General features: G+C 32.2%; 60 protein-coding genes and 2 tRNA genes (1 of these 62 only partly in view). 48 read left to right on the plus strand and 14 right to left on the minus strand.

The window, feature by feature from the left end:
• The 11 genes from BLQ93_RS09515 to BLQ93_RS00340 form a co-directional block, all read right to left on the minus strand.
• Nucleotides 1–247, minus strand: the 5' portion of a protein-coding gene (locus tag BLQ93_RS09515) for a 4Fe-4S dicluster domain-containing protein (protein ID WP_216818710.1). The gene continues 581 nt to the left of window position 1, outside the view; only the first 247 of its 828 coding nucleotides appear in the window; it begins with the start codon at nt 245–247; its stop codon lies off the left edge, out of view.
• An 11-nt stretch (nt 248–258) separates the two neighbouring features.
• Entirely contained in the window at nt 259–1,029 is a 771-nt protein-coding gene (locus BLQ93_RS00300) for a respiratory nitrate reductase subunit gamma (protein ID WP_092127342.1), read from the minus strand.
• A gap of 60 nt (nt 1,030–1,089) precedes the next feature.
• On the minus strand, nt 1,090–1,431 hold the full coding sequence (locus BLQ93_RS00305; protein ID WP_025392436.1) for a TusE/DsrC/DsvC family sulfur relay protein: 342 nt from the start codon (nt 1,429–1,431) through the stop codon (nt 1,090–1,092).
• A 13-nt stretch (nt 1,432–1,444) separates the two neighbouring features.
• Complete coding sequence (locus BLQ93_RS00310) at nt 1,445–3,127, minus strand: NAD(P)-binding protein (protein WP_092127344.1); 1,683 nt, start codon at nt 3,125–3,127, stop codon at nt 1,445–1,447.
• Nucleotides 3,128–3,136: 9 nt separating this feature from the next.
• Nucleotides 3,137–3,379, minus strand: a complete 243-nt coding sequence (locus tag BLQ93_RS00315) for a hypothetical protein (RefSeq protein WP_092127346.1) — start codon at nt 3,377–3,379, stop codon at nt 3,137–3,139.
• Between the two features lie 10 nt (nt 3,380–3,389).
• Nucleotides 3,390–4,478 (minus strand): dissimilatory-type sulfite reductase subunit beta, encoded by a 1,089-nt coding sequence (dsrB, locus tag BLQ93_RS00320; protein WP_092127348.1) that lies wholly within the window; start codon nt 4,476–4,478, stop codon nt 3,390–3,392.
• Nucleotides 4,479–4,481: 3 nt separating this feature from the next.
• Nucleotides 4,482–4,922: a hypothetical protein gene (locus tag BLQ93_RS09520; protein WP_216818711.1), complete on the minus strand. Its 441-nt coding sequence runs from the start codon at nt 4,920–4,922 to the stop codon at nt 4,482–4,484.
• 23 nt (nt 4,923–4,945) lie between these two features.
• Complete coding sequence (locus tag BLQ93_RS09525) at nt 4,946–5,722, minus strand: hypothetical protein (protein WP_216818712.1); 777 nt, start codon at nt 5,720–5,722, stop codon at nt 4,946–4,948.
• Between the two features lie 292 nt (nt 5,723–6,014).
• A complete protein-coding gene (locus tag BLQ93_RS00330; protein WP_143338638.1) occupies nt 6,015–6,638 on the minus strand; it encodes a hypothetical protein in 624 nt (207 codons plus the stop codon).
• Nucleotides 6,623–7,891 carry a uroporphyrinogen-III C-methyltransferase gene (locus BLQ93_RS00335; RefSeq protein ID WP_159427451.1) on the minus strand — a complete coding sequence of 423 codons (1,269 nt, stop codon included), beginning with the start codon at nt 7,889–7,891 and terminating at the stop codon, nt 6,623–6,625. The genes BLQ93_RS00330 and BLQ93_RS00335 overlap by 16 nt, the downstream gene beginning before the upstream one ends.
• 238 nt (nt 7,892–8,129) lie before the next feature.
• On the minus strand, nt 8,130–8,783 hold the full coding sequence (locus BLQ93_RS00340; protein WP_092127354.1) for an AmiS/UreI family transporter: 654 nt from the start codon (nt 8,781–8,783) through the stop codon (nt 8,130–8,132).
• A gap of 303 nt (nt 8,784–9,086) precedes the next feature.
• On the opposite strand from BLQ93_RS00340, the gene BLQ93_RS00345 reads away from it, so the two are divergent.
• From BLQ93_RS00345 to BLQ93_RS00430, 18 genes are all read left to right on the plus strand, one after another.
• Nucleotides 9,087–9,491: an RrF2 family transcriptional regulator gene (locus BLQ93_RS00345; RefSeq protein ID WP_084323634.1), complete on the plus strand. Its 405-nt coding sequence runs from the start codon at nt 9,087–9,089 to the stop codon at nt 9,489–9,491.
• Between the two features lie 13 nt (nt 9,492–9,504).
• On the plus strand, nt 9,505–10,812 hold the full coding sequence (locus BLQ93_RS00350) for a cytochrome ubiquinol oxidase subunit I (protein WP_092127356.1): 1,308 nt from the start codon (nt 9,505–9,507) through the stop codon (nt 10,810–10,812).
• Nucleotides 10,813–10,823: 11 nt separating this feature from the next.
• Nucleotides 10,824–11,831: a cytochrome d ubiquinol oxidase subunit II gene (gene cydB, locus BLQ93_RS00355; protein ID WP_092127358.1), complete on the plus strand. Its 1,008-nt coding sequence runs from the start codon at nt 10,824–10,826 to the stop codon at nt 11,829–11,831.
• A 45-nt stretch (nt 11,832–11,876) separates the two neighbouring features.
• Nucleotides 11,877–12,428, plus strand: a complete 552-nt coding sequence (locus BLQ93_RS00360; RefSeq protein WP_092127360.1) for an HD domain-containing protein — start codon at nt 11,877–11,879, stop codon at nt 12,426–12,428.
• On the plus strand, nt 12,421–12,699 hold the full coding sequence (locus tag BLQ93_RS00365) for a DUF2250 domain-containing protein (protein ID WP_092127362.1): 279 nt from the start codon (nt 12,421–12,423) through the stop codon (nt 12,697–12,699). The genes BLQ93_RS00360 and BLQ93_RS00365 overlap by 8 nt, the downstream gene beginning before the upstream one ends.
• 65 nt (nt 12,700–12,764) lie before the next feature.
• Nucleotides 12,765–13,064: a 50S ribosomal protein L21 gene (rplU, locus tag BLQ93_RS00370; RefSeq protein WP_025392451.1), complete on the plus strand. Its 300-nt coding sequence runs from the start codon at nt 12,765–12,767 to the stop codon at nt 13,062–13,064.
• A gap of 15 nt (nt 13,065–13,079) precedes the next feature.
• Nucleotides 13,080–13,328: a 50S ribosomal protein L27 gene (rpmA, locus tag BLQ93_RS00375; protein ID WP_025392452.1), complete on the plus strand. Its 249-nt coding sequence runs from the start codon at nt 13,080–13,082 to the stop codon at nt 13,326–13,328.
• Nucleotides 13,329–13,332: 4 nt separating this feature from the next.
• The gene (gene obgE, locus BLQ93_RS00380) at nt 13,333–14,295 is read left to right on the plus strand and encodes a GTPase ObgE (protein WP_092127364.1); all 963 of its coding nucleotides are present in this window, start codon (nt 13,333–13,335) and stop codon (nt 14,293–14,295) included.
• Nucleotides 14,274–15,395 (plus strand): glutamate 5-kinase, encoded by a 1,122-nt coding sequence (proB, locus tag BLQ93_RS00385; protein ID WP_025392454.1) that lies wholly within the window; start codon nt 14,274–14,276, stop codon nt 15,393–15,395. The genes obgE and proB overlap by 22 nt, the downstream gene beginning before the upstream one ends.
• A 10-nt stretch (nt 15,396–15,405) precedes the next feature.
• Nucleotides 15,406–16,638, plus strand: a complete 1,233-nt coding sequence (locus BLQ93_RS00390) for a glutamate-5-semialdehyde dehydrogenase (protein WP_092127366.1) — start codon at nt 15,406–15,408, stop codon at nt 16,636–16,638.
• Nucleotides 16,635–17,264: a nicotinate-nucleotide adenylyltransferase gene (gene nadD, locus BLQ93_RS00395; RefSeq protein ID WP_092127368.1), complete on the plus strand. Its 630-nt coding sequence runs from the start codon at nt 16,635–16,637 to the stop codon at nt 17,262–17,264. Before BLQ93_RS00390 ends, nadD begins: the two co-directional genes overlap by 4 nt.
• Nucleotides 17,257–17,571, plus strand: coding sequence for a ribosome silencing factor (rsfS, locus tag BLQ93_RS00400; RefSeq protein WP_025392457.1), 315 nt, complete (start codon nt 17,257–17,259; stop codon nt 17,569–17,571). Before nadD ends, rsfS begins: the two co-directional genes overlap by 8 nt.
• Nucleotides 17,562–17,984, plus strand: a complete 423-nt coding sequence (locus BLQ93_RS00405; RefSeq protein WP_092127370.1) for a 23S rRNA (pseudouridine(1915)-N(3))-methyltransferase RlmH — start codon at nt 17,562–17,564, stop codon at nt 17,982–17,984. The genes rsfS and BLQ93_RS00405 overlap by 10 nt, the downstream gene beginning before the upstream one ends.
• Nucleotides 17,981–18,397 carry a tRNA (adenosine(37)-N6)-threonylcarbamoyltransferase complex ATPase subunit type 1 TsaE gene (gene tsaE, locus BLQ93_RS00410; RefSeq protein ID WP_092127372.1) on the plus strand — a complete coding sequence of 139 codons (417 nt, stop codon included), beginning with the start codon at nt 17,981–17,983 and terminating at the stop codon, nt 18,395–18,397. Before BLQ93_RS00405 ends, tsaE begins: the two co-directional genes overlap by 4 nt.
• The gene (gene aroE / locus BLQ93_RS00415) at nt 18,378–19,172 is read left to right on the plus strand and encodes a shikimate dehydrogenase (RefSeq protein WP_092127374.1); all 795 of its coding nucleotides are present in this window, start codon (nt 18,378–18,380) and stop codon (nt 19,170–19,172) included. The genes tsaE and aroE overlap by 20 nt, the downstream gene beginning before the upstream one ends.
• Nucleotides 19,159–20,856 carry a type IV-A pilus assembly ATPase PilB gene (gene pilB, locus BLQ93_RS00420; RefSeq protein ID WP_092127376.1) on the plus strand — a complete coding sequence of 566 codons (1,698 nt, stop codon included), beginning with the start codon at nt 19,159–19,161 and terminating at the stop codon, nt 20,854–20,856. The genes aroE and pilB overlap by 14 nt, the downstream gene beginning before the upstream one ends.
• Nucleotides 20,857–20,868: 12 nt before the next feature.
• Complete coding sequence (locus tag BLQ93_RS00425; protein WP_092127378.1) at nt 20,869–21,957, plus strand: type IV pilus twitching motility protein PilT; 1,089 nt, start codon at nt 20,869–20,871, stop codon at nt 21,955–21,957.
• Between the two features lies 1 nt (nt 21,958).
• Entirely contained in the window at nt 21,959–23,164 is a 1,206-nt protein-coding gene (locus tag BLQ93_RS00430) for a type II secretion system F family protein (RefSeq protein ID WP_092127380.1), read from the plus strand.
• Here BLQ93_RS00430 and cysK read toward each other — a convergent pair.
• Nucleotides 23,151–24,077, minus strand: a complete 927-nt coding sequence (gene cysK / locus BLQ93_RS00435; protein ID WP_092127382.1) for a cysteine synthase A — start codon at nt 24,075–24,077, stop codon at nt 23,151–23,153. The genes BLQ93_RS00430 and cysK overlap by 14 nt on opposite strands.
• A 302-nt stretch (nt 24,078–24,379) precedes the next feature.
• Here cysK and hisI point away from each other — a divergent pair, with 302 nt between their 5' ends.
• The 13 genes from hisI (at nt 24,380) to BLQ93_RS00500 (ending at nt 36,298) form a co-directional block, all read left to right on the plus strand.
• Nucleotides 24,380–25,186, plus strand: coding sequence for a phosphoribosyl-AMP cyclohydrolase (gene hisI, locus BLQ93_RS00440; RefSeq protein WP_245670430.1), 807 nt, complete (start codon nt 24,380–24,382; stop codon nt 25,184–25,186).
• Nucleotides 25,183–26,223 carry a glycosyltransferase family 4 protein gene (locus BLQ93_RS00445; RefSeq protein WP_092127386.1) on the plus strand — a complete coding sequence of 347 codons (1,041 nt, stop codon included), beginning with the start codon at nt 25,183–25,185 and terminating at the stop codon, nt 26,221–26,223. Before hisI ends, BLQ93_RS00445 begins: the two co-directional genes overlap by 4 nt.
• 20 nt (nt 26,224–26,243) lie before the next feature.
• Nucleotides 26,244–27,401: an aspartate aminotransferase family protein gene (locus tag BLQ93_RS00450; protein ID WP_092127388.1), complete on the plus strand. Its 1,158-nt coding sequence runs from the start codon at nt 26,244–26,246 to the stop codon at nt 27,399–27,401.
• Complete coding sequence (locus BLQ93_RS00455; RefSeq protein ID WP_025392468.1) at nt 27,398–27,856, plus strand: phosphatidylglycerophosphatase A family protein; 459 nt, start codon at nt 27,398–27,400, stop codon at nt 27,854–27,856. The genes BLQ93_RS00450 and BLQ93_RS00455 overlap by 4 nt, the downstream gene beginning before the upstream one ends.
• Complete coding sequence (locus BLQ93_RS00460; RefSeq protein WP_092127390.1) at nt 27,853–28,848, plus strand: hypothetical protein; 996 nt, start codon at nt 27,853–27,855, stop codon at nt 28,846–28,848. The genes BLQ93_RS00455 and BLQ93_RS00460 overlap by 4 nt, the downstream gene beginning before the upstream one ends.
• A complete protein-coding gene (gene thpR / locus BLQ93_RS00465) occupies nt 28,845–29,384 on the plus strand; it encodes an RNA 2',3'-cyclic phosphodiesterase (protein ID WP_092127392.1) in 540 nt (179 codons plus the stop codon). The genes BLQ93_RS00460 and thpR overlap by 4 nt, the downstream gene beginning before the upstream one ends.
• A gap of 73 nt (nt 29,385–29,457) precedes the next feature.
• Nucleotides 29,458–30,009 carry a TetR/AcrR family transcriptional regulator gene (locus tag BLQ93_RS00470; protein ID WP_159427452.1) on the plus strand — a complete coding sequence of 184 codons (552 nt, stop codon included), beginning with the start codon at nt 29,458–29,460 and terminating at the stop codon, nt 30,007–30,009.
• Between the two features lie 229 nt (nt 30,010–30,238).
• Entirely contained in the window at nt 30,239–31,375 is a 1,137-nt protein-coding gene (locus BLQ93_RS00475) for an ABC transporter permease (protein WP_092127396.1), read from the plus strand.
• A 4-nt stretch (nt 31,376–31,379) separates the two neighbouring features.
• Nucleotides 31,380–32,117 (plus strand): ABC transporter ATP-binding protein, encoded by a 738-nt coding sequence (locus BLQ93_RS00480; protein WP_092127603.1) that lies wholly within the window; start codon nt 31,380–31,382, stop codon nt 32,115–32,117.
• Complete coding sequence (locus BLQ93_RS00485) at nt 32,114–33,199, plus strand: HlyD family secretion protein (RefSeq protein WP_092127398.1); 1,086 nt, start codon at nt 32,114–32,116, stop codon at nt 33,197–33,199. Before BLQ93_RS00480 ends, BLQ93_RS00485 begins: the two co-directional genes overlap by 4 nt.
• Nucleotides 33,196–34,596 (plus strand): efflux transporter outer membrane subunit, encoded by a 1,401-nt coding sequence (locus tag BLQ93_RS00490; protein WP_092127400.1) that lies wholly within the window; start codon nt 33,196–33,198, stop codon nt 34,594–34,596. The genes BLQ93_RS00485 and BLQ93_RS00490 overlap by 4 nt, the downstream gene beginning before the upstream one ends.
• Before the next feature lie 110 nt (nt 34,597–34,706).
• Nucleotides 34,707–34,783, plus strand: a tRNA-Met gene (locus BLQ93_RS00495).
• A gap of 114 nt (nt 34,784–34,897) precedes the next feature.
• Nucleotides 34,898–36,298: an amino acid permease gene (locus BLQ93_RS00500; RefSeq protein ID WP_092127402.1), complete on the plus strand. Its 1,401-nt coding sequence runs from the start codon at nt 34,898–34,900 to the stop codon at nt 36,296–36,298.
• Here the strand turns inward: BLQ93_RS00500 and BLQ93_RS00505 are convergent.
• Entirely contained in the window at nt 36,282–38,168 is a 1,887-nt protein-coding gene (locus BLQ93_RS00505) for a GGDEF domain-containing protein (protein WP_092127405.1), read from the minus strand. The genes BLQ93_RS00500 and BLQ93_RS00505 overlap by 17 nt on opposite strands.
• Nucleotides 38,169–38,691: 523 nt before the next feature.
• Between BLQ93_RS00505 and BLQ93_RS00515 the strand changes: the two genes are divergently transcribed.
• From BLQ93_RS00515 to BLQ93_RS00570, 12 genes are read left to right on the plus strand one after another with little or no spacing between them, the layout of a single operon-like run.
• Nucleotides 38,692–39,498, plus strand: coding sequence for a DsbA family protein (locus tag BLQ93_RS00515; RefSeq protein WP_159427453.1), 807 nt, complete (start codon nt 38,692–38,694; stop codon nt 39,496–39,498).
• A 3-nt stretch (nt 39,499–39,501) separates the two neighbouring features.
• On the plus strand, nt 39,502–42,750 hold the full coding sequence (locus BLQ93_RS00520) for an AsmA-like C-terminal region-containing protein (protein WP_092127411.1): 3,249 nt from the start codon (nt 39,502–39,504) through the stop codon (nt 42,748–42,750).
• Nucleotides 42,747–43,901 (plus strand): sigma-54-dependent transcriptional regulator, encoded by a 1,155-nt coding sequence (locus tag BLQ93_RS00525; protein WP_092127412.1) that lies wholly within the window; start codon nt 42,747–42,749, stop codon nt 43,899–43,901. Before BLQ93_RS00520 ends, BLQ93_RS00525 begins: the two co-directional genes overlap by 4 nt.
• A 31-nt stretch (nt 43,902–43,932) precedes the next feature.
• Nucleotides 43,933–44,322 (plus strand): flagellar basal body rod protein FlgB, encoded by a 390-nt coding sequence (gene flgB / locus BLQ93_RS00530; protein ID WP_159427454.1) that lies wholly within the window; start codon nt 43,933–43,935, stop codon nt 44,320–44,322.
• 3 nt (nt 44,323–44,325) lie between these two features.
• A complete protein-coding gene (gene flgC, locus BLQ93_RS00535; RefSeq protein WP_025392483.1) occupies nt 44,326–44,730 on the plus strand; it encodes a flagellar basal body rod protein FlgC in 405 nt (134 codons plus the stop codon).
• A gap of 41 nt (nt 44,731–44,771) precedes the next feature.
• On the plus strand, nt 44,772–45,062 hold the full coding sequence (gene fliE / locus BLQ93_RS00540; RefSeq protein WP_025392484.1) for a flagellar hook-basal body complex protein FliE: 291 nt from the start codon (nt 44,772–44,774) through the stop codon (nt 45,060–45,062).
• Between the two features lie 14 nt (nt 45,063–45,076).
• Nucleotides 45,077–46,732, plus strand: coding sequence for a flagellar basal-body MS-ring/collar protein FliF (fliF, locus tag BLQ93_RS00545; protein ID WP_092127414.1), 1,656 nt, complete (start codon nt 45,077–45,079; stop codon nt 46,730–46,732).
• Between the two features lie 9 nt (nt 46,733–46,741).
• The gene (gene fliG / locus BLQ93_RS00550; RefSeq protein ID WP_025392486.1) at nt 46,742–47,770 is read left to right on the plus strand and encodes a flagellar motor switch protein FliG; all 1,029 of its coding nucleotides are present in this window, start codon (nt 46,742–46,744) and stop codon (nt 47,768–47,770) included.
• Nucleotides 47,767–48,393, plus strand: coding sequence for a FliH/SctL family protein (locus BLQ93_RS00555; RefSeq protein WP_092127415.1), 627 nt, complete (start codon nt 47,767–47,769; stop codon nt 48,391–48,393). The genes fliG and BLQ93_RS00555 overlap by 4 nt, the downstream gene beginning before the upstream one ends.
• A complete protein-coding gene (gene fliI, locus BLQ93_RS00560; RefSeq protein ID WP_092127416.1) occupies nt 48,383–49,684 on the plus strand; it encodes a flagellar protein export ATPase FliI in 1,302 nt (433 codons plus the stop codon). Before BLQ93_RS00555 ends, fliI begins: the two co-directional genes overlap by 11 nt.
• Nucleotides 49,685–50,122, plus strand: a complete 438-nt coding sequence (locus BLQ93_RS00565; RefSeq protein WP_025392489.1) for a flagellar export protein FliJ — start codon at nt 49,685–49,687, stop codon at nt 50,120–50,122.
• The gene (locus BLQ93_RS00570; protein ID WP_159427456.1) at nt 50,106–50,561 is read left to right on the plus strand and encodes a MotE family protein; all 456 of its coding nucleotides are present in this window, start codon (nt 50,106–50,108) and stop codon (nt 50,559–50,561) included. The genes BLQ93_RS00565 and BLQ93_RS00570 overlap by 17 nt, the downstream gene beginning before the upstream one ends.
• Here the strand turns inward: BLQ93_RS00570 and BLQ93_RS00575 are convergent.
• Nucleotides 50,555–51,715, minus strand: coding sequence for an MFS transporter (locus BLQ93_RS00575; protein WP_092127417.1), 1,161 nt, complete (start codon nt 51,713–51,715; stop codon nt 50,555–50,557). The two genes, BLQ93_RS00570 and BLQ93_RS00575, sit on opposite strands and share 7 nt — an antisense overlap.
• 139 nt (nt 51,716–51,854) lie before the next feature.
• Between BLQ93_RS00575 and BLQ93_RS00580 the strand changes: the two genes are divergently transcribed.
• The 5 genes from BLQ93_RS00580 to BLQ93_RS00600 all read left to right on the plus strand — a co-directional run bounded on the left by BLQ93_RS00580 (nt 51,855) and on the right by BLQ93_RS00600 (nt 57,605).
• Nucleotides 51,855–52,298 carry an NADH-quinone oxidoreductase subunit NuoE family protein gene (locus tag BLQ93_RS00580; RefSeq protein ID WP_092127419.1) on the plus strand — a complete coding sequence of 148 codons (444 nt, stop codon included), beginning with the start codon at nt 51,855–51,857 and terminating at the stop codon, nt 52,296–52,298.
• The gene (locus BLQ93_RS00585; RefSeq protein ID WP_092127421.1) at nt 52,295–53,761 is read left to right on the plus strand and encodes an NADH-ubiquinone oxidoreductase-F iron-sulfur binding region domain-containing protein; all 1,467 of its coding nucleotides are present in this window, start codon (nt 52,295–52,297) and stop codon (nt 53,759–53,761) included. Before BLQ93_RS00580 ends, BLQ93_RS00585 begins: the two co-directional genes overlap by 4 nt.
• Nucleotides 53,758–56,667: a formate dehydrogenase subunit alpha gene (gene fdhF, locus BLQ93_RS00590; protein WP_092127423.1), complete on the plus strand. Its 2,910-nt coding sequence runs from the start codon at nt 53,758–53,760 to the stop codon at nt 56,665–56,667. The genes BLQ93_RS00585 and fdhF overlap by 4 nt, the downstream gene beginning before the upstream one ends.
• Nucleotides 56,668–56,691: 24 nt before the next feature.
• Nucleotides 56,692–57,465, plus strand: coding sequence for an enoyl-CoA hydratase/isomerase family protein (locus BLQ93_RS00595; protein ID WP_092127425.1), 774 nt, complete (start codon nt 56,692–56,694; stop codon nt 57,463–57,465).
• Between the two features lie 64 nt (nt 57,466–57,529).
• Nucleotides 57,530–57,605, plus strand: a tRNA-Phe gene (locus BLQ93_RS00600).
• The last annotated feature ends 66 nt before the right edge of the window (nt 57,606–57,671 follow it).

Consider the following 57,671-nt stretch of genomic DNA (forward strand, 5'->3'; position numbering starts at 1 on the left):
AAGCACCACATCTTACACATATATCCATGTATGTCTTTAGTGCCTTATTGTTGTCTAAAAGTTCTTTAAATACACCAACTGCCTTATCTTGCCAGCCTTCCTGTAGTTTTTTGGGAAATCCCAAAGTTTCCATATCTTCTTCAAAGGCTAAAAAAGTAAATTCACTAGCCTGATTGCCTTTTCTTAAAAGTTTTGGGGTCTGAATTTTGCCCGTAAGTTTATGAATATGGTAGTGTTCTTTTGACATTTTGCCCCTCCTTAAATTGTTAACCTTGTTGTTCTTTCATCTGTATATCTATTTTCCCTTACATCATCATTCATAGCAAGTGTTGGAGAAAAGAATATACCTACAAAGTGCATAATTTTGCTAAATGGTATGTAGGCAAGCAGTATTAACACTAAAGTATAGTGTAGCAGGAAAAATGGATTGTGTGGTATATCAACTGGCTGAAAAATAAATAGCTTATTAAAAAATGCGTCCAATTGCACCACACTTTTTTCAAGCGCAGCTGGACTTTGGAATACTATCTCAGACAATCCTGCTATTGTAATTAGCATCAAAAGCACCAGTATAAAGTAATCTGATAACACACTTATAAACTTGACCCTTGCTACAAATATTCGCCTTAAAAACAAATAAACCAAACTTATAAGCATAAGTGTACCAAACACAAGACCAATAGGCACAAGAAGATTATACCATGCTGGATGATTGCCGTGATAAAAATCATACACATAATGCCTTAAAACATGCTGAATAAGCACTATAGCCAAACTTACGTGAAATACATACCCTCCAACCCAGGTACTTTTGTTTGACCTATAAAGGCTTTTAAAGAAAAAAACCTCCCCAAGTACCCTAAAAAACGCTCCTGTTTTGGTTTTAGGTGCTGGGGCAAGAGGTATTTTTACGGGCATAGGCGTTTTAGCGTAAACTATTATTTTCCAAACCATACCAATAATCAAAATTGCAAAAGCAGCATATGTCAAAATAACGTACATAAAACTCACAAAATCTAAATTATCCATATATCCCCTCCAAAAGCAAAACAAAAGGCGAAAAAAAGATTTTCGCCTTTTTATATGGTTTTATACACAGCCTGTTGGCTTTGATAAGCCTGCATACCTAACAAGCTGCCTTGCTGGGCCTTCTGGAAATAAAACATATATGTGCTTGTTGCCTTCCCTGACATTTGGTAAATTGCAAATTTCTGCAACCTGTTTTGCTACAGCTCTAATAGAAGGGGCAACCTGGTATTCTTTGTAGTACTCTCTTACATAATCAATCAATTTCCAATGTTCTTCTTTTAGTTCTATGCCATCCTGTTTTGCCATAAACTCTGCAAGTTCTTTGCTCCAATCTTCCTGATGCTGGATATAGCCTTCATCATCTATCTCTATTTTTTTTCCGTTAAAATCTAAAAAAGCCATAAAACCTCCTTTTTTACATTTTTTCTATATAGCCACATGGACAATTTTCAAAACACTTCATACACCCATCACATGTTTCAAGATGAAATTCATAATGCTGACCCTTTGGTAATTTCTTTACAGCTCCATGAGAACAATATGTAAAGCAATTACCGCAGTCAAAACAAAGTCCGCAACTCATGCAACGCTTGGTTTCTTCAATAAACTCTTCCATTGACAAAGCATTCATGAAAGGTTCAAAATCTTTAACACGCTCATTTGGTTCTCTAAACGTTCTTTCATGGCGCGGTTTTGTTTCGTATAAATCTAAATGCATCTTGTCTGATTCGATAACTTTTCTTGTATCCTGTTCTATAATTTTTTTACCTGTTATATGTTCAATTATATTTGCTGCTGCGGCAAAACCATGCCCAATTGCCGTAGTTACATACATCAACCTGGGACCCACTACATCGCCACCTGCAAATACTTTGTCCTGGCCTTCTACCTGATAGTTATCGTTGATTTTTATAAAATCTTCTGTTTGGCCAAGTATCTTTTCTAAACCTGTGTAGTCGGGTTTTTGACCTACTGAATAAATAAATGTGTCAGCTTTTACCAAGAAAGGCTCACCTACGTTTTCTACCTGCGCTGCATGTCCACGTTCATCTTTTGCGCCTACCTTTATTTTCTGAAATTTAACACCTGTAAGTTTTCCGTTTTCGCTTACAAGTTCAACAAGCACTGTTGCAAACTGGAAAGTTATGCCTTCTTCGTAAGCATCAATTGCCTCTCTTGAAGCTTTTTTGTCAAAAGTTTCTTTGTCTGGCACAGTTCTTCTGTAGGCAAACGTAACGTTTGCACCCCATCTTTTGCTTATCATAGCAGCATCTGCTGCAGTATCTGCACCAACTACCACAACATCTTTACCTATATCCAATTTCTCACCATTTGCAAAACGGTATAAAAACTCAAGTCCGCTATAAACACCTTTTATGCTACCAATATTTTCTAATCTAGGTTTTTCTGGTTTGTATGCACCTACTGCAAGGTAAATACAATCAAATTCTTTCTTTAATTCTTCAATGTCTAGATCTTTTCCTAATGTCTTGGAGCATTTAATTTCTACTCCAAAATCAACAATCCTTTGTATTTCTGCATTTACAATTTCTTTTGGTAATCTGAAATTAGGTATACCATAGTATAACAAACCACCGGGTTTTTCTTCTTTTTCAAATATGGTTACCTTTACACCTCTTCTTGCAAGGTGGTATGCACAGGATAAGCCAGATGGTCCAGAGCCTATAATTGCTACTTTTGCATCGTATGTCTCATCAAGTTTTTTTAAAGGTAACTTATGTTTTAGTGCAAAATCGCCAATAAACATTTCACAGGCATTGATATTTACGGCGCTATCCTTGTCTTTTCTATTGCATCTTGATTCACAAGGGTGTGGACAAACCCTACCTGTAGTTGAAGGTAGGGGGTTTGTTTGAGCAATAATATAGAAAGCGCCCTCCAGCGCTTCTTCATATGTCCTGCCGTAATCTTGTGCCTGAGCAATGTACTGGAGAAATTCCCTAACCTGTTCTCCATTTGGACATGTATCAGAACAAGGAGGGCGCTTTTCTACGTATATGGGCCTATCAGAAGAATATTCTGTGCCAGTTGGTTTACTGAAACTTTTAATACTTTTTTTAACCTTTACTACAGCCATAATAGCTCCTTATTGCGTTTGATCTTCAGGCAAAGTCAGAAAGCTCCCTCCTGCATAACCATAAATCAATTCACCCTTATCTGTAAGTTCTTTTATAGCGGCTTTTGCATCTTTTCTTGTAATATTCTCATTTTGAAAGTTTTGCTCAACTTCTTTTTCTAAATCCTGAGGTTTAAATCTTTTTTTGCCGTGGTATTCCTTTACTAGATTAACCACAAATTCCTTTATCTTTTGTTTTTGCTCATCAGTCATGGTAGCCTCCTTACAATCGTGCATAGTTCGAGTAATTCATCGTTGCTTCACCTAATCTGAAATCATCAATATGGTATTTTGTAAATTCAAAGCCCGTTATTTTAAAGAATTTCGGCCATCCAATCCTATCAATCCATTCTGCTACACGTTCTCCTTTTCTTGCACCTTCTTTGTATGCTTCAAGTATTGTCCTTACAGCTTCAATAACTTCTGGCCATCTTGGCGGATTATTTGGAAGCCACGGGACAGCAAGTTTTGAAAAAGTCGGCTTTGTTCTTGCATTTGAAACTTTGCCCCCAATAAATATTGCCACTCCATCATTTAGAGGATCAGCTATAGGAAGTGCAGGGCAAACTGTATAGCAGTTACCGCAATAAACGCATCTATCTTCATCGATTTCCACAGAAGGCTTGCCATCTATAGTTTTTGGCCTTACTGCATCTACCGGACACGCCGCTATTGTACTTGGTATCTCGCACAAATCCTTTACCCTATCTGCCATAACCCTTGGTGGTCTTCTGTGCATTCCCACAATTGCAATATCAGAAGAACCCACAGAACCACACATATTAAGACAACACGCAAATGCCATTCTTACCTTTGCGGGTAATTTGTCTGAAACAAAATAATCATAAAACTCATCCATTAAGGCTTTAACTACACCTGATGCATCACTTGCAGATGTATGGCAATGTAGCCAACCTTGAGTATGTACAATATTGCCAAGCGAATGATCGATCCCACCAACTGGAAAACCCAATGCCTGTACTTCTTTAATTAAGGGTTCAATATTTTCTTCTTTATCAAGAAAAAATTCTAAGTTATTTCTCGTTGTAAATCTTAAGTAACCGCCGCAATACTTATCTGCAAGATCAGATATTTCCCTTACAAAATCACTGCTTACTATCCTTGTTGAGCCTACCCTTACAGTATAGAGCTTCTCACCAGACTCTGAAACATGAACCATAACACCTGGTTTTAAAATCTCATGATACAACCACTTACCATAATTTCTTTTAATTATAGGCGGTAAAAAATCTTCATAGTGTGGTGGACCTATATCTGTAATTCTTACTGTTCCTTTATCTACATCTGGCATAGTTTAACCCTCCTTTCCTTCTTCTTCATCATCTGGCACTAAATATTCTTCAAATTTGATAAATGGATTTGCCCTTGGATACTCTACCATTTCTGGTAGTGGATCCAAACCTATAGCTTCAAGGAAATTCCCTACGCCTACCCTTTGGATTAATTCTCCTACACGTTCTCTGTTTGTACCGTATTCATCCCAGAAATCCCATATCTTTTGAATCAAGTCTTTTAAGAAAGCGTAATCTTCTTCTTTGTCTTTATTTACATCGTAAAAAGGTATAAGTATAAACCCAAGCCTTGGACCCTGGACCATAGGTACTTTAGCACCTATTCTAATTTGCGCACCTTTTTCTAATCCAGGTCTTAGAGCTTTTGGCATAGAGTTAATGCAATGCATGCATTTTACGCAGTTTGAATCATCGATAGTTAATTTGCCATCAGTATAATCCATGCAATAAGTAGGACATTTATCAACTACATATTTTTAATATCAAATTTCTTTGCGTATTCTGCAACTTCCTTTTGGTCAATTCTGATATTGTCTTTCCATACACCCACAATAGATAAATCAGACCTGGCGCCAGATGCTATGCAGTCGTTTGGGCAACCTGCACATTTGATCTTAAACTTATAGTTAAATGTTGGCCTGTGCATCTCGTTTTGGAATTCTCTTGTTAAGTTATCTGTGATGTGGAGTGTATCGTAGGTTGCCCACTCACAACGAGCTGGTCCCACGCAACAGCTTGGTGTTCTGAGTGCTGAACCACTGCCACCAAGATCAAAACCTAAGTGAGTACATTTTTGAAATAGCTCTTCTGCTTCTTCCTGTTTAAAACCAAGTATCTGGATATCACCTGTTGAACCATGAAAGTTAAATAAACCACCTGCGTGTTCATCACAAATATCCGCCAGCTTCCTCAATACATCCGATGTATAAAAGAAACCTTCAATCTGGTTTAACCTTGCCGTATGATATTCTTTAACACCTGGATATTCATCTGGTTCATCAGAAAACCTACCAACTATACCTCCACCATAACCTCTAACACCTGCCATACCCCCATGTTTCCAGTGAGGTATTCTGTCTTGATAGGATTTTTCCAGTTGACCTATCAAATCCTCGGTGCGCGGGCTTTTTTGGGCAGCCTTTTCAAGCTCTTTGACAAAACTTGGCCATTTACCCTCTTTTAGGTCATCTAAAAGAGGCGTTTTGTGTTTTGTGTTTTGTGTTTTGTGTTTTGTGCCTGCCATCTTAAACCTCCTTTAATAAGTAACAAAACTTAAAATACGTAACCATCTCAGAAGAATAATTTTGTTATATTCAAATTTAGATACTAATCTAATAAAAGTCAATGAAAAAAATTAAAATAAAATTATTTTTATTTTTTTATATTTTTATTCCTTTAAAACAACCATAATTAAAACATTACTTAATAAGTTAATCTTAATAACTTATAATTTTTTATTATAATTATTGATTTTTTGTTGAAATTATATAACTTTGTTATATTATAAAGGAGAGCTAAAAGGTGCAATCACTTTTTTAAAGCAAATTTAATAAATTTGCAATTATTTGCTTAAAATCTTTACTGCTAAATTGATAAACTTGTTTTTCGTAATCAAAAAATTGGTTTAAATCTTTATCTTTTGCAAGAACAATTTTACTTTTTAAACTATTTACCCCGTATGCATCTTTAAAATAAAAAAATTGTTCTATATTGTTAAAATAAATTATATCAAAAGCAGGCAATTCATGCTGCTTATAGATAGACCCTTGTAATTTAGTTTTAATTATATCGTTTGATTGAGATAATTTCTCAATAAATTCATTGTTGTAGTTATAATTATATAAATAACAAATTTCGAGTTGACTAATTGAATTAGTATCTTTAATACTTTGTAGACCATATTTCTTAAAAAAATCAAAAACTTCACTTGAATTGGTTATGAGTGTTGGTAAAAGGCGTATATCCATCTCTTTATCTTGAAAAAATTTAATTAAAGCCTCAGCAATTTTTAAATCACAAACTGCTATAGCATTGCAATTAGATATTTTTTTTAGAAGCTCATTGTTGATATTGTAATTAACACTAAAATCATAATCAATTGGCTTTGCTCCTATATCTTTAAAATTAAAGTACAACTTATAATCTATGGGCGCGGGCAATAAAACCCTTTTATCCTGAAGGATGCCATTTTTTTATAATAAAAGCTGGATATATCTCCTACAATAAATATACCTGGAGGATTATCGTAAAATAATCGACTTTTTAACTCGTTAACTTTACAAGTTATATCAGACAAAGTTCCTCTTATTTCAAATTCTTTATCTGTGCCTATGCTAAATACAAGAGCAACTTTAGTTTGAGGCGAATAACCTTCGTTTATTAAAGAACTACTTATTTTATCAACAACTTTTACTCCCATAAAAAAAACCAATGGCAAAGTAGTTAATTCATTTTTGCTAAACTCAGCAGCAGCACCTTTATGCTTAATAGCAGATAAAACGCAAAAGCCCCTATTTACTTCTCTTCGTGTTAGGATAATACCACTTTTTATAGACAATGCATTTATAGTGCTTATACCAGGCACAATATTAAAATTAATTTTTAAATCTTCCAATACTTTTATTTCTTCAGCAAGCCTGCCAAAAATTGAAGGATCTCCTCCTTTTAATCTACCCACCCTAAAACCCATTCGAGCATAGGTGCTTATTAAATCAGTGATTTTTGATTGATTTAATTTGTGATGCTCGCATCTTTTGCCCACATCTACTAAAATTGCATTATCTGGAAGAAAATCTAATAAATCATGGTCCATCAAGTTATCAAATAAACATACTTCTAAATGTTTTATAGTATCAATAGCTTCTTGTGTTGCGTATTTTTTATCACCTACACCTGCTCCAATAAAATATACGCTTTTTATAAAAAACTGACGCAATAATGTAAAACGTTCATCATTTTTTCTAAATTCAACGCAGGCAAAACCTTCAAACAAAGGTTTTTGCATATCGGCTATGTTAATTTTTTCAGTATAAAATTCATATTTACTATCATATGTAATGTAACCTGGAAGTATAACCGCACTATAATCAGCTATTAATTGATCAATGCTTTTAAACTCCCTAATAAATGAAATGGTTGCATTATTAAATCTTTTTTTACAATAAAGCCATTGGCTATTAGTCACAACACCAATTTTTTCTATATTGGTTTGTTTTGAAATTAAAAGATCAAATTCATTATTTTCGTATAAATTTACAAAAAACCAGTCTAAAAAATCTAACTTAAAATCCAAACAATTTTTTGCATCAATTACTGCACAATCAATAATTTTTTCATGCAAGAAAGAAGCTATTTGTTCCATAGAATTACAATCTTGAAAATCAAAACTGAATTCTAAATACTTACCAAACAAATTTAGTTTTTCTTTAATAAATATAATGAGCTTTAAAAGGATTAGCTAAACTGATTAAACTTTTTAGTTTCATAAAGAAGAATTTAGCATATTATATATTTTTAGTCAAACTAGACCAAAGGCAAAGCCTTTGGTCTATTGTTTATCAGGTGTCAGCCAAACAAATAGCGCAAAGAGCCAACCAACTACTGCACAGCCTATCAAATAGTTAACTAAAGACATACTTGTTCCTCCTTTATTAAAAAGGTCCCTGCATTCCAGCTGGTAAAGACCATAAAATTGCAGGAATGGCAAATGTATACAAAGCTGCAAATGTTACTACCCATCCTACAAGTTTTTCGTTCATTCTACCTTGCATAAGCAAACCTGCTAAATTCATCGCCACAAACCACACAAAAGCTATTGATGCATGGTAAGCCCAGCTAATTTTTAGACCATTTAATAGCCAAAATAATGCATAAGCAAATGTAAGCCACCCAATCAAAATAGCAATCCCTCCAAGAGATTTTTTAGGTAGTGAAAAAATTTCCAATATACCCAAAACCATAAAAAAGAAAGCATACATGCCGGCAAGACCTGCAACAAAATTTGTTATTGGCCCAAGTCCTTCATTGGAAATCATAGCTATTAAAAAAGGCCACCACATTACACCAACAACCAAAGTTATCACTCCAACGGTTTTTTCATTAGCTTTTTTTCTTTCAGGGTCTAGATGCATAAATCCTTGAGACAATAAAGCAAATGCACCTAAATAAATTATAGGAGCAATCCACTTACCCACTGCTATTTGTGTTTGATTAGCAGCATAGGCGTTACAAAAAAGCGTCAGAAAAAAGAAAAAACACATGACAAATGTTAGAAAACTTTGAGATAAGAAACTTTTTTGACTCATACCGAGTCACCTCCTTTAGTTAAAGATTTTTATTATTTTGTAATTTAAGTAAGTTACTAATTATATAATTTAGTAATATTTTTATTTGTCAAGAAAATAATTCAATATCGTTTTAAAATATTATTAGTTTTTCTAATTTAATTTTACTTGATTTTTTATTATAAATAAAGGACTTTTGATTAATTTTTTTAAATTTATACTTTGAATCATATTAAATAATTGTTACAAAAAATTTTAAGTTAAATTAGAATTTTTTTGCATTTTAATCTTGACTTTTTTAGTAATATTTTTTATATTTTAACTATGAATATTATTTCAAGGGAAATTGATTACGCGATAAGGATATTGAGTTTGCTTTCAAATATCGAAAGCGCCACAGTTGAAGAAATTAGCAAAATACTCTATATTCCAAAGCCATTTGCACATAAAATTGTCAATAAACTTGTTAGGAAAAATTATCTTTTGTCTTCTCAAGGAAGAGGCGGCTACATTGAATTTAATAAAGATTTGGATACAAGTAGAATAAGTGTACTTGATATAATTAAGGACTTGGGTGGCTATAAACATGTTAATTTATGTACAGATGATCCAAGCGCCTGCGAGTTAAACCCGTACTGTAGCTTCACATACCATTTGCAAAAATTAGAACTTTGCATTAATAAAGCTTTAGATGACTTAAAATTGAAAGATATAATCTTTAGAATTTGAGGAGGTAAGGTTTATGGATGCAGAGTTATTGTCCAGGATACAGTTTGGCGTTACTGCAGGCTTTCACTTTATTTATCCACCGCTTACGATCGGTTTGGGTACACTAATTGCAATAATTGAGTATATGTACCTTAAAACCAACGATGAAATTTACAGAAAAATGGCGGATTTTTGGGCTAAACTTTTTGCTATCAATTTTGTTATTGGCGTAGCATCAGGTATTGTAATGGAATTTGAGTTTGGTACAAACTGGTCAAATTACTCAAGGTTTGTAGGAGATATATTTGGGGCGCCATTGGCTGCTGAAGGTGTTTTTGCATTTTTCTTAGAAAGTACATTTTTAGGTTTATATTTGGTTGGAAAAAATAGATTATCCAGATTTATGAGGTTTTTTTCATTTTTGATGGTTGCTTTCGGCTCAACACTATCTGCTTTGTGGATTTTAATTGCAAACTCATGGCAACAAACACCAGCTGGATATAAGGTGGAGGGTGGCAGGGCTGTTTTGACAAACTTCTGGGAAGCAGTTTTTAACCCAACAATGCCTTCTATGTTTTTGCATACAGTAGATGCCTCATATATTACGGGTGCGATATTCATGGCTGGCATTAGTGCGTATTTTCTGATAAAAGGAAAAAATTTAGAACTAGCTAAAAGATCATTGAAACTAGCTGTAATTTTTGGCGTAATAGTATCAATTTTACAGCTTTTCCCGTTTGGCGATGAAAGTGCAAGGGTAGTTGCAAAAACTCAACCAGAAAAGTTAGCATCTTTTGAAGGTTTATTTAAAACACAAAGTAAAGCACCATTGCTCGTTTTTGGCATACCTGATCCTTCACAAAATAAAATGCTTGTCGAAATAGGAATACCAGGCGCTTTAAGTTTTTTAGCTGATCATAATGTCAATGCTGTTGTTAAAGGTATTGATGCATTTCCAAAAGATGACTTACCGCCTATGACTTTAACTTTTTATTCTTTTCACTTAATGGTAGCCCTTGGAACACTCTTTATATTAACTTTTTTAGTCGGCGTGTTTTTGCTTTACAAGAAAAAATTGTTTACAACAAAACCATACTTATCAGCATTGTGGGCATTTATACCTTTGCCTTACATTGCAAATGAACTTGGCTGGATAACAACAGAGGTAGGCAGGCAACCATGGGCAGTCTATGGTCTGCTTAGAACAAAAGATGCATTTAGCCCACTACCGGCTGGTGATGTAGCGGTGTCTTTGATAGGATTTACATTAGTTTATGCGGTTTTGTTTGGTATATTTTTATATTTAACCATACATACAGTAAAAACTTTTAAAATGGATTAAGGAGGCTTACAATGGATCTTAATATAATATGGTTTTTTCTTGTTGGCATATTAATAATTGGATATGCCATTTTAGATGGTTTTGATTTGGGTGTAGGCTCGGTATATTTATTTGCAAAATTCCAAGAGCGCGATATTGCTTTAAACTCCATAGCACCTGTTTGGGACGGAAATGAAGTATGGCTAATAACAGGTGGTGGTGCTTTATTTGCGGCATTTCCAATGGTTTATGCTACAGCGTTTAGCGGATTCTATCTGGCTTTAATTTTGTTATTGTTTGCTTTGATATTTAGGGCTGTCTCTTTAGAGCTTAGAAATCATTTTCAAAAAGAATCCACAAAAACTTTATTTGATTGGATTTTTTCTATATCAAGTATAGTTGCTATAGTTCTTTTTGGCGTAGCTGTAGGAAATGTGCTATCTGGTCTTGATTTAAACAAAAATGGCGATTATATAGGTACTTTTTTTGATCTACTTAACCCTTATTCTATTTTAGTCGGCGTTTTAGCTTTTTTTATGCTATCCTATCAAGGAACAGTTTGGTTATTTTTAAAAACTGAAGGTGAATTTCAACAAAAAGTAAAAAATTGGGCAAAGGTTTACTGGAGCGGTTATTTTATTTTATTTTTAATTTGCACGCTATTAACCTATGTATTGCACAATAATTTGTTTACTAACTACCTTACACATCCAATAATGTTTGCTATTCCTATTCTTGCGCTTTTATTTATGCTTGCATCAATCATAAGAATTCAAAGAAACCAGCCTCTATGTGCAATAATTGCAAGCTCATTATCAATTGCGATGGTTATATTAACTGCTTATTTAAGTTTATTTCCCAACCTCATTATTGCAAAAAATCCCGCATACAGTTTGAATATTTATAATGCTGCATCTTCCCAATTAACACTTCAAACCATGTTAATTATAGCATTAATTGGCATGCCTTTAGTATTGATTTATACAATATACTCGTATAGAATATTTCACGGTAAAACAAAAATTGAAGAAGGCTACTGATAACAAGAGGGTTAAAGCCCTCTTGTTACATTGGGAGGTTTTTTAATGGATAGAAACGAGGCCTATAATTTGCTTAACGAGTATACTAAATCTGAATCACTACTAAAGCATGCCCTGGCAGTGGAGCAAGCAATGCGATCATATGCGCAAAAATTTGGTGAAGATGAAGATAAATGGGCAATAGTCGGTCTTCTGCATGATTTTGACTATGAAAAACATCCCTCCAAAGAGGAACACCCCTATGTTGGTGCAGAAATTTTAAGGCAAAAAAATTATCCAGAAGATGTCATAAAAGCAATACTATCTCATGCAACCTACACTGGTGTAGATAGGGATACATTAATGGCTAAAACATTATTCGCAGTTGACGAACTATGTGGATTTATTTTAGCTTGTGCATATGTAATGCCAGATAAAAAAATTTCAAGTCTTTCTGTAAAAAGTGTAAAGAAAAAACTTAAAGACAAGGCATTTGCAAAAGGTGTAAACAGAGATGATATATACACTGCTGCCAATGAACTTGGTGTAAATTTGGATGAACATATCGATTTTTTAATTAAATCTTTAAATAAAATTTCTGATAAATTAGGTGTGTGACTTAAACAATCTTGAGATTGAAGTTTTAAAATACCACAAACAAAAAGGTTGCGACTACTCAAAATCTTTAGCAAAAGCACTAAACATAAAACTATGCGAAGCATTTAAAGTGCATAAAAAATTGCTAGAGTTAGGCTATCTTGAAAAGGTAAAATCAAGGTTTACAAAATACAAGATTGATAACAAAACTAAACTAATAAAACACAGAAACCATACCTATTATCAACTAAGTCATAATGGTAAACAGTTTCTAAAAGAATTGATAAGCTAGTATTTTATTGACAAAAAATACGAAATTTAGTAAAAATAAGGGTTGATATTTGAAGGAGGCAGTTTATGTTTGCTGTAATTGAAACGGGTTCAAAACAATATATCGTAAAAGAAGGAGATATTTTAAAGGTAGAAAAATTAAATGCATCAAAAGGTAATGAAATTGAATTTGATAAAGTTTTAATGGTAGATGGTAAAGTAGGTAATCCTTATGTAGAAAATGCTAAAGTGAAAGCTACGGTTATTACTCAAGGTAAAGCAAAAAAAATTATTGTTTTTAAATTTAAAAGAAGAAAAGGCTTTAAGAAAAAGATTGGCCACAGACAACATTTTACACAAGTAAAAATTACGCAGATTTTAGCTTAACAAGGAGGCAAATAAATGGCACATAAAAAAGGACTTGGCAGTAGTAAAAACGGAAGGGATTCTATTGGCAAAAGACTTGGCGTAAAAAGATCAGATGGTCAATTTGTCAATGCTGGCGAAATAATTGTTAGGCAAAGAGGAAGCCATTTTCATCCAGGTCTCAATACAAAATTAGGAAAAGACTACACTTTGTTTGCCCTTAAAAGCGGCACAGTAAAATTTGGAGAAAAATTAGGAAAAAAGATAGTTAGTGTAATAGCCTAACAAAATGTTCATAGATTATGCAAAAATCACAATAAAATCGGGTAATGGTGGAGATGGTTGTGTAAGCTTTAGAAGGGAAAAGTTTGTAGCAAAAGGCGGACCTGATGGTGGTGATGGTGGCAGAGGTGGTAATATTGTATTTAAAGCAACAAAACACGAAAATACGCTTCTAAAATTTCGTTTTCAAAAGTTTTTTAAAGCACAAAACGGCCAAAGTGGTTCTTCAAATAATAAAACGGGTAAAAACGGACAGGATTTAGTCATAGAAGTTCCAATCGGCACAGTAATAAAAGATACTGATGGGAATATATTAGCTGATTTGGATGTAGACGAAAAAGAATTTATTGCTAGTTTTGGTGGTGAAGGCGGCAAAGGAAACTCTCATTTTGCCACTTCAACAAATCAAACACCAAGGATTGCTACCAAAGGCAAAAAAACACAAGAACAAGAAATTATACTTGAACTAAAACTCCTAGCAGATGTTGGGTTAGTAGGGTTTCCAAACGCAGGAAAGTCAAGTTTGTTGAGAGCAATTTCAAATGCCACACCGATAGTTGCCCCTTACCCTTTTACAACGCTTGTGCCTCATTTAGGTTACGTTCTTCACAATGATAAAAGTTTTGTTGTTGCTGATATTCCTGGCCTAATTGAAGGTGCAAGTCAAGGCAAAGGTATGGGTATACAGTTTTTGCGACATATTGAGCGTACTAAGATTTTAGTATTTATTTTAGATATTACAGACAATCCAAAATCACGCTTTGATATTCTAATTAAAGAACTTGAACATTATGGCTTAAATCTGCAAAGTAAAAAATTTGCAATTGCTTTAAATAAGATTGATATTCTAGCAAATATAGATAAAGAAAACTTTAAAAAACAATTTACACCTTATGATATTTTTTTTATAAGCGCACTAAAGAAAACAAATATAAAGGAGCTCCTTGATTGGATAACCAAGAATATATAGATATAAACAGATATAAAAGGATTGTTATTAAAGTTGGTAGTGCTATTGTAGCAAATAACAACGATATAGATATTAATAAGATTAATGAAATAGCCCAAGATGTTTCTTTTTTAATAAATCAAAATAAAGAAGTACTTATTGTATCTAGCGGTGCTGTTGCATGCGGTATGAAAATTCTAAAAATTAAGAAAAAACCCGAAAACCTACCTCTTAGACAGGCTTTGGCAAGTATCGGACAACCTTACTTGATGAGCTTATATACTAAAGCATTTGCACACTATTCACTAAATGTATCGCAAGTTTTGATAAGTATTGAAGATATATTAAGCAGAAAGCGCTATTTAAATGCCAAAAATACATTTGAAGCACTCTTTGGTTTAAAGATAATACCCATAGTAAACGAAAATGATTCGGTTGCAGTTAAAGAATTAATGTTTGGTGACAATGATAGCCTTTCGGCTCATATTTTAAATCTTGTTGAAGGTAATTTGCTTATAATTTTAACAGATGTAGATGGCGTATTTGATAAAGACCCAAAATTATATCCAGATAGCACACTTATAAAAACAATTACCAATGAAGAACCTTTATTAAAAAACCTAAAAGGTAAAAGTAAGCTTGGAGAAGGCGGTATTGCCAGCAAGATAAAAGCAGCTCTAACTGCATCAAAAGGGGGCAAAACTGCTGTCATAATTAATGGTAAAAAAACAAATCCTATAAAAAGCTTATTTTTAGACAAAAATTTCCTTTATACAATTTTTTTACCGAAAGACTATGTAAAATCAAAAGTATACTGGATCAATAATTGTTTAAGTTTGGGCAAACTATATATTGACCAAGGCGCATTCGAAAGTATAAAACGGCGCAAAGGCCTTTTGGCAAAAGGTATAAAAAATATTGAAGGTGTCTTTTTAAAAGGTAATGTTGTAGATATTGTTTTCGAAGGTAAACCTGTGGCAAAAGGTATTGTAAACTATGATTCTACCGATATTGAAAAAATAAAAGGCATTCATTCAAAAGAAATTAACAAAATATTGGGCCATAAAACTCAAGATGATGTAATAAGCACAGATAATATAATAATATTAGAAAATAACTAAAGGAGTGTCTATGTTGAATTACATTGAAAATCTATGTAAAAAAGCAAAAAAAGCATCTCAAACAATTTTAAGTGAAGAAAAAATCAATGCTTGTTTAGAAAAAATTGCTTACAATATAGGTATGAAAAAAAACCAGATTATAGAAGAAAACTTAAAAGATATTCAATCAAGTAATCTATCCAAAGCCCTAACAGATAGGCTTACTTTGAATGAAAAAAGAATTGATTCAATAATTGAGTCTTTGCATACTATAATAAACCTTAAAAGCCCAGTAGGTGAAATTATAAAAGGTTGGAAGCTAAAAAACGACCTTGAAATAGAAAAAGTACGTGTTCCTATTGGAACAATAGCAATAATATATGAAGCAAGACCAAATGTAACGGTTGATGCGTTTGCATTGTGTTTTAAAAGCTCAAACGCTTGCGTGTTAAGAGGAGGCAAAGAAGCTTTCAACACAAACAAATATCTAAGTAACCTTATAAGAGATACATTAACCTCATGTAATATAAACCCTGACTTTTTAACTTTTATAGACAAAACCGAAAGACAAGCTATAGATTATTTGATTAAAATGGATAAATATATTGATTTATTAATACCAAGAGGTGGTGAATCACTTATTACGCATATTTCAAAAAACGCTACAGTGCCAGTAATTCAGCATTATAAAGGTTTGTGTCACTTATATATTGACGAAAGCGCAAATATTGATATGGCATTAAATATTGCATACAATGCAAAAGTTCAAAGACCATCCGTTTGCAATGCCATAGAAACGCTTTTGGTCCACAAAAATATTGCAAGTGAGTTTTTGCCTGCTCTAGCAAAAAAATTTGAAAATATTGTTGAACTTAGAGGATGTGAAAACACGCTTAAAATTTTACCTAATATAAAACAAGCAACTCAAGAAGATTGGCAAACAGAGTATTTAGATTACATACTATCCATTAAAATCGTTGATAGCACAGACCAGGCAATAGAGCATATAAATGAGTACGGCTCAAAACACTCAGAAGCAATTGTAACGCAAAATTACACAAATGCAGAAGATTTTTTGAATAAAGTTGATGCTGCTTGTGTTTATGTTAATGCTTCTACACGTTTTAGTGATGGTGGTGAGTTTGGTTTTGGAGCAGAAATAGGTATAAGTACTTCAAAATTGCATGCACGAGGTCCAATGGCTTTGGAAGAGCTTACAACATACAAATATAAAATTAGAGGAAATGGTCAAATAAGATCATGAGGATAGCTTTTTTTGGTGGCACATTCAATCCTATACATATTGGTCATTTAATCAGTGCAATTGAAATAAAGGAGTATTTTTTGATTGATAAATTTGTATTTATACCAACAGGCATACCGCCTCACAAAAAGATTATTGATCTAAGTGCAAAAGACAGGTACGATATGGTTGCCTTAAGTGTAGCTGGTCTTGAGGGCTTTGAAGTAAGTGATATCGAAATAAACTCAAAAGAAATTAGCTATACTGTCGATACAATTGATTTGTTAAAAAAACAATACAAAAATGATGAACTGTTTTATTGTATAGGTGCAGATGCATTTTTGAGTATCGATACATGGAAGGGCTATAGAGAATTACTTAATAAAATAACTTTTATTATTATAACAAGGCCCAAATATAGTATTGAACAAATAAAATTAAAATATAACTGGATAAAATTTATTGAAGCAAAAAAAATTGCAAAATACCCCCCAAGACACCAAAGTGCTTATATTTATTACCGAAAAATAGACATATCTTCAAGTCAGATTAGAAAACGTGTTAAAGAAAAAAAAACCATCAGGTATTTTGTGCCCTACGATGTAGAAAAAATGATTTTAGAAAAGAGGTTTTACCTTAATGAATAAAATTTTAGATATATTGTGCGAAAAAAAAATTGAACACATTAAAATTATTGACATGAAAAATATACAGGTTTTATTTGATTATTTTGTTATAGGCACAAGTAGTTCTTTAAATCAATCCCTTGCTTGTGTGGATGAGCTTGAAAAATTAAGTATAATTAACCATGTGGAAAGTGATGAAAAGGGTGACTGGATACTTATAGACTGCGGACTGATTATTATTCATTTATTCAGTGAATCAAAAAGAAAAGAAATAGACTTAGAGTATTTATGGAAAGATATGCCAATTGATACTTTCGAATGCAAGTAAAGTTTATTTTTGTGGGGAAAAAACTTAAGTTAGATAGTTTCTGTGAAGTTTATATAAAACGTATAAAAGCATTTTGCAGTGCCGAAATGATTTACATTAAACCTTCAACGCTTAAATTAGAAGCCTTGTTTATACAAAAAAAGATAAAACCAGATGATTTTGTATTTATACTCGATGAAAACGGCAAACAACTAAATTCGTACGAATTTGCAAATCTTATCGAAACAATTAATAAACCTATGGTATTTGTAGTGGGTGGTGCTTTTGGAATAGATAAAAAATATTTTAAAGATGCTTTTTTTCTTTCTCTTTCAAAACTCACACTTCCACACCAAATTGCAAGATTAATTGTATGCGAAAGCGTTTATAGAAGTTTTACAATAATTAAAAATTTACCATATCACAAAGAATGATTTATAATATAAAAACACTATCTCAAACAAAAAAAATTGCACAAGAATTTGCACAAATAATAAAAAACAAAAACCAGGCTATTATTTTTTTAAAAGGAGACTTAGGAAGTGGTAAAACAACTTTTGTCAGATTTGTTTTGCATTATCTAGGTATTAAAGATTTTAAAGGAAGCCCATCCTTTACTATCGCACATGAATATTACACAAAAGAAAAAAAAGTAATACATATGGATTTATATAGAATTCAAACAAAAGAAGAGCTTCTTAATGCGGGAATTTTTGAATACTTTGATCAAGTAGCAATTTTTTTTATAGAATGGCCGAATTTACTTGAAATTAAACCCGATATTGTGATAGAATTTAATTTGACAATAAAACAAAGGAGTATCGGGATTGATTGGGCCACAAACTAAATTATACGCGATAATCGGTAAACCAATAAAGCATAGCTTATCACCGAAGTTACACAATGCTATGTTTGAAAAATATGGTATTGATGCCGTTTACTTAGCTTTTGAAGTAAACAACATAAAACAAGCTGTAGAAGGCGTTAAAGGTCTTGGTATTAAAGGTTTAAACGTTACATTACCTTTCAAAAACGAAGTGATTAAATTCTTAGATTCTATCGAGAGTCAAGCAAAAATTATTGGATCAATAAACACAATTAAAAATTCAAACGGGACGCTTTTGGGTTACAATACAGACTACCTTGGCTTTTTTGAAACCATAAAAGATATAGATTGCAATAAAAGCATCTGCATATTAGGTTCTGGCGGAGCATCTGCTGCTTGCATTTATGCCTTTTATAAAAAGGGCGTTAAATCTTTAAATATTTACAATAGAACATTTGCAAATGCTTTTAAACTTAAAGAGCAATTTGGAGACTTAATAACACTTAATTTAATAGAAAAAAAAGATATATATAAAAATGAAATTATTGTAAACACAACATCAGCTGGCATATTAGGTAGCGAAGATATCATTGATCTAAATTTATTAAACAAAAATAGTTTATTAATAGATATTGTTTATAAATCTGAGCTTATAAAGAAAGCTGCGGCTGTTGGGATAAATGGCATAGATGGTACAAAAATGTTTATCTATCAGGCATACCATGCATTTAAAATCTGGACTGACATTGAGTTTGATATAAACCATGCATTTGAGGTTATAAATGGCCCAAGCTAACAGGCAATTACTTGGCACAATGCTTTTATATGAAAATAAAATTACACAAGAACAGCTCGAAAAAGCTTTACAAAAACAAGCTCAAACAGGTGAACGACTAGGCAAAATACTTATAGAAGAACATTTTATAACAGAAGATGAGCTTTTGGAGTTTTTATCTAAAAAATATGGCTTAGAAACAATCGATCTTTCAAAAATTCAACCTCAAAAAGAGGCAATCAATTCAATACCAAGCGAAGTTGTAAGAAAACACCGCATCTTCCCATTTGCGATAGATAATAATACATTAAAAATAGCTTTGTTTAATGCTGAAAATGTTTTTTTAATAGACGAAATACGTTTTCTAACCGGCAAAAAAATATCCGTTTATCTTGCTAAAGAAAGCCAGATTAATGAATACTTGATAAGATATTATGGTACAGCAAAAGACCTGGAAGTGCTTGTAAAACATGTGACTGATAATTTTGATGATTCCGTAGAACAAATAGAAAGTCTTGACTTTGATGAAGCTGTAAATTTTGATGAAGCACCAATTATTAAGCTTGCAAATAGTATATTAGAATCTGCTGTTAAAGAAGGAGCATCAGATATACATTTAGAGCCATATGAAAATACATTTAGAGTTAGGTTTAGAATTGATGGCAAAGCAAAAACAGTTAATACACCGCCAAAAACAATTGCGTCAAACCTTATTACGCGCTTTAAAATTATGTCAAAATTAAATATTGCAGAAAAAAGACTACCCCAAGACGGTAGAATCAGAATAAAAGCGCTTGGAAAACTAATTGATTTAAGAGTATCCACTGTGCCAACTGTTTTTGGTGAAAAACTTGTTATGCGATTGCTTGATAGAGAAAATATTAAAGTTTCGCTTGATAATTTAAACATGAGACAGCTTGATTTGCAAAGATTTAGAAATGCAATAAACTTACCAAACGGTGTGGTTATTGTTACAGGTCCAACGGGTTCGGGTAAATCCACTACGCTTTATGCAGCTTTAAATGAATTAAACAGAGACGATAGAAACATTATGTCTGTTGAAGACCCTGTAGAATATAACTTGGAAGGCATTAATCAGGTACAGGTTAAAGAAGATATAGGCTTAACTTTTAGCAGTGCCTTAAGAGCATTTTTAAGACAGGATCCAGATATAATTATGGTTGGTGAAATAAGAGATACAGAAACTGCAGAAATTGCAATAAGAGCTGCACTTACTGGCCATCTTGTGTTGTCTACACTTCATACAAATGACTCAGTTTCAGCAATCACAAGGCTTGTAGATATGGGTATAGATAGATACTTAATTGCAAGCTCACTCAGATTAGTATTAGCCCAAAGACTGGTCAGAAAAATTTGCCCTTATTGCAAACAACCAATTAATTTACCTAAAGAGGTTTTATTAAAAGCAGGCTTTTTAGAATCAGATTTAGATAATTTAAAGATCTTTAAAGGAAAAGGTTGCTCTCATTGTTTAGATACCGGCTACAAAGGTAGGATGGCAATATTTGAAGTCCTACCGATAACAGATGAAATAAGAGAAATGATAATAAACGGTAAACCTGAAAACGATATAAGACAAAAAGCACTTGAGCAAGGCATGCTTACTTTAAAACAAGATGGCTTACAAAAAGTAAAACAAGGCATAACAACGCTTGAAGAAGTTTTAAGCGTAGCTATAAATTAAAAGAGGTATTTTATGAAACCAAAAGATTTAGTTGAACTTTTAAGGCATATCTGTTCAATCAAAGCCAGTGATTTACACATAACAGTAGGCTCTCCGCCAAGAGCAAGGGTAAATGGCGATCTTGTAAATTTAGATTATGACATGTTAACTCCTACAGATACACGCGATTTGTGCTACAGCGTAATGAACGAGCTAAATAGAAAACGCTTTGAAGAAAACTTTGATGTGGATTTCTCTTTTGGCATACCAGAACTTGCACGATTTAGGGCAAATGTATTTATGCAAAGAGGTTCTGTTGCTGGAGCATTCAGGATAATACCCCAAGAAATTCCAGATTTTAACACTTTAGGCTTACCATCTATAGTAAAAGAATTTGCTAATTTACCAAAAGGACTGGTTTTAGTTACAGGACCAACAGGCTCAGGTAAATCTACCACCTTGGCTGCACTTTTAAATTTGATTAATAAATCCAGACCCGTTCACATTATTACGCTTGAAGACCCAATTGAATTTACATACAAGCACGATAAAGCTCTTGTTAACCAAAGGGAAATTGGCACTGATGCATCAAGTTTTGCTCAAGGCTTAAAACACATTATGCGACAGGACCCGGATGTCATTTTAATTGGTGAAATGAGGGATGCAGAAACAATAGCAGCAGCACTTACTGTAGCTGAAACTGGACACCTGGTATTTGCCACACTTCATACAAATTCTGCAGCAGAAACAATAACAAGGATTGTGGATGTTTTTCCGGCTTCTCAGCAAGAACAAGTCAGAGTTCAACTTTCTACTTCATTGCAAGGCATTGTAACACAAGCATTATTAAAGAAAAAAGATAATTCTGGTAGAGTTGTAGCAGTTGAAATTTTGGTGCCAAATGCCGCCATAAGGAATTTAATTAGAGAAAACAAAATTCCCCAAATATACTCAACAATGCAAATTGGCCAAGAAAAAACCGGTATGAAAATATTTAACCAATCATTGTTTGAACTCTACTCAAAAGGTTTAATATCCTACAATGAAGCACTTAATGCATCATTAAATAAAGATGAACTCAAAAACATGATGGACAGAATAAAAATAAACATGAGAGGTTAAAATGGCATACTTTAGATGGAAAGGCACCATAAATAATGTAAAACGTAAAGGTGAAGTCATAGCAGATAGCAAAGAAGCTGCTATAATGAAATTAAAAAAACAAAATATTGATGTCTTATCCATAAAACAATCAGCTCCACCAATTGAACTGGATTTTTTAAACAAGGTAAAACCTAAAGACTTAATGATTATGACAAAACAACTATCCATTATGCTAAATGCCGGAATACCTCTTGTATCTGCTTTTAGTATATTAATTGAACAGGTAAAAAATACAAAACTTAAAAAAATAATTACAGATATTAAAGAAAAAGTTGAAGCAGGCTCTTCATTTTCAAACGCCTTAAGAGAACATAAAGATATCTTTTCTGATTTATATATAAATATGGTAGAATCAGGCGAAGCGAGCGGTAACTTAGATGCGGTACTCCAAAGACTCGTTATTACTATGGAAAAAGATTTGGCGCTAAGGCGCAAACTTAAAGGTGCTTTGATTTATCCAGCCATGGTAAGCATTGTAGCAGTTGCAGTTATTGCATTGATATTAACGTTTGTAATACCTACATTCAGTAAAATGTATGCAGATAGCGGCATGCAATTACCACTGCTGACGCGCATTGTAATTGGCGTTAGTAATTTTTTAAGAGACTATATTATTGTTATTCTTTTAATTCTTTCAATAATCATTGGGGCTTTTGTTATTGCAAAAAAGAAAAGTATAAAATTTAGAACGTATGTAGACTCACTCATGCTTAAATTACCTTTACTTGGTACACTTATTTTAAAGACATCTATTGCCAGATTTTCTTCTATTTTATCAATGCTTACTTCAGGTGGCGTAAGCATCCTGGAAGCTATAGATATAGGTGCAAAAACTTCAGGCAATCTTGTTATAGAAAATACTTTAACGAAGGTCAAAGAAGCGGTAAAAGAAGGATCAAATTTGTCTGAGCCTATAGCAAAAGCTGGGATTTTTCCGGATATGGTATCACAGATGATTTCTGTTGGCGAAGAAACTGGAAAGCTAGAAGATATGCTCGTTAAAGTATCTCAATATTATGAAGAAGAAGTAGATAACAGTGTTAAAAATTTAACAACGATGTTAGAACCCATAATTATAGTAGTATTGGGAGTCATAGTGGGAACTCTTGTTATAGCAATGTATCTACCTATATTCAAGATTGGTCAAGCAATTAAGGGTGGATAGGCATTGTGCTTAAATAGCGCTCTGCACTATCGCAAACCATAAACACGATATTTTTATCTTTATACTCACTTTTATTTGCAAGCTTGTAAGCAACTGCGAAATTTGCTCCGCTTGATATGCCAGCCAAAATACCTTCTTTTTTAGATAAGTAAATAGCATATTCTATTGCTTCCTCATCTTTTACTAACTCGATTTTATCAATTAAACTTAAATCTAGATTTTTCGGTACAAATCCAGCGCCTATGCCTTGTATTGCATGAGGCTTAGGTTTAAAATCAATGTTTTTTAAGCGGGAGCTTATAGCTGGGCTATTTTCTGGCTCAACTGCTACAATTATGCAATCTTTTTTTGTTTTTTTTAAAAATTTTGAAACACCACTTATAGTACCACCTGTACCTACTCCACTTACAAAAACATCAACTTTGCCATCTAAAGCATTGAAAATTTCGGGACCTGTAGTAAGTTCATGTGCTTTTGGGTTTGAAGGATTATTAAACTGATCCGGCATAAAAAATTTATTTGAAGTTTTTAAAATCTCATTTGCTTTTTCAATTGAGCCTTTCATACCTAAATTAGCTCTTGTTAAAATCACATTTGCTCCAAATAATTCCATTAACTTAATGCGTTCTTTACTCATAGATTCAGGCATTACTATATTTACATTAAAACCAAATAATTTACCCAAAAAAGATAAAGCAATGCCAGTATTCCCACTTGTAGGCTCAATAATTTCCATTCCTGGTTTTAGTTTGCCACTATCCAAAGCATCTTTAATCATAAAATATGCAGCCCTATCTTTAACCGAAAATGTAGCATTTTTTGTTTCTAATTTTGCAAAAAGTTTAGCATTGGTATTAAACTTAATATCAAGCTCTATTAATGGTGTTTTACCAATTGTATCTATAATTCGCATTTTGCCTCCAACAAGGCTTTACGCCTATTTAAAAAACTTAGCTTGCATCATTCTCAAACGCTAGCAAAAAACCTCACGCACGCACGAATTGGTAAAGAAAGTTGATCCTTCGTTTACGCTTTAGGATGACACCCTCTCTCGTCATTCTGAGGGCAACGCCCGAAGAATCTCCCCACTTTATAATGGTACAAAGTAGATTCTTCGTTTACACTCAGGATGACTAACTTCGCTTACACAAGCAAATTTTATAATTTATTGCGCTATGTGTCAAAATTTAAAAAACACTTTACAAGAAAGTATTTTTGAGATATTATAAAAATATGGAGCTAAGCCAGATAATCAAGTTTGACAAAGACGGGCTCGTGCCCGTTATTACTCAAGATTTTTACAATAAAGATGTTTTAATGTTTGCATATGCAAATAAAGAAGCGCTGCAAAAAACTATTCAAACAGGTTATGCTCACTATTTTTCAAGAAGTAGAAAAAAATTGTGGAAAAAAGGCGAAGAAAGTGGCAATGTACAAAAAATAAAACAAATCTTATTTGACTGCGATGAGGATTGTATACTTTACAAAGTTGAACAGGTGGGTTGTGCATGCCATACATTTCACAGAAGCTGTTTTTATAGAGAATATTTTAGAAATCAGATAATAGAAATCCAACCACAGCTTGATAAAAATTTTAAAGAAACTATTTATAATGTTGAAAATGTCATTGTAAGCGATAGGAAAGAACTTCCCACGAAATGTCATTCTGAGCAAAGCGAAGAATCTCAAGTAGATCCTTCACTAGCGCTAAGGATGACCATTCTTGACGAACTCTACAAAACCATACTTCAAAGAAAAAAAGATATGCCTCAAAACTCTTATACTGCTAAATTATTTTCAGATGGCCTGGAAAAAATTGCAAAAAAATTAAACGAAGAAACACTTGAGTTTCTTTTTGCACTAAAAGAAAACGACACATCACACATAATTTACGAAGCAAGCGATTGTTTGTATCATTTGTTAGTTGCACTAGCATACAAAGAAATACCTTTTGATGCAATTTTGGAAGAATTAAAGCGTAGAAGAAACTTTTCTGGTGAATTCGAAAAAAAAACAAGATGAATATAGCAATTATTTTAGATGAACCGTGGAATAGCTCTTTAACTTTTTTAGGCAAAACTTTTTTAGAAATCTTAAGTAAATCGCACTTTGTATCACTAATATGCCAAAAAGACAGCTATATAGACAAATCCGTAAAATCAGATAAATACTACGTACAAAACTTACGTACCAAAAACCCTATAGTTTTTTTTAAAAACCTAAATCAAATGCGAATACATCTAAATCAAATAAAACCCCATATCGTTATCACAATTAGAGGAGATGCAACTTTCCAGGCATGTTTATTAAAAAATCACTTTAATTTTAAACTCATTAGAATTTTTGGTGAAAATAGAAAACCTTCTCTAAACAGACATTGCATAGATTATGTTTTCTTAAGCACAAAAAGATATGAAAATATAGTTAAAATTCCTCATAGCATAATTAATGGTGTTGTCGATACAAAAAAATTCACATTTAAAAAAGAAGGTGCTCTAAGGGTTAGAAAAGAATTTGGTATAGACAATTCGGATTTTGTTTTTGGGTTTATTGGTAGAACTTCAAAGGTAAAAGGCATATTTATGCTTTGCCAGGCATTTGCAAAACTTGAGTTTAGCGCAAAACTATTTATGCTTGTCTATGAAACAGAAATAAAAATTAGCGAGATCTTGGAAATAATAAAACAGCTAAACATAGAAAACCGTGTAATTATAGAAAGCAAACTTAGAGATGATGTAGAAGATATAATCAGCGCATTTGATGTGGGTGTTGTAAGTTCAATTGATTCAGAGGCTATTGCAAGGACAACGCTGGAATTTCTTGCATGCGCTAAGCCTTGTGTGGTAACAAATGTAGGTTGTTTAAGTGAAGTGGTTGACGACTCATGCGGAATCATTTGCAAACCAAATGTTTCAAGTCTACACCAAGCATTGACTTGCATACATGATAAAGATTTAAGCCTGATGGGAACATTTGCTTTAAAAAAAGCACAAAAGTATTCAATTGAAAGCTTGAGCGATCTGATAAATGATACGTTCAGTAACATATTTAAAAAATGATTAGTTTTTTAGGAGGCTATATGGATGTTTTTGAACAATCAGATAAATACACAGCAAATACTTACAAAAGAGCTAAGGTTTGTTTTGATCATGGAAAAGGAATATACTTATATGATAATAATGGAAACGCTTATTTAGACTTTTTAGCAGGCATTGCTGTAAATATTCTCGGGCACTCACATGATATTGTAGTAAATGCAATTTGCGAACAAGCAAAAAAGCTCATACATGTATCAAACCTATATTACATAAAAGAACAGGCCGAAGCCGCACAGTTACTCGTTGAGCATTCATGTGCAGATAAGGTATTTTTTTGCAACTCAGGTGCAGAAGCAAACGAAGCGGCCATTAAACTTGCCCGTTTGTATGGAAAAAGCAAAAAAACAATACTGACATTTGAACATTCCTTTCATGGAAGAACAATTACAACACTTGCGGCTACTGGTCAAAAAAAATACCAGGAAGGTTTTGAACCTATAACACAAGGCTTTGTGTACGCAAAATTTAACGATATAGATGATTTTTATAGCAAAATGAACCCAGATGTATGCGCTGTAATGATAGAATTCATACAAGGAGAAGGTGGAATTAATCAAGCTGATGCTCAGTTTATCAAAGAAATAACAGATTATTGTCAAAAAAATGACATATTGCTTATAGACGATGAAATTCAAACCGGGATGGGCAGGACTTCAAAGTTTTTTGCTTATGAGATGTATGATTGCAAACCAGATATTATTACATTGGCAAAAGGATTGGCAGCTGGCGTACCAATTGGTGCTATGCTTGCAAAAGATTATGTTGCAAGCGCTTTTACACCTGGTTCGCATGGTTCTACATTTGGAGGTAATCCACTTGCCACAAAAGTTTCAAGCGAAGTAATAAATTTTATATTTAACAACAATATTTTATCTCATGTAAAAGAAACAGGCGAGTATTTTATAAACCAGCTTTTGCACTTAAAAGAAAAAAAAGCCTCAATAAAATCTGTAAAAGGCATAGGTTTAATTGTTGGCATATCCATTGACAAACCATGCGATGAAATAGTAGAAAAAGCTTTGGAAAACAAAATTTTAATTGGCAAAGCTGGCAATGACACATTGAGGTTTGAGCCACCTTTGATTGTTGAAAAAGAGCACATAGATAGACTCATTGAGTTTTTAGATTCTGCATTATGAAGTTTGAAGATGATATACAAAAAATTGCAGATATAATAGCTACAGTGTTTGGGATTGGCTATACTGCGTATGCACCAGGTACTATGGGCTCTTTATTTGGCATTTTAATATATATGTTTTTAAAAGAAACTTCATTGAGTATTTATGCATTAACAGTATCATGTTTATTTGTAATAGGTACAATCGCCAGTGAAATTGTAGAAAGCGCCTATAATATAAAAGACCCTTCATTTATAATTATCGATGAAGTGGTAGGCATGCTTGTTACGCTTATGTTTGTAGGTTATTCTTTTTGGGCTGTGTGGCTTGGATTTTTATTTTTTAGAATTATTGACATATCAAAAGTACCCCCACTGAATTTTTTAGAACGCATAAGCGGTGGTCTTGGGATAATGCTTGATGATTTAGTAGGCGGGTTTATGGCTGGCATTTTGCTCTATATTATATTTAGATGAGTTATTCTGTAGTATTTTTAGATGTACCCTATTTCCACAACTATTACTTAAGTCGCATAAGAAACATTGGTGAAACTTGCTCTATGACTTTATCTTGCACAAGCGATTTTAACGACATGCGCAAATCAATAGAGTTTGCATTCCAAAATTCAGATGGCTTATTTATTATTTATCCAAAAAAATTATGGCATAAGCTACAAAAAATTATGCTTGTTAGTTTTGAGCGTCCAAGCGTATTTAAAGAAGAAGCCTATATTGTAGCTTCTGGTTTCAAAAAATTATCAGATGGCATATTTTCAGATATTGTTTACGGAAAGCCTGTTGTTTTTGTACCTCAAGAGTTAGATGACAGTTTTGATTTTTCTGAACTAAAAAAACTATTCAATATTAAAAGCCAGGTAATAGGCGTTTTTGAAGGAAATATTAACACACAAAACACAATTTTTTCCGATGAAGTTTTAAGCTATATAAAACTTGAAAACAACAATATGTTTGACTCAAAAATTCAAAAATCAAAAATATTTACATATAGTGCCCAGGATTGCAATCAAGCATTAATCGAAGTACTGGAAAAAACTTTAACAAAATTATCCATTGCTGATTTGTCAACAAATGGTTGTTTTACAAGCAAATTAATGTCACAAGAAAAAAGTAAAAATTATATTGCACTTTGCATTGACAAATGCCCCATAGAGTCTTTATCTTACTTTTTTGGTATAGATCAAAAATATATAGAAAAATATGGCTACTTTAGTCAATCAATCGCAAAAGAGATTTCAAACGCTTTGTTGCAATTTAGCAATTCAGATTGTTCTATTACAATTTTGAATAATAATCAATATAATAGGTTTTTATTTTTTGTATTGTATAAAGATGAAACTTTTGATATGCTAATTAGAGAATTTTATGGTACGTATAATATTGTAAGGCAAAAAGTAACTAATTTTGCCATACTTTTTTTAAGAGAATTTATTCTATCAAGAAGTTTATGAGAGCTTTTGTTGCAATAGAGTTACCACAAAACATTAAAGACAAATTAAATCTTTTAATGGAGCGCTTGCCAAAATCAAGCGGCATAAAATTTACAAAAATAGAAAACTTGCATATAACGGTTAAGTTCTTGGGAGAATTATTAGAAAGCAACATAGAAACAATTGCAAAATTTTTAGAAAATATTGCTTCAAAACACAAAAAATTTGATATAAGACTTGATAACAGTGGTGTTTTTAAAAGCCTTAAAGACCCTAGAATCTTTTGGGTGGGCCAAGATAACAATATTGATTTTTTAAACATTGCTTCAAGCCTTGACGCCCTATTTACAAAAGAAAACCATGTTTGCCATATTACACTTGCAAGGCTAAAGACTGTACAAATTTTCCAAGTAAAAAATCTTATCGAAATTGCAAATAATTTTTTAAGCCAAAATACTTTGAACTTTAGTGTGGAAGAATTTTGCCTTTTTGAGAGTATATTAAAATCCCCAGCACCTGTTTATAAACAAATAAAAAAATTTAAACTTAAAGCATAAACTTATATTTTTATTGACTTTTTTAGAAAAATGTAGTATTAATTATACGATTGATTAAAAAGTAGGGATGTTTATGAGTACCAAAGAAAAAATTTTGGAAAAAGCCAGTGAATTGTTTGCACAATACGGCTATCAGGAAACTTCTATCAGAAAAATTGCAAAAGAAGCAAAAGCCAATAGCGCAATGATAAGCTACTACTTTGGTAGCAAAAAAGCCCTTTACGAAAGTGTGTTGTCTACCAATATGGACGAATTTTTAGAAAGTGTATCTAGAATTAAAGCTAAAGATGAAAAAGAATTTTTGAAAAAGTTTATTAAGATCCATATCGGTGTTTTAAAGAAAAGAGGTAAATATATTTCGTACTTAATGTTGAAAGAAAGTGCAACAAATTTTGAACAAGTTAAATCTCTAAAAGATAAATATTTTGATCCATTAGCAAATATTATAACCAGGGTTTTTAAAACTGGAATCGAAAAAAAGATATTCAAACCTTACAATGAACAGATTATGCTTCAGCTACTTATTGGTATTAACGTTATGCTTGCTTTAAAAAATCCACAAAATAGTATAGAGGAATTATCAAACATTGCTTTCGATGTTTTTATGCGTGGTATATGCGCTTGAAAACAAACATGTTGTTTTACAATAATCATCATAGCAAAAATTCTTATGTTAATTATTATTGCAAAATAAATTCTTTGGATACGATAAAGGCAATATATACTTTTTGTTTACATTTGATTTACATTTCATTTATACGCTATTTACACTTAACCTTTAATATCAAAATGAAAAATTTTGGCATTGGGTGTATTTTTGTGAATCAGGCATATTTATTTAAAATGGAGATCAAATGAAAGGACTTTTAAAAATCGCCCTTAAGCTTCTTGCAAACGATAGGGGTAAATTCTTTACGCTTATTTTAGGCGTTACATTTGCAGTATTTCTAATGAACCAGATGACTTCTATGTTTGCGGGCATTATGAGAAAGTCCACATCAAATGTAATAAATATAGGCGCAAAAATGTGGGTTATGGATCCATCCGTAGAAAACGACAGAAGCTCAATCCCATTACCAGATTATGTGCTTGACTATGTAAGAAGTATAAAAGGTGTAGCTATGGCTGTGCCAATTTACTTTGGCTCTGGACTTGTAAAACTACCTGATGGTACCTACCAGGCAGCCAACATAATAGGCTTGGATGATACTACACTATTTGGCAGACCGCCAATTATAAAAGGCAATCTAAATAAAATTTATGATTCTGATGCTTTTATAGGCGTGGTTGACTCAGACTATAAAAAGTTAGGCTCACCGGGTATTGGTTCAGTGCTAAGTATAAACGATCACAGGGCAGTAATTGTTGCACTGGCAAAACCAACAAGTGGTGGATTATTTGGTACTCCCACTCTATATACAACATACACACGTGCTACGAAAGATTTACCTCAAACAAGGTATTCTATGTCATATATACTACTAAACCCAAAAAGTAATGCCGATATTCCATACATACAAGAACAAGTTAAGAAACTTGGCTACAAAGCATTGACTCAAAAAGAATTTGAAAAAACAATAGAAAATTTCTATAAGTACAAAACAGGCATGGGCACAAATATAATGATTATGACACTAATCAGCTTTATTGTGGGCTTATCCATTGCAGGACAAACTTTTTATGCTTTTGTGCTTGAAAACTTAGAAAAGTTTGGGGCTCTAAAAGCAATAGGAGCAAAAAAGTACGAGCTTATGTCTATGATACTGTTTCAAGCCTCAGTTACAAGCTTTATAGGATACGGCTTTGGCATTATGTTTTCATCACTTATGATCGCTTTCTCCAAAGCAAGGATACCAAACTATGCAGCTATTGTTACCTACCAGAATATGCTTATTGCTTTTTTGATGGTGGTGGTAATTGCGGGATTTTCAAGCTACATTGGCATTAGAAAGGTTTTAAAGATAGAGCCTTTTGATGTCTTTAGAGGATAAATTTATGAAAGCAATATTGGAAGCTAAAAATATAGTAAAATACTTTGGTGTTGATGAAAGCAAAACATATGCACTAAAGGGTGTGAATCTAACTGCTTACTACGGAGAAGTACTCTATATTGTAGGTCCATCAGGATCTGGCAAAACTACACTTTTGAGCATAATATCTGGCATTTTGCGACCAAATGAAGGCACAGTAATAGTAAAAGACAAAGACATATGGAAAATGAAAGATGATGACCTGGCTGATTTTCGCTTAAACCACATCGGTTTTGTTTTTCAAGATTACCACTTATTTCCAAAATTAACCACAACAGAAAATGTCAGTATACCTCTTTTTTTAAAAAGACAAAACTGGGATAAATCCTTAAAAGAAGCCAAATACTACCTCGATGTTATGGGGCTTGGCTCAAAAGCAGACCTTCCTGTCTATAAACTCTCAGGTGGCGAGCAACAGCGCGTTGCTATTGCAAGGGCTATTGTATCAAAACCAGATATATTGATATTTGATGAACCTACCGCATCACTTGATGGTGAAACAGGCAGACAAATTATATCGTTTGTAAAAGAACATCTTTTAACTCAAGATAGAACAATAATTATAGTCACACATGATTCAAGAATATTTGAGTATGCAAATCGTATACTACATATGGAAGATGGCAAATTAAAGCAAACTACAAACAATCATTTTGGTACTGAAAAAAATAACACAAGCGTTACTCAATTGGAGGCACAATGAAAACAAAGATTATATTTTTAATAGCAAGTATTGGCATATTAATAGGCCTTGTAAGTGCTTATATTTACAACAAACGCACCACAGCTTTACCTCCTGTCCATGTAGAAAAAAACCCTTATGAAGCTGGCATATATGCAACAGGCATTATTGAAAGTTACCAAACAAACGGTGAAAATATAAATATTTTTCCTGATGTATCTGGAAGGGTTGTTAAAATTTTTGTAAAAGACGGCCAAAATGTCAAAAAAGGCGAACCTCTTTTTAAAATAGATGATACACAGCAAAAAAACATAACCCAGCAAGCCTACTATCAAATGCAAGCTGCCCTTGCCTATCTGCAAGAGTTAAAAGCAGAACCTAGAAAAGAAACGCTTGAGGTATCAAAAGCTCAACTAGAATATGCAAAAGCCCAATTAAAGTCCGCAAAAGACCAGTGGGATAAAGTAGAAAAAGCTTTTAAGCTAAACCCAAATTCTGTAAGCAAAAGCTCTTATGATAGTGCAAGAGATTCATACGACACAGCACAGGCAAATTATCAGTTAGCTCTAAAACAGTATGAACTAACGAAAGCTGGAGCCTGGAGTTACGATATTAAAAACGCACAAAGCCAGTATGAAGCAGCGCAAAAAGCTTACCTTGCAAACAAAGCACTCCTTGATAAATATACTGTTAAAGCTCCGGTAGATGGTGTTATACTAAAAATAGCCACAGCTGTTGGCAGCTATGTATCGCCATCTGGATCATACGGCACATACACGCAAGGCTACGGTCCTGTTGTTGTGATGGGTAATATTGAAAAAGAAATGGAAGTTAGATGTTATGTTGATGAGATACTTGTCCCAAGACTCCCAAAACCCCAAGACATGCAGGCTATCGCCTATATAAGAGGCACAGATAAAAAAATACCACTTGAGTTTGTAAATTTGCAACCATATACCACACCAAAAATAGAACTATCAAATCAAAGAACAGAACAGGTAGATGTAAGGGTATTGCCTATAGTATTTAAGTTTAGAGTACCAAAAGATATAACAATTTATCCTGGCATGCTAGTTGATGTGTATATAGGAGAAAAGAAATGAAGAACAAGATAATTTTAGCTTTGGGTTTGGCAACATTTTTATCATCGTGCGCGCTATACAGCGCGCCTAAAAATGTAAATGTGCAAATACCAGATCAGTTTAAGTACTCAACAAATTCAACTAACTCGACACTAAATCAAAGTTGGTGGGAAAATTTTAACGACCAAAAGCTAAATAATACAATTAAAACTGCTTTGGATAATAACCTAAACTACAAAATAGCCATAAAAAACATACAGATTGCACAAACCTATGTAGGCCAAAACCAATCAGCATTGCTACCTACAATAAATGCTACCTACTCATCAACGCGTAATCAACCTTCAAAAAATGCATCCAATTCACCTTTCTCAAACTCTCAAATATACAATTTGCACCAGGCAGGTTTGTCTGCATCGTATGAGCTGGATGTATGGCATCAAATCCAAAACAGCGTAAATCAGGCAAAAGCCAATGTTAATCTTTCCAAAGCCAATGCAGATGTTGTAAAGCTTACACTTATATCAAATATTGCCCAAACCTACTTTCAGCTTGCTGCACTTAACCTATCAATAGAAAATTTTACACAGCAGCTTGAAGCGGCAAAAGAAATACTAAAGTTAAACGAGGACAAATATAAAAGCGGTCTTATAAACATAGAGCCCGTTGAAGATGCAAAAACACAATTAGAAAATATAAAAACAGTTTTAAATAACCTCATTAAGCAAAAACAGCTGACGCAAAATACACTTGCATATTATTTAGGCAAATACCCAGAAGACTTTTCCTTAAACCCAAACACCAAGGATTTTATAATAGAATCATACACAAAGCTAATACCTCCTCAAATACCTTCAAGTATTTTAACCCAAAGACCAGACGTTAAAGAAGCCATGTACAATGTACTCTCTTATGCATATGCTCAAAAACAGGCGCTTGCAAACTTTTTTCCCGTATTTAATTTAACTGCAAATTATGGTTATGCTTCAACAAACCTTTCAAACTTTATAGAAAATGCAAGCAACGTCTGGAACTTTGGGTTAAATATCCTTGCACCACTGTTTAACTATAAGAAAAATACAAGCATATATGAGCGCTCAAAATTACAATATGAGCAAGCCGTACTTAACTACAGAAATACAGTGATAAACGCTTTTAAAGAAGTTGATAATGCTTTAGCTTCGTATAAAAAAGACAGCCAGGCTCTCATAAGCTATCAAAAAAACTATCAATCCGCTAAAAATCTATATGATATATACAAAGCTCAATACGAAGCAGGCACTGTTGACTACATCACATATCTAAACTACAAAATAAACTTACTCAATGCTTACTACAACCTGATAAACCAAAACTTGCTTGTAAAAGAAGATGTCATTAGTATATACAACGCGCTTGGTATGGGACTTTCAAATTAGCCAAAACCCCCTATTAAATAAAATGGGCAACCTCTTTTGTAAGGTTGCCCAAGCTTTTAAATTTAGTATTTGACTTTTTTGAAAAAGTGGTTATAATAGTATCCTGTTGACGCGGGGTAGAGCAGTCCGGTAGCTCGTCGGGCTCATAACCCGGAGGTCGGAGGTTCAAATCCTCCCCCCGCTACCAAATTAAATCCCCAGTTTATTACTTAAGCTAATGTGATAATTATTTAAAGTAATTTGACAATAAAAGCAATCTATAATAATATCAAAAATTAGTAAAATTTTTGACGGGGGTATTATGGAGTTATTTAGAAAAAAAACTGTTGAAATGATTGAAGATGAAACAAGAGAAGGTCAACCACATTCACTTAAAAAAGCACTTAACTGGTTTGACTTAATACTGCTTGGTATTGGTGGCATTATTGGCACAGGAATTTTTGTAATAACTGGCGTTGCTGCTGCAAAGTATGCAGGACCTGCTCTTATTATATCATTTGTTATCGCTGGTCTTGCAAGTGCATTTACAGCTTTATCATATGCAGAATTTGCATCAAGCTTTCCCATTTCTGGTTCTACTTACAGTTATAGTTATCTAGCTTTAGGAGAAATTGTAGCCTGGGTTATTGGGTGGGATTTGATATTAGAATACGCATTTGCCCTGCCTGCTATTGCACTTGGCTGGTCAGGCTACTTTACTGCGCTTTTGCATTCTTTAGGTATAAACGTGCCTGCTCAAATTGCAAACTCATCTTTTGCAGCAGCTGGCGGGGTAGTTAATGTTCCTGCCATGGGCATAATACTGTTTCTTACCTGGCTTGTTTATTTAGGCATAAGAGAAAGTGCTACATTTAATAATATAGCTGTTATATTCAAAGTATCTGTAATTCTATTTTTTATAGCAGTTGCCGTATGGCATATAAAGCCTGTAAACTGGCATCCATTTATGCCGTATGGATGGCATGGCGTAATGGCTGGAGCTGCAATTATCTTTTTTGCCTACATTGGCTTTGATGCAGTATCAACAGCCGCAGAAGAATCAAAAAACCCTGCACGTGATATGCCTATTGGCATTATTGGCTCATTAGCTGTAAGCTCTATTTTGTACATAGCTGTAGTTGTAATATTGACTGGTATAATACCGTACAAACTACTAAACGATCCAGCACCAGTTGCAAAAGGTTTAGAATATCTCGGCATGAGTTTTGGATCCGGTCTTGTTTCGATTGGCGCACTCGTTGGTATTACAACAGTGTTATTAGTAATGCTTTATGGACAGGTGAGAATTTTTTTTGCTATGTCAAGAGATGGTCTTTTGCCAGCTTTTTTTTCAAAACTGCATCCAAAACATAAAACGCCTTATTTGAGTACATGGTTTGTTGGAATAATTACTTCCATTCTGGCAGGTTTTTTGCCAATTGATGTTTTAGCTGAACTTGTAAATATTGGTACATTATTTGCATTTTTACTCGTTTCTCTTTCTGTAATAATTTTGCGATATACAAGACCAGAGTTAAATAGAAAATTTAAATGTCCATGGGTTCCCTTTATCCCTATAATGGCAATTTTGTTTAGTGGATACCTTATGATATCTTTGCCAATTGAAACCTGGATAAGATTTATTGTATGGTTTATTATTGGCTTTATAATTTACTTTACATATTCAAGATACAATAGCAGACTTGCTAAACTTCAGCAATAGTATATTTATTTCTTCCTGTTTTTTTTGATGTGTAAAGTAACTCATCAGCCACTTTTAGGTAATCTTCCTGCGAAGCATTGGTAATGCCCAAGCTGTAGGCAATACCAATGCTTATCCCCACACTCATTTGGTACGTATCAATAATAAATGGTTTTTTTATAGTATTTAGTATTCTTTTTGCTATTTCTTCCAATTCCTCTTTAGTTTCAAAACTATCCGTAAAAAGCAAAAACTCATCTCCACCAAATCGTGAAAGCGTATCTTCCTGTCTTACAACAGATTTTAATCGTTTAGCTACGGCTTTTAGGAGTCTATCACCTATATCATGACCAAATGTATCATTTATTGCCTTAAAACCATCTAAATCCATAGAAAATAAAGCTACATTGGTTTTAATTCTACGGGATTTAGCAATTGCTTGATTGAAACGTTCAATAAAAAAACTTCTATTATTTAAACCTGTAAGTTGATCATGGTATGCAAAGTATCTGGCTTTGCTTTTGCCAGATTCTTGAAGTTTTTCAAGTTTCATAAGTTTGAGTTTGTTTTTAAAATTATCCAGAAACTGCATTAAAATGTTAGATATTTCGCTTGATTGTAATACAATATCGTTTCTACCTGCAATAATTAAACTTCCTATAATTTTATTTTCAAAAACAACTGGAAAAACTCCAACAAATTTAATACCACAATGCTTGTATATCTGAGAATTTTTTGCATTAATTATACGTGCTTGAAGACTATTTTTTGCTAAATCTAAAAAATAAACACTGCAAAGTTTATCTGATAAAGCTTTTAATTCAAAACATTCCAAGCAGTTTTCTTTTGCACTGTATGATTTTATTTTCATTTCGTTTTTCTCTTTAAAATAAAAAATACAAAGGTCAATGTAGGGATTTTCTACAAATTTTTGTGAAATTTTATCAATAAGTGATCTAAATGAAATCTTATCAATCATTAAAGCATTAACATCATTTGAAATTTTAACAAATGAAATACTCATTTTTTTTAGTTTTTCAAAATCCTGCAATTTGTAAAAAACCCAAAACAAAATAAAACTAAATATAACAAAACTTGCTAAAATTATAAGAAAAAATGGCAAAAGGCTTTTAAAAAAATTTTCATAAATTTCTTTTTTTGAGATGCTAACAAACAGTATCCTTCCGGTATTTTGAATCTTAGCGTAAGACACAAGATGAGAAGCTGTCTTAAAATAGCCACTTGTGTGTTTTGATAGTTGTATATAATCTTTATAATCAGGTAAATCTATTTTTTTTAAGCTGTTTTGAAGCTTACCGTCTTTTTTTAATATAAACACATTAAACGATTTATATTGGACATTTATTAAAGGTTTTACAATCATCAGCACAGGAACCCTGCTTACCAATATATAACCTTTAGAAAAAGGTATGCAATCTGTAACCATCAGTATATTATCTGCTCTAAATGCACTACTAATATTAATTTCACTTTTGCTACATATTGTTATTTGTTTTGCTAATTTGTCTTCAAATTTTTGAGGATAAGAATAGATTATTTGTTTATCGTGTGCAACAATCAATACAGCATAAATATCTGGGTTTTTATCTACGATATTTTTTGTAATTCCTGGAATTTTATATGTGAAAAAGTTTTCTTCAATTGAATCCTTAAATGAAGTTTCTGCCATATGCAAGAGTTCTATGTATGTTTGTACAGCAAATGCACTTTGTCTTGCGATGGTCGAAAGTTCTGACTCAGTATTAATTAAAACTTTTTCATAAAGCCTTACAAACACGATAAAAACTATGATAAAAATAATTATGCTTATTGCAGCCCAGCTTAGCACAAAATATCTCGATAATCTTGATTTAAAGATTTTTTTACTCATATATTTGTATTTCCTGTTTCTTAATTATATAGAAATAATAGTGGTTAAAATTTATATATTCAAAAAATTTATCGTTCCTTTTTATTACAAACAATCCCCACTTTCACAAATTTTAACAAGTAAATTTATATAAATATATATCACTTTTCAATTTCGAACTATTAGCTATACCTTTTGGGTGCCAAATTTAAGTCTAGATCCTGTAATCTGACCTGCCACAGAAGCCACTAAAAACAACGGTATAAAGTAATAACTGATACCCAGCAAAATCCTCGGAAGTGCAATAAATGGAATTGGTAAATGAATGTAGGCAAACCAGCGCCAGGAAAATTTTTTAACTTTTGATCTCAAGCGCCCAAAAGGAACGTTAATTAAAAAAGCAAAAATTGCAAGAAATATAAACATATTTGTATTTTAATTATTTTTATTATAAAATGCAAATTTTTTATATTTTCATTTTATGGTTTGCAAAAAATATTTTTTTGGATATAATTTTGTTATCTTATTGTATTGGAGGAAAATTATGAAAAAAATTTTTTTGACTTTTTTGGGTTTGGTTTTAATGTATTCTTTTGCAAATGCTGCACCAGATTACACTGCAATAGCAAAAAAACTCGTGCCACCAAATGTTAATATTGAGCTTAAACAAACAAACGATTTTCAAATATCAGGTTTTAAAACATTTATTGCTACACTAAAACCACAAAATGCCTCGGTTACTGTTTATAAGTATCTTTGGATATCAAATGATGGTAAATATGTTATACCAAATCTTTTAGCGTATACTAATAATTCTATAACTCAGATTGAGCCAAAAGTAAAAGAATCCTATAATACTGTAAATATTGAATGGTTTAATAGAGTTTTGTCAACACTAAACCCAGATTTGAAAAAAAGTTTTGGAAATGGAAAAACGGAAGTTTATATTTTATCTGACCCGTATTGTCCTTTCTGTAAAGAACAACTTGCCCAGGCAATTGAACTTGCAAAACAAAACAAAATTAAGCTCTATGTAATACCTTTTGATGTACATGGAGAAAAATCAACACAGGCTTCAATGCTGTTTTGGGATATAGAATCAAAATCAAATTTAGCTGACGCATTGGCAAAAGTGGAAGCTGCTCCATTTGAATCTGTTGATAAAATTGTATCCCAAAACCAAAATTTGATTAAACAACTAACACCAAAATACCAGGCAAAGCTTCATTATTTAAAAGAAGAGTTTTTTAAGCATAAATTAAACGGCACTCCATCAATTATTATAAGAAAAACAAATACAAAAGGTATTGTAATTGTCGGTTTAACAAACTTAGCAAATTTTGTAAAATAACTTATGAAAAAAAAGCTATTAATAGCTTTTATTATCCTGATAACATTTATTGTTTTGATTCTGGCAGGTTATTTTAGCCTGCCTTTTTTTTTAAAAAGTCAATACTTTTTGCACCTTGTAGAAAATAAAACCCATATAAAAATAGACAAAATTGAAAATTACAAAATCTCTCAAACACTAACTACTATAAATGTCAACATATCGCAATTGGAAGTTAGCTCATCTAAATTTAAAGCAAATGCAAAAAACTTATCATATAAACTCAAATTAAGCGAATTAATTTCAAAAAAACCCACATTTGGCAATTTAAAAATACACCAGTTAAACTTAGTTGCATACCGTTCAAAAATTCCTGCAAAAACCAAAACAATCATAAAGCCGCTCCCTTTATCCATAGAAATACAACATCTTAGTGCATCTTATGAAAATTATAAAATTGAGGGTAAACTTGATCTAATTTTAAACCTTCCAACAAAAAACAATAATTTTTATTTTGAGGGAAACGTTAACAATAGCCCCACTACTTTATCTGGCGATATAAACCCAAGCAATTTGCATGTAAGCTTAAATATTAAAAAATTTTCACCCCAAAATTTTCCAGCATACTTAAAAGCAATTGACAATTCAAGTGCAAAAGCTACTTTAACGCTAAAAAACAATTTAGAGTTGCAAAGCGGTAATTTAAAGATCAGCGATATAAACTACAAAGGTTTAAAACTTAATAACCCAAGCGCTTCTTATTCTAAAGATGAGCTTTTCGTCAATATACCTTATCTTACATACAAACAAAATATTTCGGGCAAAAGTGTAAAACTCAAGCTTAACACTAAAAATTATAATGGCAGTGTTGATTTGAGCAACATAAACATTGCAAATTTAAATATTGAAAAACCAACAATTAATTTTAAATACAATAAAAATACACATGCATTTTTTATTGATACTTTAAGCAAAAACGGTTATTTCATAAATGCAAAAGGCACTCTTAATACGAAAAACTTAGAAGAAAGCACTATAGCTGGTTTCTTTAAAACACCCTATATTGACTATAATCAAATAAAACCATTGTTACCAAAGCATATTCAGGAATATATATATTCCGGCCAGATAAAAGCAGAAAAAGTGACATTTAAAGGCAAAATTAAAGATAAAGAAAATTTAATAGATACAGGTGAACTTGTTGCACAGAGTACCAGATTTATTGTAGAAAAAAACACCTACCCTTTTACTATAACATTTGCAAATATTCAAATTACACCAAAAGACGTAGTCATTCATGGGACCGGTTATTGTGATAAAGTAAATTTAATAAGTTCGAAACTTGTAATTGCACGAAAAAAAGGCTATCCGGCAGATATGCACCTTGTACTAAATGGAGAATCTACAAAAAACACAGAAGATTTTTTGTACAAAGCAATTTTAAGCCATGAAGATGCAAAGTATATTGATTATGCAAAAGACATCAGAGGTCCATTTACCGCAATAATTGACATAAAAAACTATTACTGGCACTCATTGCCTCATTTTTACTTTAATGTAAATATTGATTCCAATTTAAGCTTGCAAGATAAAAAAATATCTCAAAAACCTATAAATTTAATAGGTAAATTTGACATACAAAGAAACAATCAAATACTTAGGGTTAGTGCGAATAATCTAAAGTTAGCCACTGACAATTCCTTTATCAATATTACTGGATATCTAGAACATTCAAATACTGTCTTCTATAAAGCTACAATTAGAGCAAAAATAAATCCAGTTGAAATTAGAGATATTTCGTATTTGAAACCATATAAAAATTATCTGCCAACAAGCGAGGTAACAATAAAGCCCTCATCTATCTCTGGCAATTTGAAAAAAATCAATTTTGATGTCAACATTGAAGGCAAAAAACTATTTAAAGAACATGGGTTTGGTGTGGATGAGATTTTGGCAAAAGGCTATTATGAAAAAAATCTAATCAGCTTTAACCCTGTAAAGCTTGACGATACACTTTCGATTAACGGTTTATACAATACAAAAGCAAAATCATTCAATGGCAATATTAACTTAAAAAATTTCAAAATTTCAACAATTAAAAATTTAGTCAAATTACCTATCGATGAAGCAATTTTAAATGGAAGCGTCAAACTAGGTCTTGAAGATAAAAAACTACAATACATTTACTCAAATAATTTAGTTGTATCAGATTTGGTTTATGGTAATGATGTTGTTGTCAAATCTGCCCATGTATCTTTTAATAAAAATTATGCAACAATAGAAAATGGTAATGCACTTATCATGCAAAACCCCGTAAGTTTTACAGGTAATGTTAATTTAGAACCGCTTGTAATTAACTTAAATGCTAAAAGCCAAAAATTTATAATAAAAAAAACAAAAAGCAAAACAAAAAGCTATATAGGAGATATTAAGTTTAAAATACCAAAAGTATCTATTTATGCGCAAGCTGACATTGACGAATTGATAATCGAAGATTCAAAACCTCTTGTATTTAATAATGTTAATGCACACCTGGAGCTTGCAAGTAAACGCTATATTAGCCTGAAAGCACCATATACATCCATATACATAGATATGGCTCAAAACACAATCAATGTCGAGGCTACAGATTCATATATTTTTGCACACTACATTGAAAGTAAAACAAAAAAACCATCAATAACAACGCTTAAGGCTACACTTAACACACCATCCACAGATGAAATAGACTTAAAAAAACTAAATGGAACTATTAAATTTGTTTCAGAAAACGGAAATATTAAAAATTTTCCAGACATTTACAAAATATTAACGCTAGCGGATGTAGTTGGCTTGTTAACGGGTCAATTTGATACTAAAAAAGGTTTTTATTATACCAAAACGGTGGGTATTTTTGATTTAAAAGATGGCATATTAAAAACTCAAAAACCGCTAACTGTAAAAGGCACAGCAAATAACTTGTTTATAAATGGTAATGTCAATCTAACAAATTATCATGTTGATGCACTTTTTATGATAACTACATTTACTTTTTTGAATAGATTAATTTCAAGTATACCCATTATAGGACACATTCTTGGTGGAAAAGAAAAAAGCTTTACGGGTTTAAGCTTTAGAGTAGATGGTTATTTGGATGGAAAAATGAATCTATATCCTGTTCCCTGGGAAAGCTTAGGGAAAGGTTTGCTTGATATAATTACACGCACCATTACTTTACCAGCATATTTGCTTGGTGTGAATGGAAATACCAACAACACTGAGAAGAAAAAATGAAGGTGCTAATTGTAGATGATGATGAACAATTGAGAATTGCATTGTTTTCTACACTAAAACATTTAGGTCATGAATGTATTTTAGCTCAAAATGCCAAAGAGGCCTTAAATATATTAAGAAAAGAATCATTTGATTTAATTTTAAGCGACCTTAAAATGCCAAAAGTAGATGGCATTGATCTTTTAAAACAGATAAAACAAAATAATATTAACACTCCTTTTGTTATAATGACAGCATTTGGAACGATCGAAACAGCGGTTTTGGCTATAAAGCTTGGCGCATTTGATTTTATAGTAAAACCTTTTAGTAGAGAAACTATTGAAAAAATCATCTCATTATCATCCAATTGCTTAAAATTTGATTGTACAAATAAAACTACATACGATGGAGACTATGTTTTTAAAAGCGAAAAGATGCAAAAAATACTTCAATTAATTAAAAAAGTGGCAAATACAGATGCCACAGTGTTATTAAGCGGAGAAACAGGCACAGGAAAAGAAGTGGTAGCAAAGCTCATACACGCATCATCAAATCGTTCAAAACAGCCTTTTATCAGTGTAAATTGTGCAAGCATACCTTCAAACCTTTTGGAATCAGAATTGTTCGGTTATGAAAAAGGTGCTTTTAGCGGAGCAATAAAAACCTATAAAGGTAAATTCGAACAGGCAAATGGTGGAACCCTACTATTAGACGAAATTAGCGAAATGCCTCTTGAATTACAGGCAAAATTACTTAGAGTATTGCAAGAAAAGGTTGTTGATAAATTAGGCTCAACAGAAAGTGTTAAAATAGATGTAAGAATTATTTGTACAACCAACAGAAACTTAGCAGAACAGGTCAAAAATGGCTCTTTTAGAGAAGATCTTTTTTATAGAATAAATGTATTTCCTATTTTTTTGAGTCCACTTAGAGAAAGAAGAGAAGATATACCCGATTTAATTAATTTTTTCATAAAAAAATACTCAAATAAATTCAAAAAAAATATAAATGGTATATCAAATAATGCCCTTGAAATACTCTTAAATTACAATTGGCCAGGTAATGTAAGGGAACTTGAAAATACAATAGAACGGGCAATTATTTTATCCAAAGGAGCATTGATAGATAAAGAAGATATATTTTTGCATGGAATTTGGAACAATTTTTGCTAGCAATACATTAAGGTTGTTTTGGAGGTATGGTATGATTTTTAATGATTCAACAATAAATTATATACAGCTTGGCATGGATGTTGCTAGTTTAAGACAAAATGTCATAGCAAGCAATATTGCCAATATAGATACCCCAAATTATAAAGAAAAAATAGTCAAATTTCAAAATTTTTTAGATAGTAACCAATTACCTTTAGAAATAACAAACCCAAACCATATAAATCCACAAGAAAGCTTAAAAGATATGGTTGTTGTAAAAAGCAATTCTTACCTTGAAAGAAATGACAAAAATAACGTTAACCTAACCGAACAAGAAGCAGCATTAGCTAAAAATCAGATTCTGTATAACGCTTTAGCAGCATTTGCCAAATATAAATTTGGTGAATATAAAAACATAATATCCTCATCTCAAGGAGCCTAAACTATGAGTTTTTTTGGGAGCTTACAAGTTGCTTCAAGTGGGATGCAAGCGCAACGCTTGAGGTTGGATATAATAGCAAGCAATATTGCAAACGCAAATACTGTAACCACTCAAGAAGGTGGACCCTATAAAAGAAAAGATGTAGTTTTTGAAAGTGAAAAATTTTCTAAGTATTTGGAAGGCGTTAAAGTAGCAGACATTGTACGAGACGATACACCTCCAAAACTAGTTTATGACCCCACAAACCCACTGGCAAATTCAAAAGGCTATGTTGCATATCCAAATATTAACCCAATAGTTGAGATGGTTAATTTATTAGACGCTACAAATTCGTATCAGGCAAACATTTCAGCATTTAATGCAGCAAAACAAATGGCTCAAAGCATAATTAGTGTATTAAATGTTTGATTTTTGCAAAAAAAGTTATATTATTTATTAGGTGGTGTTGTATGAAAATAGATTCAATAGTTACAAGTCCAAGAGTAAATAATATAGATGATCCTAATTCAAAAAAAGATAATCCTAGTTTTGCCGAACTCCTTGCTAAATCTTTAAATGAAGTTAATAACCTGCAAATAACAGCAGACAACGCCATAAAAGAAATTGCAACAGGAAAAATGGATAATATTCAAGATGCTGTAATGGCTATAGAAAAAGCAGACATATCTATGAGACTTTTATTGGAGGTTAAAAATAAAGCAGTTCAAGCATATAACCAAATAATGAATATGCAAGTTTAGCCTAGTATGACAATATGGACATAAAAAAGTTTCTTGAAGAAATAAAAATTTTTTATAATAGGATGTCAAAAAAGCAAAAAGTAGTTTTGTTTTCATCTTTTGCTGGATTAATTCTCATTTTGGTGTTTGTTTTTGTTATTGGCTCAAGAGTAAGTTATGGTGTATTGTTTTCCAATTTGAACGATAAAGATGCTTCAAGTATTATAAACTACCTTGATCAACAAAAAATTCCATACAAAATCGTTAATGGCAATACAATTGAAGTACCAAAAGATTCGGTATATAAATTGAGGCTAGATTTAGCTGCAAAAGGTTTACCCAGTGGTGGAGTGGTGGGTTTTGAAATATTTGACAAACAAAATTTAAGTATGACCAGTTTCTTGGAAAATGTAGACTATACAAGAGCTCTTGAAGGCGAGTTAACACGCACAATTGAAAATATATCAAGCGTAGATTCTGCAAGAGTTAACCTGGCTATACCAAAGCCTTCCGTTTTTGTAGATAAAGAACAGCCACCTACCGCTTCAATTGTGTTAAAACTAAATTCACCAATTAGCAATTCCCAGGTTTATGCAATCCAAAAGCTTGTTGCAGCAAGTGTTCCTAATTTATCACCAGATAATGTAATAATAGTTGATTCAAACGGTAATTTACTATCTAAAAAAGAAAACGCAGAAGACACCCTTGCAAGTAATGAACTTAAATATAAACAATTAATCGAAAAAGAATACGCTCATAAAATAAAAGACTTACTTTTGCCAATAGTAGGTGAAAACCAGGTAGTAACAACTGTAAATGTAGATTTAGATTTAAGCAAAGTTACACAAAAAAGCATTAAATATGATCCAAACAGCGTTGTAAGAAGTGAACAAAACGAAGAAGAAAAAAACTGGGCTCAAACTAGTGCTGGCATACCAGGTGTAATTTCAAATATTGGAGCAAATCAACCAACTGCAACACCGCCTTCTACTACACCAACTACACAACAAACAACAACTCAACAAGGGCCTCTAGCTAGTGAAAAGACTAAAAGCACAATTAACTATGAAATTAGTCAAACTGAAACAAACGTTGTAGAACCTCTTGTAAAAATCAGGCGTGTGTCGGCTGCAGTTATTGTCGATGGAAATTACAAATACGATAAAAAAACAAAAAAAACCGTATATCAACCTTTATCCGCTGTGCAAATGGCTGATATTAGGAAAGCTGTTGAGCAAGCAATAGGGTTTGATCCAAAACGTGGTGATACTATTAGTGTTGTTAACATGCAATTTGAAAGTACAAAACCTAAACAGGTGAGTATGATGTCCAATTTAAACCAATTTTATCCTTTGTTAAAATACATTCTAGGCGCTATTTTGTTAATTTTGTTTTATTTTCTTTTCTTGCGAAAATTTATTCAGAATGTATTATCATATAAAAAAGGAGAAATTGCCTACGAGCAGGCTCAGGCTGCTAAAGCATATGCTCAAGGCTCAGTAGAATCAAAAATTGAAGGTAAAAGCATAAAAGACCTCGAAGAAGAAATATCCAAAGAACTTGACAGCGAAAGTGCATTAAACGAAGAAGCCTTAAAAGATAAACTTATAGAAAAGAAATTAAAAGAAGAAGTAGAAAGAAACCCTGAAGAAGCTTCTGCGGTTTTTAAAGCATATATTTCTTCAAAATGAGGTTAGTCTATGAGTGCTCAAGCACATGCGATAAATTCAATTGATGATTTAACTCCATACCAAAAAGCGGCTGTTTTATCAATTGCTCTTGGTGACGAAATCTCAGCAAAATTATTTAAAAATTTAAGCAAAAATGAAATAGAAGCGATAAGTAAAGAAATTGCATTTATGAAAAAAATTGACCCAAATATATATAAAGCTGTTGTAAAAGAATTTTATCAAATGCTAAAAGCAAAAGAATACGCAACATCAGGTGGCATTGAGTATGCAAAAGAAATACTTGTTAAAACCCTAGGACCAGAAGAAGCTAGAAGAATAATCGATAAACTTATAAAGTTACTTGAATCAAATGTAGGTTTTGGCTACCTAGAAAATATTGACCCCAAACAACTTGTAAAATTTATACAAAATGAGCATCCGCAAACTATAGCTGTGATATTATCACATCTTGATCAATCGAAAGCTGCAGAAGTACTAAGTCTTTTACCTAAAGAAATACAAATTGATATTGTTGTTAGAATGGCTTCTTTAGAAAATATTTCACCAAATGTAATAAAGCGTGTTTCAGAAATGTTAGAAACAAAAATGGAAGATTTAAGTGGTAGTAATGTTGAAATTGGTGGTATAAGAGCCGTATCAGAAATTATAAATCGTATGGGAAGAACAGAATCAAAATCCCTAATTGACCAAATTTCAGAAAAAAATCCAGATCTTGCAAGTAAAATACGAGACATGATGTTTGTATTTGAAGATATCATAAAACTATCAAACTCCGATATACAAGAAATCTTAAAGCATATTGATAAAAAAGATTTGACTATAGCATTAAAAGGTGCACCAGAAGAGTTAAGCAAAAAGTTTTTTTCAAATATGTCAAGTAGAGCAGCAGAAACATTAAAAGAAGAAATGGAATTTTTAGGCCCTGTAAAAGTAAAAGATGTAGAACGAGCTCAAAAAGCTATTGTTGATATTGTAAGGCGACTTGACGAAGAAGGTGTAATATCAATAAGTGGCGGCGGAGAGGAAATGCTTGAATGAAAAACCTTTCCATTGAAGAATTTATACTTGAAGAATTTGATATTAATGAAACACCAAAAGAAATACAAAATGAACAAGAAGTACCAAAATCGCCAACAGAACCATCACTAAATACAGATGAAATTTACCAAAAAGCTTTTAAGGAAGGATACGAAAAAGGCAAAACAGAATACGAGCAAAATTGTCAACAACAACTATTAAATGTAAAAAATGAGTATGAATCAAAATTGCAGGATTCAAAAATTCAATTAGAGCAATCAGTAAATTCAATTGATTTAAAAATTGGAGAAATAAAAGACAAAATTAAGAATATTGAAAACGATATTGTTAACATAGCACTTGAAATTGCACAAAAAATAATAGAAAAAGAGATCCAAAATAAAGATACAATTGCAAATTTGATTAAAAAATCACTATCATTTGCAAAATCTGATAAAGTAAAATTGAGAGTAAATGCAAATATAGCAAAACAAATAGATCAAGACTTTAAAAATATAGAAATTGTTGGGGATTACAATTTACCCATTGGTACAATAATTATCGAAGAAGATTCAAATATTATAGATGCAAGCATAAATACAAAACTGGAAGAATTAAAACGCAGTTTAATCAATGAATCATAACAAAATAAAGCAACTTTTGGATAAAAATAATTTTATAGTAAATTGTGGTAAAATTAAAGAAGTTGTAGGTTTAACAATAATCTCAAGTGGTCCAAGCAATATTAAAATAGGCGATGTGTGTTTTATTGAAAGCGATAATGGATATATTGAAGCCGAAGTAGTTGGGTTTAAAGATAAAAACGTCCTTCTTATGCCTCTTGGAAACATGGATGGTATAAAACTTGAAAGTATTGTAAGATCTACATCAAAAGGGCTAAAAGTAGGTGTAGGCAACAATATGCTTGGAAGGATACTTAATGCTTTGGGTAAACCCATTGACTCAAAAGGACCTATACTAATTGAAAAGCACATGCCACTATACCCAAAACCTACAGATCCAATGCAAAGACAAATTATAAACGAGCCAATTATTACAAAAATAAAAGCAATCGATGCTTTGTTAACACTTGGAAAAGGCCAAAGAATTGGAATATTTGCAGGAAGTGGCGTTGGTAAATCTACACTTCTTGGTATGATAGCAAGAAAAGCAAAAGCAGATGTTAACGTAATAGCGTTAATTGGAGAACGAGGTCGTGAAGTAAGAGAATTCATAGAAAATGATTTGACCCAGGAAGGTTTAAAAAAAAGCGTTGTGGTTGTAGCTACAAGTGATGAAGCACCGCTTTTAAGACGTGAAGGCGCGTTTTTAGCAAGTGCTATTGCTAAATTTTTCAGCGATCAGGGTCTTGATGTAATGATGATGATGGATTCTGTTACACGATTTGCAATGGCTCAGCGGGAAATTGGTCTTGCAATAGGTGAGCCTCCTACAATGAAAGGCTACACTCCAAGCGTTTTTTCGTTTTTGCCAAGACTCATGGAAATACCGGGAAAATTTCAAAAAGGCAGCATTACTGCCATATATACAGTTTTGGTTGATGGGGATGATTTCAACGAACCAATTGCAGATACTGCACGCTCAATTTTAGATGGACACATTGTATTATCAAGGAAAATCGCAGAAAAAAATCACTACCCAGCAATTGATATACTAAAAAGCGTCTCAAGACTTATGAACTCAATTGTTAATAGTGAACATAAATTTTTGGCAAATAACCTTAGAAAACACATGTCAATCTATGAGCAAGCAGAAGATTTAATAAACATTGGAGCCTATAGTGTAGGTTCAAATCCGGATATTGATGCAAGTTTAAGAGTAATAAACAAAATTAATGAGTTTTTAGTTCAGGGTATCGATGAATCGTATGAATTTTCTGAAACTATAGATTTATTAAGTAAAGCGTTAGAATAAATGTTTATATTTAAACTTGAAAAGGTTAAAAACCTAAAAGAAAACTTAATGAATATTGAGATTATGAAATTACACGAAATAAATAACCAAATAAAATCAAAAAACCAATATTTAAGCGAACTTGAAAGTCAAAAAAAATGCCTGATCGAAAAGTTTGACTTACATATTAAAACAAATGTAGATTTCAATATTTTAAAGTATATAGCAGATAGTATTTTATCACTAGACTTAGAGATAAGATCCACCAAAAAAATTATTGAAGAACTCCAAAATAAAAAAATTGCCCAAATCGAAACAATTAAAAACTTCCATAAAGAAATTAAAAAATTTGAAAAATTAAAAGAATACTATAAAGAGAGGTATATATATGAAGAAAAACTCAAAGAACAAAATTTTATTAATGATATTAGCTCTATTTTTTATGTTAGGAATAAATAGGTCCTATGGACAAAACTTAAGTGATATAAACCAAAAAATCAATGAACTAAAAGCACTAGAAAAAATTATTGATGAAAAAAGCGCACAACTTAAATCACAACAGCAAGATATAGTAAACCAAAAAAAACAGTTAGAACAAAATCAAAACGCTCTAAAAAATCAGCTGCAAAACCTTAATAACCAGATAGCACAAGCAAAAAAAGAGTTAGAAAATTTGCAAAAAAATATAGTCACTCAAAAAATTCAAAAGTTAGCAACAATATATGCTCAAGCAAAACCTTCAGCAGCAGCTCAGGAATTATCAAACATGGATCCACAAATAGCAGCAGAAATTTTAACATACATGCAATCACGACAAGCAGGCGCAATAATTTCAAAAATGGATCCTAAAACAGCCGCAAATATATTTAGCTTATACCTGAAATCAAAACATCAATAAGAGTTTTTTCTAAATTGGAAAATACTTGCCAACCCTATTAAAAGTATAAAAATAAGCAATGCACTAAAGAAATACCATCCAAATTGTTTGTATACAAAGCCTGGGGCATAAGAGCCAATAACGCCTCCACTATAATATGAAGCTATGTATATACCATTTACTATGCCTTTTTTGTCTTTTGCTAATTTATTTAAAAAACCACTTGCCACAGAGTGTATCAAAAACATACCACCGCAAAAAATAAACATACCACCAAAAACAATGTAGATATTTGGTATATTTAAAATCAAGATAGCGCTGATATACACAAAAAAACCAAATATCATGGCTTTAATCTGGTTGCCAAAAATTTTAACAAACTTTGTAGCCAAAAAAGACACAAATATACCCATTAAGTAACCGCTATAGGCAAGTCCTATTGTAATCTCGGAGCTACTTTTATCTATACTTTCAATTCTAAATGGCAAAAAGTTTGTCAAGGCGGCGAAAACAAAAAACATACAAAAAACCGCCATATAAACAAAAAAGTAAAGTTTATTTTTTACTACAGATAAATAACCCTTAAAAAGACTTTCATGCTTTACCACATCAGGACCTACTACATTTTTTATATCTTCAACAAGATATAAAGCTAATAATGCGCCAATAATAAAACTAAGTGTAATAAAATAAAAACTAAATCTCCAAGACGAATAATAGGCAATAATACCGGATATTAACCTACCTGAAAAACCACCCATAATGGTTACCGCAATGTAGTATGACATGTATAACGCTACCTTGTCAGTTTCCACACTTAAAGATATATAAGTCATATTTGATGTAAGCACGGCAGATATTAAAAAACCTTCAATCAATCTTAAAAAAATTATCAAATATATGCTCTGTGAAATTGATATAAAAAGGTTTACAAAAACAAGAATAATCAAAGATATTAAAATTAATCTTTTTGGTGTAAAAAAAGATAAAATATAACCATATACAATCGGAATGATCGCCAAAGGAAGTAGAGCCACACTTATAATTAAAGATACAGTATTCATGTTGCAATCAAAATATCTGCTGATTTCTGGCAAAAGTGGCTGTGGCACATATATTGCGCCAATTGTAATAATGGTTATGTACATCAAAACAAAAAAAGCTTTGGAACTCATATTTTTATCATAAGCAAATACCGTATTTAATCAAGTTTTAAATTACAATTTCATATTTATTTAATTTTATAATGTACTGTTGAATTTAACAATTAAATTATATATAATATAATTGCTATGTTTAATTAGGAGGATTAATATGAATAATACTGAAGAATTCAAATTAAAAGAAACAGGAAAACTACTTAATACTTTGCGTTCTATTCAAGATAATCTTGGTTACATACCTCAAAAGTCAATTAATGAATTATGTAAATCTTTTAACTTATCTTATGCAGAGTTGTATGGTTTTATAACATTTTATAAAGATTTTCGCCTGGAACCAAAAACATACAAACATCATATAAGGGTTTGCCAGGCAGAAAGCTGTCAGGCAAAAAATGTTAAAGATATTGTTGATTACATAAAAACTACATTAAATTTAAATATAGGCGAACACAATGAAGATTTCTTTTTAGATAGTGTTTATTGTCTTGGAAATTGTCCACGTTCACCTTCTGTTATGATTGATGGTATAGTATATGGTGATATGAATAAGGAAAAGTTTGATAATATATTGACACAATTAAAGAGGAATATATGAATATTTATATATCTTTAGATACTTGCGCTCAGTCCGTTGGTTCGTTTGAAATTTTTGAAAAATTAAAAGGTATAAATAACCCGACATTCACTCTCAACAAACGTTCAACACGTGCATTAATGTGGCTTGAACCACTTTTGGAAATTGAGCAGGATAATAAACAAATTGCAATCTCAAATGTAGAAAATATTGATATTGAAAATATTTTAAAAAATCCACTTAATTCAAAAAATCTTATAGATAATATAGACAATCAACCTTATCTAAAAAATCAACATAGAGTAATATTTAAAAATTTAGGCAAAAACGACCCAACAAGTATCGAAGATTATAAAAAACTTGGAGGGTTTAGGGCTTTAGAAACAGTTTTAAAAATGGAGTCAAAAGATGTTATCGAAAAAATCAAGATTGCGGATATTAGAGGCAGAGGGGGTGCATTTTTTCCTGCCTATATAAAATGGCAAACTGTGTTAAACGTACAATCCGATATAAAATACGTTATATGCAATGCTGATGAAGGTGATTCTGGTTCTTTTGCAGATAGATTAATTATTGAAAATGATCCATTTAGTTTAATTGAAGCTATGATAATAGCTGGCATAACAGTTAATGCAAAAGAAGGTATTGTATATTTAAGGTCAGAATATCCTAATGCAAAAAAAGTTCTTCAAAAAGCTATTGATATTGCTTATCAAAATAATTACCTGGGTAAAAACGACAGTTACGAATTTGATTTATATATTGTAACTGGCGGTGGCGCCTATGTTTGTGGAGAAGAAACAGCTCTAATTGAGAGTCTTGAAAATAAAAGAGGCCTCGTACGCCCTCGCCCTCCACTACCAGCTATAAGCGGTCTTTTTAATAAACCCACACTGATTAACAATGTATTAAGCTTTATTGATATTGTAAGGTTATTTGAAGGCTCAAGAGATACTCATACCACGCCACTTCAATTAAGCGGTGCAGTAAAAAGGGAAGGGTTGTTCGAAGTTGCAAATGATATAACCATAGAAGAATTAATAAGCAAATTCGCAGATACACCCATAGATGATATTAAAGCTGTTCAAATTGGTGGTCCACTTGGGGCATTTGTACCCAAAGAAAAATTTTATTTAAAATTAAACAATGATGAGTTAAGCAAAGAAGGCTTTATATTAGGTCATGCAAGCGTAGTAGCGTTTAATAAAAACACAAACATGAAAGATATATTGCTCAATTTAATCGATTTTTATATCCATGAGTCATGTGGAAAATGTACACCTTGCAGAATTGGTCAGGTAAGATTAAAAGAAATTCTAACCGACTTACACCTAAACACTCAATCAAACTTAATTCTTCTGTATGATTTACTGGATACACTAAAAGAGGCATCTTTATGCGGACTTGGGGGATTAACACATTTAAGTGCGCTAAGCAGTCTAAAATATTTTGGCAATGATTTTGGTATAGTAGATATACAATGAATGAAATAAACTTAGTTATAGATAGCAAAAAAGTTAAAGCTTTTGAAGGTCAAACAATACTGGAAGCAGCCAGAAATGCCGGTATAAAAATTCCGACACTTTGTGCTTTTGAGCATTTAAAACCTTACGGCTCATGCAGATTATGTATTGTTGAGATAGAAGGCAAAAAAGGATTTTCTGCAAGTTGTACAACATTGGCCCAAGATGGCATGGTTGTTTGTACTCAATCAGAAAAAATTAACAAAATTAGGAGAAATATATTAGAACTTTATTTAAGCGAACACAACTTTGATTGCACAACCTGCCCAAATAATTTAAGATGCGAGCTTCAAGAAGCTGCAAGTCTAGTTGGCATAAGAGATGTAAGGTTTAATACAAAAGCACATATAAAAAGCTACAAAGATAGTTCAAACCCTTATTTTGAGTTTGACTCATCAAAATGCATAATGTGTGCAAGGTGCGTGAGGGCTTGCGATGAAATTCAAGGAAATTTCGCTCTAACAATACTATCAAGAGGATATGATTCGTATATTAAGCCAGGTATTAACGATTTTATTAATTCAGAGTGCGTATCGTGTGGCGCATGCGTAAAGGCTTGTCCAACGGGTGCTTTAATTGAAAAAAATGTTGTCCAAAATGGCTCTGGGTATAATTTTACAAAAACTACATGCGGTTTTTGTGGTGTTGGCTGTCATGTAATTGTTGAATCAAAAGCAAATACAATAGTGAATATCGTTGGAGACGATAAAGGTCCAAATGAAGGCCATTTGTGCGTAAAGGGGCGATTTGCATGGGAATTTGTAAATTCAATTGAACGCATAAAAAAACCACTTATAAGAGAAAAAATTACTGATGATTTCAAAGAAACTACACTAGAAGAAGCGCTTGATTTTGTTGCATGGAAGTTTAAGAATATTAAAGAAAAATACTCAAAATATGCACTTGCTGCCCTTGCCTCTTCAAGATGCACAAACGAAGAAGTTTTTTTGGTTCAAAAATTAGCCAGATGCGCATTTGAAAACAACAATATTGATAATTGTGCCAGAGTATGCCATATGCCAACCGGTTTTGCGCTTGGCTTAGCATTTGGAACCGGTGCTGGCACAGCAGATATTGAATCTCTAAAAAAAGCCGAATGCATAATGGTGGTAGGCTCAAATACAACACATGCACACCCTGTGGTTGGCTCATTAATTAGACAACTTGCAATATCAGGTAAAAAACTCATAGTTATTAATCCAAGAGGAATAGATTTAGCAAAACAACCTCATATAAAAGCTCTCCACCTGCAACCATACCCAGGTACAAATGTTGCTTTATTAAATTCAATAGCTCATGTAATTGTGAAAGAAAATCTGTATGATAAAGATTTCATAGAAAACAAATGCGATATAGATTCTTTCAAATTATGGCTGGATTTCATATTAAGTGACGAATACAATCCAACTAATGTATCAAAAATAGCAGGTGTAGATAGCCATTTAATTGAAAAAGCAGCCAGAGAATTTGCCACTTCAAAAAAAGCTACAATTGTTTACGGTCTTGGAGTAACTGAACATACATTTGGCTCAAGCGGTGTTTTTTGTTTAACTAACCTTGCAATGCTGTGTGGCTTTATAGGAAAAGAAGGCTGTGGTGTTTCGCCTTTAAGAGGCCAAAATAATGTTCAAGGCGCTTCTGATATGGGTGCTTTTCCAAATGTATTTACCTTTTATAGGCATATAAGCGACGAACAAACACGCAAAACATTTGAATCTGTATGGAAAAAGACACTTGATACAAACGTTGGTTTTACTATACCTCAAATGTTTAAAGCAGCAATTGATGGTAGACTTAAAGGTATGTATATTGTAGGAGAAGATGTCTTCCAAACTGACCCAAACACTTACCATATCAAAGAGGCATTGAGTTCTTTAGAATTTCTTGTAGTGCAAGAATTATTTTTAAGCCCAACTACACAATTTGCTCATGTGGTGTTGCCAGGTTCATCGTATTTAGAAAAAAATGGCACATTCACAAACTGGGAAAGACGGGTCTCAAAAGTTAACAAAGTTATAGAACCACTAAGCGGCATTGATGAGTATAAAATCATCACTGAGCTTTCAAAAAAACTTGGCTATCCTATGGATTACAATAGCGAAGAAGAAATATTCAACGAAATTGCTCTACTTAGTCCACAATTTAGTACTTTAACTTATGAGAAACTACAAAATTACGGCTCGCTATTGTGGCCAGTTGATAGTAAAAATCAAACAGGCACACGTATACTTCACACAGACGAGTTTTTAAACAAAAAAGGCAAATTTTTCATAACCAATTATGTAGCAAACCAATTGCCAAACGATACCTACCCTTTTATATTGACAACTGGCAGGAACCTATTCCATTACAATTCAAGCAACCAAACACGCAAAACTAAAAATGTTGCTTTTTATGATGCTGATTACCTTGAAATTAACGAAAAAGACGCCATAAAACTCAATATATCAAATAATGATTTGGTTGAAGTCAAAAGCGAAAGCGCAAAAATCACATTAAAAGCAAAAGTTACAGATAAAATAAAGCCTGGTGTTTTATTTACTACGTTCCATTTTACACAACCAAAGACAAATGCCTTATTGTCACAAAATACAGATTGGGCTACAGATACACCAGAATATAAATTTATGCTTGTAAATATTAAAAAAACAGATAAAGAAACATACGAGATAAATCAAACTAAAAATCCAGGCATTTTGGAACAATACATAAAGATTTTTAAATTTTTCGAAAAATATCCACAAGAAACAAGAACCCAGCTAATAGTAAATCACATAAAGAAAAATTGGGACACGGATAAAATTAATACATTGAAAACAATTGAACCAATTGATTATCAACTAAAACAGGTAATAGAAAGAGTTTAAAAAATTATCGATAGGAGGAATTTAATGAGTGAGATTCTAACATCCAAAGAAGGTAAAATCGGCTTTATCACACTTAATAGGCCTGAAAACTGGAATACTTTTAATGTAGCTTTTGCAAGACAATTAAATGATGCACTTGTAAACCTTGATAATGATGAAAATGTGGCTGTTGTAATTATCAAAGCAAATGGAAAAAATTTTTCTGTAGGTATTGAGCTTGAAGAATTTAGAAAGGGAAGATCACATAAAGAATATAGGGAATTCATAAAACTAATGGATGAGCATAATCATACAATTGCAAATATGAAAAAACCAGTAATTGCCCAGGTTCATGGTTATGCGCTTGCAAATGGCGCAGGACTTGTTTTTGCGTGTGACTTAGCTGTTGCTGCAAAAAGTGCAAAATTTGGCACAACAGCCATAAACGTGGGTTTGATTTGCCTTGGTCCAGCTGTACCATTAACAAGACTTGTGGGTAGAAAAAGAGCCCTTGAAATGGTTTTAACCGGTGAAATTATATCAGCCCAGCAGGCACTTGAGTTTGGGCTTATAAATCGTGTTGTAGATGATGAAAAATTAGAAGAAGCAACACTTGAGCTTGCAAATACACTTGCCAGCAAAAGCCCCCTTGCGTTAGAAATTGGCAAAACCGGCATATACAAAATGAGTGATCTTGAGTATCACAAAGCAGCAGACTATATGAGCGAACTATTTGCAAGTTTGGCTGCTACAGAAGATGCCGTTGAAGGTGTTAATGCATTTATTGAAAAAAGACAGCCTAATTTTAAGAAAAGATAACCTTTATAGTTTTAGATTTTTTGAGTTGACAACTAAAGAATTTTTTTTATACTAGTAATTGCGTGCCGAGATAGCTCAGTCGGTAGAGCAAGGGACTGAAAATCCCTGTGTCCGTGGTTCGATTCCACGTCTCGGCACCATTATTTTCCTTTAAAAACCCTATTTAAAAAGTAAATATTTAACAAAATATATAAAAGTAAAATACT

It is taken from the genome of Desulfurella multipotens (genome assembly GCF_900101285.1).
GTDB lineage: Bacteria > Campylobacterota_A > Desulfurellia > Desulfurellales > Desulfurellaceae > Desulfurella > Desulfurella acetivorans.

Coding starts and splice junctions, on each gene's coding strand:
- flgB (WP_159427454.1), top strand. CDS start 43,933: ATGATTTTTAATGATTCAACAATAAATTATATACAGCTTGGCATGGAT.
- nadD (WP_092127368.1), top strand. CDS start 16,635: ATGAGGATAGCTTTTTTTGGTGGCACATTCAATCCTATACATATTGGT.
- BLQ93_RS00350 (WP_092127356.1), top strand. CDS start 9,505: ATGGATGCAGAGTTATTGTCCAGGATACAGTTTGGCGTTACTGCAGGC.
- BLQ93_RS00470 (WP_159427452.1), top strand. CDS start 29,458: ATGAGTACCAAAGAAAAAATTTTGGAAAAAGCCAGTGAATTGTTTGCA.
- BLQ93_RS00555 (WP_092127415.1), top strand. CDS start 47,767: ATGAAAAACCTTTCCATTGAAGAATTTATACTTGAAGAATTTGATATT.
- BLQ93_RS00455 (WP_025392468.1), top strand. CDS start 27,398: ATGAAGTTTGAAGATGATATACAAAAAATTGCAGATATAATAGCTACA.
- BLQ93_RS00390 (WP_092127366.1), top strand. CDS start 15,406: ATGTTGAATTACATTGAAAATCTATGTAAAAAAGCAAAAAAAGCATCT.
- fliG (WP_025392486.1), top strand. CDS start 46,742: ATGAGTGCTCAAGCACATGCGATAAATTCAATTGATGATTTAACTCCA.
- BLQ93_RS09520 (WP_216818711.1), bottom strand. CDS start 4,922: ATGGATTATACTGATGGCAAATTAACTATCGATGATTCAAACTGCGTA.
- pilB (WP_092127376.1), top strand. CDS start 19,159: ATGGCCCAAGCTAACAGGCAATTACTTGGCACAATGCTTTTATATGAA.
- BLQ93_RS00475 (WP_092127396.1), top strand. CDS start 30,239: ATGAAAGGACTTTTAAAAATCGCCCTTAAGCTTCTTGCAAACGATAGG.
- BLQ93_RS00570 (WP_159427456.1), top strand. CDS start 50,106: ATGTTAGGAATAAATAGGTCCTATGGACAAAACTTAAGTGATATAAAC.
- BLQ93_RS00450 (WP_092127388.1), top strand. CDS start 26,244: ATGGATGTTTTTGAACAATCAGATAAATACACAGCAAATACTTACAAA.
- BLQ93_RS00480 (WP_092127603.1), top strand. CDS start 31,380: ATGAAAGCAATATTGGAAGCTAAAAATATAGTAAAATACTTTGGTGTT.
- rpmA (WP_025392452.1), top strand. CDS start 13,080: ATGGCACATAAAAAAGGACTTGGCAGTAGTAAAAACGGAAGGGATTCT.
- rplU (WP_025392451.1), top strand. CDS start 12,765: ATGTTTGCTGTAATTGAAACGGGTTCAAAACAATATATCGTAAAAGAA.
- BLQ93_RS00445 (WP_092127386.1), top strand. CDS start 25,183: ATGAATATAGCAATTATTTTAGATGAACCGTGGAATAGCTCTTTAACT.
- cydB (WP_092127358.1), top strand. CDS start 10,824: ATGGATCTTAATATAATATGGTTTTTTCTTGTTGGCATATTAATAATT.
- BLQ93_RS00565 (WP_025392489.1), top strand. CDS start 49,685: ATGTTTATATTTAAACTTGAAAAGGTTAAAAACCTAAAAGAAAACTTA.
- BLQ93_RS00430 (WP_092127380.1), top strand. CDS start 21,959: ATGGCATACTTTAGATGGAAAGGCACCATAAATAATGTAAAACGTAAA.
- BLQ93_RS00585 (WP_092127421.1), top strand. CDS start 52,295: ATGAATATTTATATATCTTTAGATACTTGCGCTCAGTCCGTTGGTTCG.
- BLQ93_RS09525 (WP_216818712.1), bottom strand. CDS start 5,722: ATGGCAGGCACAAAACACAAAACACAAAACACAAAACACAAAACGCCT.
- flgC (WP_025392483.1), top strand. CDS start 44,326: ATGAGTTTTTTTGGGAGCTTACAAGTTGCTTCAAGTGGGATGCAAGCG.
- BLQ93_RS00575 (WP_092127417.1), bottom strand. CDS start 51,715: ATGAGTTCCAAAGCTTTTTTTGTTTTGATGTACATAACCATTATTACA.
- BLQ93_RS00595 (WP_092127425.1), top strand. CDS start 56,692: ATGAGTGAGATTCTAACATCCAAAGAAGGTAAAATCGGCTTTATCACA.
- BLQ93_RS00360 (WP_092127360.1), top strand. CDS start 11,877: ATGGATAGAAACGAGGCCTATAATTTGCTTAACGAGTATACTAAATCT.
- BLQ93_RS00340 (WP_092127354.1), bottom strand. CDS start 8,783: ATGAGTCAAAAAAGTTTCTTATCTCAAAGTTTTCTAACATTTGTCATG.
- tsaE (WP_092127372.1), top strand. CDS start 17,981: ATGATTTATAATATAAAAACACTATCTCAAACAAAAAAAATTGCACAA.
- BLQ93_RS00345 (WP_084323634.1), top strand. CDS start 9,087: ATGAATATTATTTCAAGGGAAATTGATTACGCGATAAGGATATTGAGT.
- BLQ93_RS00500 (WP_092127402.1), top strand. CDS start 34,898: ATGGAGTTATTTAGAAAAAAAACTGTTGAAATGATTGAAGATGAAACA.
- BLQ93_RS00460 (WP_092127390.1), top strand. CDS start 27,853: ATGAGTTATTCTGTAGTATTTTTAGATGTACCCTATTTCCACAACTAT.
- BLQ93_RS00490 (WP_092127400.1), top strand. CDS start 33,196: ATGAAGAACAAGATAATTTTAGCTTTGGGTTTGGCAACATTTTTATCA.
- thpR (WP_092127392.1), top strand. CDS start 28,845: ATGAGAGCTTTTGTTGCAATAGAGTTACCACAAAACATTAAAGACAAA.
- BLQ93_RS00505 (WP_092127405.1), bottom strand. CDS start 38,168: ATGAGTAAAAAAATCTTTAAATCAAGATTATCGAGATATTTTGTGCTA.
- fliE (WP_025392484.1), top strand. CDS start 44,772: ATGAAAATAGATTCAATAGTTACAAGTCCAAGAGTAAATAATATAGAT.
- rsfS (WP_025392457.1), top strand. CDS start 17,257: ATGAATAAAATTTTAGATATATTGTGCGAAAAAAAAATTGAACACATT.
- cysK (WP_092127382.1), bottom strand. CDS start 24,077: ATGCGAATTATAGATACAATTGGTAAAACACCATTAATAGAGCTTGAT.
- BLQ93_RS00315 (WP_092127346.1), bottom strand. CDS start 3,379: ATGACTGATGAGCAAAAACAAAAGATAAAGGAATTTGTGGTTAATCTA.
- BLQ93_RS00305 (WP_025392436.1), bottom strand. CDS start 1,431: ATGGCTTTTTTAGATTTTAACGGAAAAAAAATAGAGATAGATGATGAA.
- BLQ93_RS00520 (WP_092127411.1), top strand. CDS start 39,502: ATGAAAAAAAAGCTATTAATAGCTTTTATTATCCTGATAACATTTATT.
- BLQ93_RS00485 (WP_092127398.1), top strand. CDS start 32,114: ATGAAAACAAAGATTATATTTTTAATAGCAAGTATTGGCATATTAATA.
- fliF (WP_092127414.1), top strand. CDS start 45,077: ATGGACATAAAAAAGTTTCTTGAAGAAATAAAAATTTTTTATAATAGG.
- BLQ93_RS00425 (WP_092127378.1), top strand. CDS start 20,869: ATGAAACCAAAAGATTTAGTTGAACTTTTAAGGCATATCTGTTCAATC.
- BLQ93_RS00310 (WP_092127344.1), bottom strand. CDS start 3,127: ATGGCTGTAGTAAAGGTTAAAAAAAGTATTAAAAGTTTCAGTAAACCA.
- BLQ93_RS00515 (WP_159427453.1), top strand. CDS start 38,692: ATGAAAAAAATTTTTTTGACTTTTTTGGGTTTGGTTTTAATGTATTCT.
- BLQ93_RS00300 (WP_092127342.1), bottom strand. CDS start 1,029: ATGGATAATTTAGATTTTGTGAGTTTTATGTACGTTATTTTGACATAT.
- dsrB (WP_092127348.1), bottom strand. CDS start 4,478: ATGCCAGATGTAGATAAAGGAACAGTAAGAATTACAGATATAGGTCCA.
- BLQ93_RS00405 (WP_092127370.1), top strand. CDS start 17,562: ATGCAAGTAAAGTTTATTTTTGTGGGGAAAAAACTTAAGTTAGATAGT.
- fliI (WP_092127416.1), top strand. CDS start 48,383: ATGAATCATAACAAAATAAAGCAACTTTTGGATAAAAATAATTTTATA.
- BLQ93_RS00580 (WP_092127419.1), top strand. CDS start 51,855: ATGAATAATACTGAAGAATTCAAATTAAAAGAAACAGGAAAACTACTT.
- BLQ93_RS00525 (WP_092127412.1), top strand. CDS start 42,747: ATGAAGGTGCTAATTGTAGATGATGATGAACAATTGAGAATTGCATTG.
- obgE (WP_092127364.1), top strand. CDS start 13,333: ATGTTCATAGATTATGCAAAAATCACAATAAAATCGGGTAATGGTGGA.
- fdhF (WP_092127423.1), top strand. CDS start 53,758: ATGAATGAAATAAACTTAGTTATAGATAGCAAAAAAGTTAAAGCTTTT.